General features: G+C 66.1%; 63 protein-coding genes and 1 pseudogene (2 of these 64 cut by a window edge). 12 read left to right on the plus strand and 52 right to left on the minus strand.

Annotated features, from left to right (window positions below):
* The 17 genes from ACFVUS_RS12630 to ACFVUS_RS12710 all read right to left on the minus strand — a co-directional run.
* Positions 1 to 362, minus strand: partial view of a hypothetical protein gene (locus ACFVUS_RS12630; protein ID WP_387764444.1) — the 5' portion only. 298 nt of this gene lie to the left of the window's left edge; the window shows 362 of its 660 coding nt (coding positions 1-362); the start codon lies at positions 360 to 362; its stop codon lies off the left edge, out of view.
* A gap of 45 nt (positions 363 to 407) precedes the next feature.
* Positions 408 to 557 carry a hypothetical protein gene (locus tag ACFVUS_RS12635; RefSeq protein ID WP_387764446.1) on the minus strand — a complete coding sequence of 50 codons (150 nt, stop codon included), beginning with the start codon at positions 555 to 557 and terminating at the stop codon, positions 408 to 410.
* 2 nt (positions 558 to 559) lie between these two features.
* Positions 560 to 1,327, minus strand: coding sequence for a hypothetical protein (locus tag ACFVUS_RS12640; protein WP_387764448.1), 768 nt, complete (start codon positions 1,325 to 1,327; stop codon positions 560 to 562).
* Positions 1,328 to 1,330: 3 nt separating this feature from the next.
* Positions 1,331 to 1,579 carry a hypothetical protein gene (locus ACFVUS_RS12645; RefSeq protein ID WP_387764450.1) on the minus strand — a complete coding sequence of 83 codons (249 nt, stop codon included), beginning with the start codon at positions 1,577 to 1,579 and terminating at the stop codon, positions 1,331 to 1,333.
* Entirely contained in the window at positions 1,576 to 1,755 is a 180-nt protein-coding gene (locus ACFVUS_RS12650; RefSeq protein WP_387764452.1) for a hypothetical protein, read from the minus strand. Before ACFVUS_RS12650 ends, ACFVUS_RS12645 begins: the two co-directional genes overlap by 4 nt.
* Positions 1,752 to 1,961 (minus strand): hypothetical protein, encoded by a 210-nt coding sequence (locus tag ACFVUS_RS12655; RefSeq protein WP_387764454.1) that lies wholly within the window; start codon positions 1,959 to 1,961, stop codon positions 1,752 to 1,754. The genes ACFVUS_RS12650 and ACFVUS_RS12655 overlap by 4 nt, the downstream gene beginning before the upstream one ends.
* On the minus strand, positions 1,958 to 2,113 hold the full coding sequence (locus ACFVUS_RS12660) for a hypothetical protein (protein ID WP_387764456.1): 156 nt from the start codon (positions 2,111 to 2,113) through the stop codon (positions 1,958 to 1,960). The genes ACFVUS_RS12655 and ACFVUS_RS12660 overlap by 4 nt, the downstream gene beginning before the upstream one ends.
* Positions 2,110 to 2,403, minus strand: coding sequence for a hypothetical protein (locus tag ACFVUS_RS12665; protein ID WP_387764458.1), 294 nt, complete (start codon positions 2,401 to 2,403; stop codon positions 2,110 to 2,112). The genes ACFVUS_RS12660 and ACFVUS_RS12665 overlap by 4 nt, the downstream gene beginning before the upstream one ends.
* Positions 2,404 to 2,683: 280 nt before the next feature.
* Positions 2,684 to 3,013 (minus strand): hypothetical protein, encoded by a 330-nt coding sequence (locus tag ACFVUS_RS12670; protein WP_387764460.1) that lies wholly within the window; start codon positions 3,011 to 3,013, stop codon positions 2,684 to 2,686.
* On the minus strand, positions 3,006 to 3,299 hold the full coding sequence (locus tag ACFVUS_RS12675; protein WP_387764462.1) for a hypothetical protein: 294 nt from the start codon (positions 3,297 to 3,299) through the stop codon (positions 3,006 to 3,008). The genes ACFVUS_RS12670 and ACFVUS_RS12675 overlap by 8 nt, the downstream gene beginning before the upstream one ends.
* The gene (locus ACFVUS_RS12680) at positions 3,286 to 3,477 is read right to left on the minus strand and encodes a hypothetical protein (RefSeq protein WP_387764464.1); all 192 of its coding nucleotides are present in this window, start codon (positions 3,475 to 3,477) and stop codon (positions 3,286 to 3,288) included. The genes ACFVUS_RS12675 and ACFVUS_RS12680 overlap by 14 nt, the downstream gene beginning before the upstream one ends.
* Before the next feature lie 338 nt (positions 3,478 to 3,815).
* Entirely contained in the window at positions 3,816 to 4,094 is a 279-nt protein-coding gene (locus tag ACFVUS_RS12685; RefSeq protein WP_387764466.1) for a WhiB family transcriptional regulator, read from the minus strand.
* Positions 4,091 to 4,300: a hypothetical protein gene (locus tag ACFVUS_RS12690; protein WP_387764468.1), complete on the minus strand. Its 210-nt coding sequence runs from the start codon at positions 4,298 to 4,300 to the stop codon at positions 4,091 to 4,093. The genes ACFVUS_RS12685 and ACFVUS_RS12690 overlap by 4 nt, the downstream gene beginning before the upstream one ends.
* Complete coding sequence (locus tag ACFVUS_RS12695; RefSeq protein ID WP_387764470.1) at positions 4,297 to 4,671, minus strand: hypothetical protein; 375 nt, start codon at positions 4,669 to 4,671, stop codon at positions 4,297 to 4,299. Before ACFVUS_RS12695 ends, ACFVUS_RS12690 begins: the two co-directional genes overlap by 4 nt.
* 4 nt (positions 4,672 to 4,675) lie before the next feature.
* Entirely contained in the window at positions 4,676 to 4,906 is a 231-nt protein-coding gene (locus ACFVUS_RS12700; RefSeq protein WP_387764472.1) for a hypothetical protein, read from the minus strand.
* Positions 4,903 to 6,411, minus strand: a complete 1,509-nt coding sequence (locus ACFVUS_RS12705) for a DNA cytosine methyltransferase (RefSeq protein WP_387764474.1) — start codon at positions 6,409 to 6,411, stop codon at positions 4,903 to 4,905. Before ACFVUS_RS12705 ends, ACFVUS_RS12700 begins: the two co-directional genes overlap by 4 nt.
* A complete protein-coding gene (locus ACFVUS_RS12710; protein ID WP_387764476.1) occupies positions 6,408 to 6,812 on the minus strand; it encodes a hypothetical protein in 405 nt (134 codons plus the stop codon). Before ACFVUS_RS12710 ends, ACFVUS_RS12705 begins: the two co-directional genes overlap by 4 nt.
* 578 nt (positions 6,813 to 7,390) lie before the next feature.
* On the opposite strand from ACFVUS_RS12710, the gene ACFVUS_RS12715 reads away from it, so the two are divergent.
* The gene (locus ACFVUS_RS12715; RefSeq protein ID WP_387764478.1) at positions 7,391 to 7,915 is read left to right on the plus strand and encodes a hypothetical protein; all 525 of its coding nucleotides are present in this window, start codon (positions 7,391 to 7,393) and stop codon (positions 7,913 to 7,915) included.
* A gap of 98 nt (positions 7,916 to 8,013) precedes the next feature.
* A complete protein-coding gene (locus ACFVUS_RS12720; protein ID WP_387764480.1) occupies positions 8,014 to 8,232 on the plus strand; it encodes a hypothetical protein in 219 nt (72 codons plus the stop codon).
* Here ACFVUS_RS12720 and ACFVUS_RS12725 read toward each other — a convergent pair.
* From ACFVUS_RS12725 to ACFVUS_RS12820, 20 genes and pseudogenes are all read right to left on the minus strand, one after another.
* Entirely contained in the window at positions 8,229 to 9,770 is a 1,542-nt protein-coding gene (locus ACFVUS_RS12725; protein WP_387764482.1) for a recombinase family protein, read from the minus strand. The genes ACFVUS_RS12720 and ACFVUS_RS12725 overlap by 4 nt on opposite strands.
* Before the next feature lie 94 nt (positions 9,771 to 9,864).
* Positions 9,865 to 10,803 (minus strand): annotated as a pseudogene (locus ACFVUS_RS12730) (YifB family Mg chelatase-like AAA ATPase); the annotation flags it as partial.
* Position 10,804: 1 nt separating this feature from the next.
* Complete coding sequence (locus tag ACFVUS_RS12735) at positions 10,805 to 11,164, minus strand: YraN family protein (protein ID WP_387764484.1); 360 nt, start codon at positions 11,162 to 11,164, stop codon at positions 10,805 to 10,807.
* A gap of 85 nt (positions 11,165 to 11,249) precedes the next feature.
* Entirely contained in the window at positions 11,250 to 11,555 is a 306-nt protein-coding gene (locus tag ACFVUS_RS12740; RefSeq protein WP_067514125.1) for a DUF2469 domain-containing protein, read from the minus strand.
* 43 nt (positions 11,556 to 11,598) lie between these two features.
* On the minus strand, positions 11,599 to 12,348 hold the full coding sequence (locus ACFVUS_RS12745; RefSeq protein WP_387764487.1) for a ribonuclease HII: 750 nt from the start codon (positions 12,346 to 12,348) through the stop codon (positions 11,599 to 11,601).
* 31 nt (positions 12,349 to 12,379) lie between these two features.
* A complete protein-coding gene (lepB, locus tag ACFVUS_RS12750) occupies positions 12,380 to 13,171 on the minus strand; it encodes a signal peptidase I (RefSeq protein ID WP_387764489.1) in 792 nt (263 codons plus the stop codon).
* A 74-nt stretch (positions 13,172 to 13,245) separates the two neighbouring features.
* Positions 13,246 to 13,587 carry a 50S ribosomal protein L19 gene (rplS, locus tag ACFVUS_RS12755; RefSeq protein WP_387764491.1) on the minus strand — a complete coding sequence of 114 codons (342 nt, stop codon included), beginning with the start codon at positions 13,585 to 13,587 and terminating at the stop codon, positions 13,246 to 13,248.
* Positions 13,588 to 13,808: 221 nt separating this feature from the next.
* Positions 13,809 to 15,476, minus strand: a complete 1,668-nt coding sequence (locus ACFVUS_RS12760; RefSeq protein WP_387764493.1) for an alpha-keto acid decarboxylase family protein — start codon at positions 15,474 to 15,476, stop codon at positions 13,809 to 13,811.
* A 23-nt stretch (positions 15,477 to 15,499) separates the two neighbouring features.
* Positions 15,500 to 16,369, minus strand: coding sequence for a hypothetical protein (locus ACFVUS_RS12765; protein WP_387764495.1), 870 nt, complete (start codon positions 16,367 to 16,369; stop codon positions 15,500 to 15,502).
* 291 nt (positions 16,370 to 16,660) lie between these two features.
* Positions 16,661 to 19,108: a Tex family protein gene (locus ACFVUS_RS12770; protein ID WP_387765541.1), complete on the minus strand. Its 2,448-nt coding sequence runs from the start codon at positions 19,106 to 19,108 to the stop codon at positions 16,661 to 16,663.
* Between the two features lie 86 nt (positions 19,109 to 19,194).
* Positions 19,195 to 19,884 (minus strand): tRNA (guanosine(37)-N1)-methyltransferase TrmD, encoded by a 690-nt coding sequence (gene trmD, locus ACFVUS_RS12775; RefSeq protein WP_387765544.1) that lies wholly within the window; start codon positions 19,882 to 19,884, stop codon positions 19,195 to 19,197.
* A 5-nt stretch (positions 19,885 to 19,889) separates the two neighbouring features.
* Complete coding sequence (gene rimM / locus ACFVUS_RS12780) at positions 19,890 to 20,429, minus strand: ribosome maturation factor RimM (protein WP_387764496.1); 540 nt, start codon at positions 20,427 to 20,429, stop codon at positions 19,890 to 19,892.
* Complete coding sequence (locus ACFVUS_RS12785; RefSeq protein ID WP_067574801.1) at positions 20,430 to 20,672, minus strand: RNA-binding protein; 243 nt, start codon at positions 20,670 to 20,672, stop codon at positions 20,430 to 20,432.
* Positions 20,672 to 21,118 carry a 30S ribosomal protein S16 gene (rpsP, locus tag ACFVUS_RS12790; RefSeq protein WP_364630590.1) on the minus strand — a complete coding sequence of 149 codons (447 nt, stop codon included), beginning with the start codon at positions 21,116 to 21,118 and terminating at the stop codon, positions 20,672 to 20,674. The genes ACFVUS_RS12785 and rpsP overlap by 1 nt, the downstream gene beginning before the upstream one ends.
* 202 nt (positions 21,119 to 21,320) lie before the next feature.
* The gene (locus ACFVUS_RS12795; protein WP_387764499.1) at positions 21,321 to 21,875 is read right to left on the minus strand and encodes a dihydrofolate reductase family protein; all 555 of its coding nucleotides are present in this window, start codon (positions 21,873 to 21,875) and stop codon (positions 21,321 to 21,323) included.
* A 306-nt stretch (positions 21,876 to 22,181) separates the two neighbouring features.
* Positions 22,182 to 22,760 (minus strand): Uma2 family endonuclease, encoded by a 579-nt coding sequence (locus ACFVUS_RS12800; protein ID WP_387764501.1) that lies wholly within the window; start codon positions 22,758 to 22,760, stop codon positions 22,182 to 22,184.
* A 105-nt stretch (positions 22,761 to 22,865) separates the two neighbouring features.
* Positions 22,866 to 22,994: a hypothetical protein gene (locus ACFVUS_RS12805; RefSeq protein WP_387764503.1), complete on the minus strand. Its 129-nt coding sequence runs from the start codon at positions 22,992 to 22,994 to the stop codon at positions 22,866 to 22,868.
* 71 nt (positions 22,995 to 23,065) lie between these two features.
* Complete coding sequence (locus tag ACFVUS_RS12810) at positions 23,066 to 24,166, minus strand: amidohydrolase family protein (protein ID WP_387764505.1); 1,101 nt, start codon at positions 24,164 to 24,166, stop codon at positions 23,066 to 23,068.
* Positions 24,167 to 24,240: 74 nt separating this feature from the next.
* Positions 24,241 to 25,143, minus strand: a complete 903-nt coding sequence (locus tag ACFVUS_RS12815) for an NAD-dependent epimerase/dehydratase family protein (protein WP_387764507.1) — start codon at positions 25,141 to 25,143, stop codon at positions 24,241 to 24,243.
* A complete protein-coding gene (locus ACFVUS_RS12820; protein WP_387764509.1) occupies positions 25,140 to 26,114 on the minus strand; it encodes a LysR family transcriptional regulator in 975 nt (324 codons plus the stop codon). Before ACFVUS_RS12820 ends, ACFVUS_RS12815 begins: the two co-directional genes overlap by 4 nt.
* A 74-nt stretch (positions 26,115 to 26,188) precedes the next feature.
* Here ACFVUS_RS12820 and ACFVUS_RS12825 point away from each other — a divergent pair, with 74 nt between their 5' ends.
* A complete protein-coding gene (locus ACFVUS_RS12825; RefSeq protein ID WP_387764511.1) occupies positions 26,189 to 26,350 on the plus strand; it encodes a hypothetical protein in 162 nt (53 codons plus the stop codon).
* A gap of 1,020 nt (positions 26,351 to 27,370) precedes the next feature.
* Here the strand turns inward: ACFVUS_RS12825 and ACFVUS_RS12830 are convergent.
* The 7 genes from ACFVUS_RS12830 to ftsY all read right to left on the minus strand — a co-directional run bounded on the left by ACFVUS_RS12830 (position 27,371) and on the right by ftsY (position 36,266).
* Entirely contained in the window at positions 27,371 to 27,763 is a 393-nt protein-coding gene (locus tag ACFVUS_RS12830) for a hypothetical protein (RefSeq protein WP_387764513.1), read from the minus strand.
* A 255-nt stretch (positions 27,764 to 28,018) separates the two neighbouring features.
* Positions 28,019 to 29,590, minus strand: coding sequence for a signal recognition particle protein (ffh, locus tag ACFVUS_RS12835; protein ID WP_387764515.1), 1,572 nt, complete (start codon positions 29,588 to 29,590; stop codon positions 28,019 to 28,021).
* 108 nt (positions 29,591 to 29,698) lie between these two features.
* A complete protein-coding gene (locus ACFVUS_RS12840) occupies positions 29,699 to 30,010 on the minus strand; it encodes a hypothetical protein (RefSeq protein ID WP_387764517.1) in 312 nt (103 codons plus the stop codon).
* 157 nt (positions 30,011 to 30,167) lie between these two features.
* Positions 30,168 to 32,675 carry a [protein-PII] uridylyltransferase gene (locus tag ACFVUS_RS12845; RefSeq protein ID WP_387764519.1) on the minus strand — a complete coding sequence of 836 codons (2,508 nt, stop codon included), beginning with the start codon at positions 32,673 to 32,675 and terminating at the stop codon, positions 30,168 to 30,170.
* 115 nt (positions 32,676 to 32,790) lie between these two features.
* On the minus strand, positions 32,791 to 33,129 hold the full coding sequence (locus tag ACFVUS_RS12850; RefSeq protein ID WP_364630550.1) for a P-II family nitrogen regulator: 339 nt from the start codon (positions 33,127 to 33,129) through the stop codon (positions 32,791 to 32,793).
* Between the two features lie 3 nt (positions 33,130 to 33,132).
* A complete protein-coding gene (locus ACFVUS_RS12855) occupies positions 33,133 to 34,485 on the minus strand; it encodes an ammonium transporter (protein ID WP_387764521.1) in 1,353 nt (450 codons plus the stop codon).
* A 206-nt stretch (positions 34,486 to 34,691) separates the two neighbouring features.
* Entirely contained in the window at positions 34,692 to 36,266 is a 1,575-nt protein-coding gene (gene ftsY, locus ACFVUS_RS12860) for a signal recognition particle-docking protein FtsY (protein WP_387764524.1), read from the minus strand.
* A 215-nt stretch (positions 36,267 to 36,481) separates the two neighbouring features.
* Here ftsY and ACFVUS_RS12865 point away from each other — a divergent pair, with 215 nt between their 5' ends.
* Positions 36,482 to 36,871, plus strand: coding sequence for a DUF2237 family protein (locus ACFVUS_RS12865; protein ID WP_387764526.1), 390 nt, complete (start codon positions 36,482 to 36,484; stop codon positions 36,869 to 36,871).
* A 50-nt stretch (positions 36,872 to 36,921) separates the two neighbouring features.
* Here the strand turns inward: ACFVUS_RS12865 and ACFVUS_RS12870 are convergent, their stop codons facing one another.
* Entirely contained in the window at positions 36,922 to 38,028 is a 1,107-nt protein-coding gene (locus ACFVUS_RS12870; RefSeq protein ID WP_387764528.1) for an FAD-dependent monooxygenase, read from the minus strand.
* A gap of 95 nt (positions 38,029 to 38,123) precedes the next feature.
* Here ACFVUS_RS12870 and ACFVUS_RS12875 point away from each other — a divergent pair, with 95 nt between their 5' ends.
* Positions 38,124 to 38,711: a TetR/AcrR family transcriptional regulator gene (locus tag ACFVUS_RS12875; protein ID WP_387764530.1), complete on the plus strand. Its 588-nt coding sequence runs from the start codon at positions 38,124 to 38,126 to the stop codon at positions 38,709 to 38,711.
* A gap of 73 nt (positions 38,712 to 38,784) precedes the next feature.
* Here ACFVUS_RS12875 and ACFVUS_RS12880 read toward each other — a convergent pair whose 3' ends face one another.
* The 3 genes from ACFVUS_RS12880 to ACFVUS_RS12890 form a co-directional block, all read right to left on the minus strand.
* Positions 38,785 to 39,198, minus strand: coding sequence for a hypothetical protein (locus ACFVUS_RS12880; RefSeq protein ID WP_387764532.1), 414 nt, complete (start codon positions 39,196 to 39,198; stop codon positions 38,785 to 38,787).
* Positions 39,199 to 39,319: 121 nt separating this feature from the next.
* Positions 39,320 to 40,660 (minus strand): hypothetical protein, encoded by a 1,341-nt coding sequence (locus ACFVUS_RS12885; RefSeq protein ID WP_387764533.1) that lies wholly within the window; start codon positions 40,658 to 40,660, stop codon positions 39,320 to 39,322.
* A gap of 66 nt (positions 40,661 to 40,726) precedes the next feature.
* Positions 40,727 to 41,566 (minus strand): TetR/AcrR family transcriptional regulator, encoded by an 840-nt coding sequence (locus ACFVUS_RS12890; RefSeq protein WP_387764535.1) that lies wholly within the window; start codon positions 41,564 to 41,566, stop codon positions 40,727 to 40,729.
* 105 nt (positions 41,567 to 41,671) lie between these two features.
* Between ACFVUS_RS12890 and ACFVUS_RS12895 the strand changes: the two genes are divergently transcribed.
* On the plus strand, positions 41,672 to 42,568 hold the full coding sequence (locus ACFVUS_RS12895; RefSeq protein ID WP_387764537.1) for an NmrA family NAD(P)-binding protein: 897 nt from the start codon (positions 41,672 to 41,674) through the stop codon (positions 42,566 to 42,568).
* A 3-nt stretch (positions 42,569 to 42,571) separates the two neighbouring features.
* Here ACFVUS_RS12895 and ACFVUS_RS12900 read toward each other — a convergent pair whose 3' ends face one another.
* Both ACFVUS_RS12900 and smc read right to left on the minus strand, forming a co-directional pair.
* Entirely contained in the window at positions 42,572 to 43,231 is a 660-nt protein-coding gene (locus tag ACFVUS_RS12900; RefSeq protein ID WP_387764539.1) for an HAD family acid phosphatase, read from the minus strand.
* Positions 43,232 to 43,337: 106 nt separating this feature from the next.
* Positions 43,338 to 46,946, minus strand: coding sequence for a chromosome segregation protein SMC (gene smc / locus ACFVUS_RS12905; protein WP_387764541.1), 3,609 nt, complete (start codon positions 46,944 to 46,946; stop codon positions 43,338 to 43,340).
* A 340-nt stretch (positions 46,947 to 47,286) separates the two neighbouring features.
* On the opposite strand from smc, the gene ACFVUS_RS12910 reads away from it, so the two are divergent.
* On the plus strand, positions 47,287 to 47,490 hold the full coding sequence (locus ACFVUS_RS12910; RefSeq protein WP_067574676.1) for a cold-shock protein: 204 nt from the start codon (positions 47,287 to 47,289) through the stop codon (positions 47,488 to 47,490).
* 74 nt (positions 47,491 to 47,564) lie between these two features.
* Here the strand turns inward: ACFVUS_RS12910 and ACFVUS_RS12915 are convergent, their stop codons facing one another.
* Positions 47,565 to 48,005 (minus strand): DUF1707 domain-containing protein, encoded by a 441-nt coding sequence (locus ACFVUS_RS12915; protein WP_387764543.1) that lies wholly within the window; start codon positions 48,003 to 48,005, stop codon positions 47,565 to 47,567.
* A 164-nt stretch (positions 48,006 to 48,169) separates the two neighbouring features.
* Here ACFVUS_RS12915 and ACFVUS_RS12920 point away from each other — a divergent pair, with 164 nt between their 5' ends.
* From ACFVUS_RS12920 to ACFVUS_RS12930, 3 genes are all read left to right on the plus strand, one after another.
* Complete coding sequence (locus ACFVUS_RS12920) at positions 48,170 to 49,402, plus strand: acyl-CoA dehydrogenase family protein (protein WP_387764545.1); 1,233 nt, start codon at positions 48,170 to 48,172, stop codon at positions 49,400 to 49,402.
* 2 nt (positions 49,403 to 49,404) lie between these two features.
* A complete protein-coding gene (locus tag ACFVUS_RS12925; RefSeq protein WP_387764547.1) occupies positions 49,405 to 50,529 on the plus strand; it encodes an acyl-CoA dehydrogenase family protein in 1,125 nt (374 codons plus the stop codon).
* Positions 50,530 to 50,726: 197 nt separating this feature from the next.
* Positions 50,727 to 51,164: a carboxymuconolactone decarboxylase family protein gene (locus ACFVUS_RS12930; RefSeq protein ID WP_387764549.1), complete on the plus strand. Its 438-nt coding sequence runs from the start codon at positions 50,727 to 50,729 to the stop codon at positions 51,162 to 51,164.
* A gap of 6 nt (positions 51,165 to 51,170) precedes the next feature.
* Here ACFVUS_RS12930 and ACFVUS_RS12935 read toward each other — a convergent pair whose 3' ends face one another.
* Positions 51,171 to 51,623: a nitroreductase family deazaflavin-dependent oxidoreductase gene (locus ACFVUS_RS12935; protein WP_387764551.1), complete on the minus strand. Its 453-nt coding sequence runs from the start codon at positions 51,621 to 51,623 to the stop codon at positions 51,171 to 51,173.
* Between the two features lie 139 nt (positions 51,624 to 51,762).
* Here ACFVUS_RS12935 and ACFVUS_RS12940 point away from each other — a divergent pair, with 139 nt between their 5' ends.
* Together ACFVUS_RS12940 and ACFVUS_RS12945 are read left to right on the plus strand one after the other, a co-directional pair.
* Positions 51,763 to 53,985, plus strand: a complete 2,223-nt coding sequence (locus ACFVUS_RS12940) for an acyltransferase family protein (protein ID WP_387764552.1) — start codon at positions 51,763 to 51,765, stop codon at positions 53,983 to 53,985.
* A 120-nt stretch (positions 53,986 to 54,105) separates the two neighbouring features.
* Positions 54,106 to 55,349 carry the 5' portion of a substrate-binding domain-containing protein gene (locus tag ACFVUS_RS12945; RefSeq protein WP_387764554.1) on the plus strand. The gene runs 268 nt beyond the window's last position, so only the first 1,244 of its 1,512 coding nucleotides appear in the window; the start codon lies at positions 54,106 to 54,108; the stop codon falls past the right edge of the window.

Below are 55,349 nucleotides of genomic sequence, written 5' to 3' on the forward strand. Positions count from 1 at the left end.
TAGGCCGCTGCGACAACGGCAAAGCCTCGTTCATCCAGAGCCCGGGAGAACGCATCTCGGTTGGGGCCGAACTCTTTCACGAAGGTGCGGCGGGTGCCGTCGTCTTCGTCGTCGGTGCGCTTGGCCGTGGTGTCGGTCAGAACGAGTTTGATCTGATAGGCCAGCCTGCCGGACTCGTACGTCTTGTGCTGCCCGGCCTTCGGGTGATCCTTGGGATAGATCACCTTGACCATCTCGGCAGACTTCAGCGTGCCGGTGACCTTGGTGCCGACTTCTTCGAAGGGGAAGACCGGCGGACCACCTCCGCCCCGCAGCACATCGTCAACGGAACGGACCTGCTGAACCTCGTTGTTCTCGGTCACTGTGTTTCTTCTTTCAACGTGGGCAACCCTTTTGGGCTCCCGGGTCTATTTCTTGGATGGGCTTTCGGGCGGCTCGAAGATCTCGGCCCCGCAGTTCAGGCAGACGTACGCGGTTCCATCTAGCGACTGGTCGATGATCTCCAGCCGGTGGTCATACTCGACGCCACAACCCTCGTCATAGTCGATAGCAGTCACGCTCATTCCTTCCCCGAACATTGGCGCGGCCCAAAGGGTTTCGGGTTCCACCAGTTGCACAGTCGGCAATCATCGGTAGGTGTGATCGGTATCTGCTGGAAGCGCTCAGGGTGGTGAACCACGTCCAGTTCGTCGCACTGCGCCTTGATGGCGTCCAGGTTGTTCAGCGCCAGGTTGGCGATTTCCTCGCTGTACGGCTCCAGGTACAGGAATCCGTGATGCAGGTCGGACGCCGGGCTGATGAACATGATGCCAACGTGTTCGACCGGGAGGCCCAGCCGCGCATAGCCTTTGCCGTAGATGTGCACCTGGGCGCGGTACTTCCAGCTCGGGCCGTCCTTGCGGTACTTGTCGAACATGTACTTGCCGGGGTGCTTCCAGTCCACGACGGTTCGCCGCTTCACGTGGTAGGCATCGCATGATCCGGGGTGCTTGTCGTGGCCGTACACCTTGGCTTCCGGAATCCAAAGCTGTTCGCCAGCACGGTCATTCGCGAACTTCAGAACTTCTTCGTCTTCCTTGTGAAGCGCGACGCCGACGTACGAACGCCAGATATCGCCGCCGGTGTTCGAGCCCTTGCCCATCTCCCCCGCCGTGAGCCCGAAAGCCAGCTGGCGTTTACAGAGTGAGCCGATTTCGCTGGGGCCGAGTGCTGTCTGAAGCGACCGGGGCCGGTTGTGCGAGTAGTCCCGGAACATGGCCTTGATTTCGGCTTCCAGCTCCCGGCGGGGCAGATCAGAGATATCCAGGGCATCGTCTACGTCGCTCATCGCTCAGTGCTCCAACGTCTTACTGCCCAGGTGAATCCCGCCCTGGCTCTCCTGCGCGAGCACTCGCCGGACCTGCACGAGGATCTGCTGAACCTGACCATCGGTGAGCACGAAGCTTTCCGCGTCGCTGAGCTTGTCCACCAGGGTCATCAGCTGGGCAATCTGAGTTGTCATGCGGTGAATGACTCGGCCCTGGGCGAAGTTGACGCGCTCTTGGTCCTTCAGCCGCCGGACGATGTGCTTGCGCTTCATCGGTGAAATCCGTTCTTCACCAGGATTTGCGCAATGGCCTTGGCCGCCACCTGGGACGGTAGGCCGTTGGCCTGGGCCGTACTCATAGCCGCGAAGGACGCCAGTGTGATTGCTTCGGCGTCATCCAGCTTGGCCATCAGTTCGACCATCTGAGTTGCTCGTGTCGTGTCGTTCATTTCCAGCATTCCTTGCAGCGCAGTTGATTTGGTTCCTCGGGAACGGCCCGGACTTCGCTCCAGATGAGCAGGGCGATGCCGCATTTCGTTTCCAGCCACCAGGCACGCTTGCCCTTGTAGAGCCACCGCTTCTTTGCTCGGACCTGGTGCCAGGGAAACCGCTTCGAAGGCTCCCGGGAGACGTGGACGTACAGCGGGGTGCTCACGGCTTAGCCGCCGCAGCGTTCTTCTCCAGCTCGGCCACGCGCTGTGTCAGGTCGGCTATCTGCCCCTTCTGCCTCTCCAGGATGGTGCTCACGACTTTCAGCGCCAGTGCGAACAAGCTGGTGCGGAACTCCAGTCCTTCGATGCTGCTCATTGGTCCTTCTCCAGTTCCAGTAGTCGCTTTGCCGAGACGGACGCGCGGTCCGCGTATCGGGTGGCGTGGATGGCGGCCGTCGTCTTGTCCTGCGCGATGGCCAGATTCCAGATGACCCTTGCCATGTCGGCTTCCGGGTCGAACACGATGTGCCCCTCGGGGATTGGTGGATCTAGCAGCCGCCGGGACTTCAGTACTTCCTCGGCCCACTTGACCCGCTCGGGCGGCTGCTCCCGCATGAAGATCGGCATCGAGTACGCCACTTGCCGCCGGGACTTCAGATCCACCACGGCCCAACTGCTTTCGGACCGGACCCATGCCGAGTTCGCGACCGGGCCGGCGCTCCAAACGAATCCGTGCCGCGGTGAGCCTTCGAGGTCGATGTACCTCATGAGCAGTCACCACAAGGGCTGTCCAAATGGTCGCTAACGGTCCCGCAATCTGGGCAGAAGTGGCGATCGAGGTTGCACGTCATGCAGCACCACATGCAGCCGTCGTCCGGCCCGTGACTGCATCTGCTCGGCCGGTACTCACAGCCTTTGTCGCCCCACTGGGGTAAACCGGTGTCGTTCATGACCCGTACCCCAGCCGCTTGCTCTCGGCAGCCATCTCGTCCCGGTGTTCGAGCATCGATTGCACGGCTTCGGCCAGGTACATCAGCAGCGGGTCAACCGGGCACCACCACTCAGCCTCGTAGTGCCCATCGGCGTAGATGGTGAGCGTGGCAATCCGGATATCGGCGTCCAGCTGTTCGTCTTCGTCCCCAAAATCGTCGGGGGAGGAATCCAGCTTTCGCGCGAGATCATCGAGAGCCTGCTGATTCCCGGCCAATTCGGCTTCCAGCTCGTCCCGCTGGGCTTCGAGCTGCTCACGCTCTTCGGGGGTCATCGGGCTACTCATCGCTCACCACCCGGAACGAGCGGGTCCGCTTGGTCTTCCGCGCTTTGTCGTCCAGGTCCGGGTAAATCTGGATGGCCAGCGCCTGGTCGAACACGCGGGACTCGGACCGGTACCAGGTCAGCGCCTTTCGGCCGTCCACCATCAGTTCCTCGGACTCACCTAGGAACTCTTCGATGACCGAGCGGGCTGCCTTGCGCTGCTCTTCCAGTCCTTCGATCTCGCGCCCGGCCCAGCGGTAGACCTCATAGGCGTGGCGTACGTCGTCGGGTAGTTCATCGGTGCTCATGTGCTGTCTCCTCATCTGCGATTCCCCACCGTTCGACGGCTCTCGTGGTGACCCCGTAGCCCTGGGCAATCCAGGCAATGGCCTGTTCCCGGCTGATGCCGAGCTGCTCTGTGGCGAAACGGAAGTCAGCGGTGGCGTCCTGCTTGCGCTGGTCCAGTTCGGCGTGCTTGGTGGGCACGGTGGGGGCCAGGCAGCGGTTACAGCGAGCACCCCACCCCGTAGCCAGGAACTCACTCGGCAATCGGTAGTTCCGGCAGGCAGAGCAGTACTTACGCGCGGCTCTCCAGCGCCGGTTTGCCGTGTTCTGCCGGTCGGTGCCCGCTCGGGAGTCGCCACAATCGAAGCAGCGGGCACCGCGGGCATTGCTGGGGAACTGCGAGAGCGGTAGATAGCGGCGGCATCCTTGACAGGACTTCTTCGAGCCCCTGATCCGGCGCATGTCCTCGGCGTAGCAGGCTTTGCACGTCCGGTGCTCGTACCTCATCGGGGCTGCTTGGCCACAGCGGTTGCAAGTCTTCATGCCGCCATGTCCCCGCTTGCGATGAGCCGCAGCTTCTTTCGAGTCGGGGACTTGTCCAGGCTGGGCTTCGATCCCAGGATCACCCCGGCCTGCACAACAGCTACAGCGTCAGTGTCGAGAGCGAACTGAGCACACTCCCGCATGACCGGGCAGCCAGCGCAGAGCTTTCGGGCGAGCTTGGTGCCACCGTTGCGCCGGACGGTCTCGGCGTCGAAGACCTGCACGGGTTCACCTAGGCACTTGGCGCGCGCGGTCCAGGCGTACACGAACCTCATGGCACGAGTCCCAGCATTCGGAGAAGCTCCACCCGTGCTTCCAGCGGTAAGTCCTTGGAGGCCACCAGCTTCCGAACACTCTGCCGCTGGGTCTCCCCTACATTCGGGACGGAGATTTCCCCCAGCCTGGTCAGGACTGCATGGGCCGTGCGGCTCGGTTCTTTTTCGCGGTAGTCGCCGAAGTAGTCATTGCTGTACTCGCTCATGACGGGTCCGCCATCTCAGCGAGTACGGACTGAGCGCTGGCCACGAACGAGGCGAAGGTATCCCTGGTGAACGGGACTTCGAAGGCCACCTCACCTTCACGCAGAACCGTGACGTACGCGGCGTCTCCGATCATGTTTCCCTGAACTCCCACCCGGTCCGAGCCGGTCATGAGTTCGGTTTCGCGTACGTGGAATTCGAGGATGCTCGACAACTGTTCGTAGACCGTGCTCAGCAGCCGCTTGGGGCCGTCCATATTCATCGGCATAGCGTCGTAAAGGTCCATCGTGGCCAGGAGCTTCACGAGGTAGTTGGCGATGTGATGCCGAAGTGGTTGCCCCAGAGGGAGTTCCGGCAGATCAGTGTTGGTCATGGGGTTACTCATCGGGCTCATCTCCTAGAACTTCGGCCCACTCGTCGGGGGTCATGCCGGTAATCAGGAACTCGCGGTGGTCGGCATCGAGGAACGGCAACGCTGTCTGAACGTGCTCTCGCTGATCGGGCGACGCCATCAGCCAGGACATGACCGCGCTCTGATGCTCGGACGGGAATTCCATTGAGCCGCAACGCCCGAACTGGCTGACGGCATGAACCGTGAACGTATTCATGACAGCGCCTCCGAGACAGCCGCAACCAGATCCCGCGCGTTGGGCGGGCAGACCGCGTTTCCAGCGAGACGTACTCGGTCGCGCTTGCTGCCAATCAGTTCGTACGTGCGCGGAAAAGCCATGCCCGACAGCACTTCTTCGGGGTCCAGCATTCGAAATGCACAGTCCTCCACGGCTGGCGTCTCGGGCATCGCTAGTCCGTGATGGTTGCCGGACGCCGCGAACGTGTCGAAGGGGTGCTGAACCGACTTCACGTTGTTGTGATTGCGGAGCGGGACCACGAAGGCGAAGCGGTCGGTGCCGGTGAACGTGCGGTGGGGCTGGTCTGTGGTGCCCGCTGGACTCCGGCCGTAGTAGGGAATCAGCAATCCCGTTTCACGCCTGCCGGTTTGGGTCCGCATCGGCTCCGTTGTCGGATGGGCGATCTTGCCTTCGCGCCCTTCGACGGGAATCAGCAGCCCTTCGTTCTCCCGGGTTGTCCTGGTGCGCATGACATCCGCGACCGAGTACGCCGTGTCGTTCCACGTGCCACCGGCGGGGACCAGCATCGGACCGAAGTAGCGGGACAGCCCTTCTTCGATACGGGCCATGGTCTTCGGCGATAGCGGGCGCGTGCGATCACCGATGCGGGTAGCGGGAAGGGACCAGTCGATAGCGGCGGCGGCGGGCAAGGTGGCAGGCTGCAACGTCTGATGACACTTCGCCCAGCGCGGGCAGCGCCATTCGTACTGCTTGCCGTAGGTGCCCCAGGACTTGCCCGGCTTCCAGTGCTGAACACATTGGACCGTTCGGTCACAGTTCGGGCAGTGCGCCCAGGGTCGCGTCCACTTCTCCACGTCGGGCCGCCGGTCGCCCTTGCGGGTGATGACGGCATACGCCCGATTGCGGCTCTGCGGTGCGGGTTCCCCCGTCCCCTGAGCGTGCATCGAATTGACGAACACCCACTGGACGACATAGCCCAGGTTGTCCCAGGCCATCAGCCACGCGGGAAGCAACTCCCAGCGCATCACGTCCGGGACGTTTTCGAAGATGATGGCGCGGTACTTGTGAAACTCCGTGAACCGCAACAGATCCCACATCGTGGCCCTGGACTTCGTGGCGGTCTCATCCTGGGAAAGTCGGCCCCGTCCAGCGATGCTGTGATTCGTGCATTCCGGAGAGCCCCAGAGGATATCGGTCCGGGGGTAGCGGCGCGGCTCAGCCTTGGAGATGTCCGCGCAATCGTGGTCGGTCTGCTGGTGGTTGTGCCAGTGGTTCCAGACGGCCTTGTCCCAGTGGTTGATTGCCATTACGGCACGGATGCCGGGAACCTGGATAGCCCCACTCGTGCTACCGCCTGCGCCACAGAATAGATCGGTCAGGGTCAGTTCGGTGTTCGAGTTAAATTGCGCGACAGTGCTATTCGGGTCGCCGTAGACCTCACGCAGCGCGCGATCCAGCTCGCCTTCTGCGTACTCTTCGAGAGACTTGCCGAAGAGTGTGAGCTTCGTCGGTCCGGCGGTCATTCCGAGCACCCCCGGCCATCAGCGCAGAAGCGTTCGATCATCTGCATTTGCTCGATGGTTTTCTGATCCCACTCCCACCGGCGCTCTTCGCGTAGGCGGTCGATGGCGGTCGGGCTTCCCGCTCCGGGGTTCAGGAATGAGCCGGGATGTCCGGGCCAGCGGTTGCCGCTGTAGGGGTTGAAGTGCCGGTCTCGCCAGGCGTACCAGCCGTCATAGTGGTGGCTGCACATCTGCGGCGGCCGTACGGTGAACCGCTGGTCTTCCGGGTGTGCGCCGTTGTGCTTGTCGGCGTAGCGCATGATGCGCCAGTTCGCGCCTTCCCAGCGAGTCCAGTTCTGGAGAATCTCGGCCGGTATCGGATAGGTGTTCAGATACTTATCCGGGATGGTTTGGGTGTTCATTGACCCGACTTCCTTGGCGGGAAAAGAGATAGGTCTAGCCACTGCGGAATAGCGAATTGCTTTGTCCCCGTGGACTTTCAGGCGGGCCAGCGAACGAGCTTCAGGAACTCGCCGAGACCCCGGTGATACGGGCCGTGCCTATCCAGCAGCTCTGTGCAGATCACGGGCTGGCGTTCGTTCTCCTGCGACCAGTGGTCGGGATACGACGCGCTTGGGTGCTGCGCTCCGCAGCGTGGAACCTGGTTCAGAGTCACGATTCCGCCCCTTTCGCTTGCGGTCAGCGATTGCGGGCACAGATTCTGTGTTTGCTGAGAGCCCCAGCTCATCGCGGTGGGCCAGCAGGTAGGTCAGCACGTTTCGGATGGTCTGCGCGGGAACCGGTCCCATCCGGGCAATTCTTCGGTCTAGGGCTGCCTCTAGACCAACATCTTCGGTGGTCATGCATCTGAGCGTGAGACAAACCAGACATTTGCGGAAGACCTTGAACACAGAATCTGTGTTTCCGAATCCAATCCGTTACCCGAGCCATACCAGAAACGTCCTAGGCGGTTCGTAGCCGCGCGGGGATACTGGGCTGTATGGACAGGCACCGGTTGCGGTTGGGGACGCTTGTGCGTCAGCGGCGTCGGAAGCTTGAACTGCGCCAGAAGGATCTACGGCCGCTTGGTGGACCTTCGGCCGAGACAGTACGGCTCATCGAGAACGGCACGTGGACCGTCAACAACCCGCAGGATGACACCCTGGACGGCCTGGACGTTGCACTGGGCTGGCGCATTGGAAGCTGTCGGTCCATCCTCGCTGGCGGTGAGCCCATGGAGGCCGACAGCATCGCCGCACGTGCGGCCACGGAAGCGCTCGAAGGCTGGGCATCGTCGCAGGCTCTCGAAGCTGGTTGGTGTGCCGTGCCGCGGTGGATGGTGTCAGACCTGGTGGCCGTCGCCTCCGAGCTGTCGCTTCAGACGCGTGGAATGGGCAACGAGGTGGGCGAGACCGCCACCCGCATACATACGCTGGCGTCCGATATCCTGGCGCTGGTGATGGCGTCCGAGCGCAGCCCCGCCGAATTGGCCAAGCTACTAAAGCGGCTGGAACAGGTTTCGTAAAGAAGAATCCGGCCAATTCGGGAAAATTGGCACAATAGGTCATACCGTAGGCACGATAAGTGCAAAAGCCGCGCGGAGATCATCGCTATTTTGAAGGTATGAAGCGCGAGGAAATCCCCCCTGATATGCAGGGGCGGGTGAAGTCGCTGCTCCGGACTTACCTCACAGCTGTACTCGTGGCCGGAGCGCAGTTCGCCGAGCCCGATGGGCTGTTTCCGGTTGACTCGTTCTCCGCCCGCGCCGAGCTTTTCGCCGATGTGCTGGCGGTTGATGACGGGGAGCCTCACAGTTCGGAAGCTCCCCGCGAGACGGCCTAGGCCACGCTCACCTTCCACTGAATATCGATGCGGTCAGGGTTGAATCTGCGCCCCTTGCCGCCGCCCTTTCCGCTCGCGAGGCTCGGAATCCGGTGCAGGATCACGATATCCAGCCCGGCCCGAATGAGTTCGCGACGAACCTCCAGCGGCCATGTGTCCCAAAGCTCCGATGCCTGAGCACCGGCGTACTTGGCCAGCACTGCGGCCCCTGATCGCCTGCTGGAGAACTGAGCGTCTAGTTCCGCTTGGAGACCTTCGATCTCGGCCAGTAGCGGCCCCTCGATGCTGCCAAGAGCCCGTGCGGAGATCTTCCCTGCCGTCGCCTGAGCGTAGAAGTCCTCCAACCGAGCTTCCAGGGTCTGAACCTCACTCCGCAGCCGGAGAATCTCGGATGCGTCTTCCTCGGTGGGTTCACGGAGCTTGGCAATCAGCTTCGGGTGCGTGAGCAACTTCTTCATGGCCTTGACCACGAGCGCTTCGAATGGTTCTGCCACAACGGAGATTTCGTTGCAGTCAACACATCGGTAGTACGGTCGGCCCGAGTGGTTTGGGCCGTAGCGCCCTGTGTAATAGATGTTCGTTGAGCCGCACGAACCCCCACACGTCGGAATGTATGACAGCAAATGCGCTGGCTTAGTTCCCCGTTGGGTCTTCCGATTCGGATCTCTGAGAATCTCGCACAGCCGCCGGTGTTCATCCTCTGTCATCAGGGCGGGCCAAACACCTTTGCCCACAACATCACCTTTTACGGTCCGCAATCCGGCCAGCGTCGGGTTCATGAGCATTCGACGGAACTGTGTTCTGCCCCATTCCTGTTCGGTCTTCTTCTCCACGTAATCGGCTGCTGCTGCGACGGAATGCCCGCTGACACCTGATCGGCCCTCGAGAATCGCGTCCACAGATTCCCTTACGGCCGTGGACGAAACGGGGTCCAGAATCCAAGAGACCGCCTTTCCCGTCTCAGGGTCGAACCGCTGCTTGTAGATCCGGGGCATTTTCCCGTGAGGTACGCCATCGGCAATACGCTGGGCCACTTTGGATTTGACTTTGTAGCTCGTCATATCCGAGTTGTGCGCAGCCGTCGCGCCGGTCACGCGGAAGACCAGGCGATGATCCGGATTCCCCGGGTCGTACTCAGCGCCCGCGAAGTTGAAGCACACCCCCAGACCGCGGCAAAGCTCCATCAGCTCTTCACGTTCGACTGGCCGCCGCGAAATACGGGTGTCCTCACGCGCGGCTAGAACGAACTTCGCGTGGGGGTTCTGGCGTCGAATCAGCTGGATCTTGGAGGCCATGACCCTCTGAAGCTTCTTATAGCCCGGCCGCTCTTTGATCGTGTACTCGGACGCGCTGATCGGCTTGTCTTCCTTGATGGTGGCCAGGATCACGTTCCCCGGCCGGGTAGCCATCTCGGTCAGATGCCGCAACTGGCCGGGCACGCTCTCCCCTTCAGACAACTTGACGTGTCTTTTTTCCTCCGACACCCGGGCGTAGAGGAACCAGTAAACCGCTGGCACATCGACGATTGTCTTCCGCATCGACACTCCTTCGGGCATTACCCCAGCTAGGCCAGGGTTGTATCATTCTATTGCTTGTGCTAAGCCGTTGATCAGGTTTATGCTGGTAGTTACCAACTTTCGTACCTATCTCGGCGCATTCGTCGAGGAAGAGCACGCCGCGATGGGCGCAACTGGCCGCGCCCGGACGGGCCGAACCCGAACCGCCGCCGATCATCGCCGCGACCGACGATGAGTGGTGGGGCGCGACGAAGGGCGGGGAGAAGATCAGCGGGTGGTCGTCCGACAGGATGCCCGCGACCGAGTGGATGGCCGTCACCTCCAGGGACTCGCGTTCGCGCAGCGGTGGCAGCAGGCCCGGAAGGCGTTGGGCCAGCATGGTTTTGCCGATGCCGGGTGGGCCGGTCAGGAGCAGGTGATGGCCACCGGCGGCCGCCACCTCCAGCGCCCAGCGGGCTTCGTCCTGGCCGACCACCTCGCGCAGATCGCCGACGGGCGGAAGCAGCGGTGGCGCGGTCGGCTCGGGCAGGGCGAGGTCGAAACTGCCGCGCAGCCAATCCAGGAGTTCGCCCAGGGTGGACGCGCCGAGCACCTTGATGCCGTCCACCAGACCGGCCTCGGGCAACGCGGCCGTGGGCACCACCACGGTGCCGCGACCGGCGGTGCGGGCGGCGAGTACCGCGGGCAGGATGCCGCGCACCCGGCGCACCCGGCCGTCCAGGGCGAGCTCGCCGAGCAACACCGTATCGGCCAGCCGATGGGCGGGAATGGTGCCCGCCGCGTCCAATACGGCCGCCGCCAGGGCCAGGTCGTAGACCGAACCCACCTTGGGCAGCGTGGCCGGGGACAGCGCCAGCACGACCCGCCCGTCCGGCCACTTCTCCCCCGTATTGCTCACCGCCGCGCGCACCCGGTCACGCGATTCCTGCAAGGTGGTATCGGGCCGCCCGACCAGATGCACCGAGGGCAACCCCTGGCCGATATCGGCCTCGATCTCCACCAGGGTCCCGTCCACCCCGGCCACCGCCACCGAAAACGCTCTCCCCAAAGGCATGTCAGAACACCGCCTTGAGGTGTTCGATCACCGGTTCGGTGCCGGGCCGCATGAGCACCGACACCACATCGAACCGGACCCGCCGCCACGGCCCCTGCTGTTCGTGCAGCCACAGTAGTGCCAGCCGCCGTATGCGCTGCTGTTTGAGAAAGGTGACGGCCTCGGCGGGCGGGCCGAAGGCACAGCTGCGCCGCGTCTTCACCTCGACGAAGGCGGTGATGCCCTCGCCGTCCCGCCCGATCAGATCCAGTTCCCCGTACCGGCAGCGCCAATTGCGGGCAACGATCTGCATCCCGGCGGCGCTCAGATACCGCGCCGCCAGCTCCTCCCCATGCGCTCCGAGCGCGAGATTGTCTCCCATTCAGCCAGCATGGCCGGGCCCGTGACGGACCCGGCCATGCCGACCTGCGGAAACAGACTGCCTGTGGATGCCGAAAGGCTGTGGATTACTCCGGAAGCCGCAGGTCAGGCTTCTCCAGCTCTTCGATATTGACATCTTTGAAGGTGATGACGCGAACATGCTTCACGAAGCGGGCGGGCCGGTACATATCCCAGACCCACGCATCGGACATGCGCACCTCGAAGTACACCTCGCCATCGGCGTTCTGCGGCCGCAGCTCGACCGTATTTGCCAGGTAGAAGCGGCGCTCGGTCTCCACCACATATGAGAACTGGCCGACGATGTCCTTGTACTCGCGATATAGCGAGAGTTCCATCTCGGTTTCGTACTTCTCGAGATCCTCGGCGCTCATCGGGTGGAACGTCCTCCTTGTCGCCCAACTGGGTGTACGGACATCATCCCGCATACGCGGTATCGGTAGCCACCCGGCCGGTCTCCCGCACATTGCGCCAGGACCGCCGGTGCTCACTGGTGATGCCCAACCGCCGCAGGGCCTCGGTGTGTTCGGGCGTGTTGTAGCCCTTGTGCCCGGCGAAACCATAGCCGGGGAATTGCTCGTCGAGCTGGACCATCATGCGGTCCCGGGTGACCTTGGCGAGCACGCTCGCCGCGGCGATGCAGGCCGCCGTCGCGTCACCACCGATGACCGGCAGCGACGGCACCGGCAGACCGGGCACCCGGAACCCATCGGTCAGAACGTACCCGGGGGTCGGGTCCAGTCCGGCCACCGCACGCCGCATACCTTCGATATTGGCGACGTGAATACCGATGGAGTCGATCTCCCAGGCCGGGATGACGATCACCTTCCAGGCCAGCGCGACCCGTTTGATGATCGGGAACAGCTCCTCGCGCGCGGCCTCGGTGAGCCGTTTGGAGTCGTCGAGCCCGGACAGCGAGGTGTACGCCTTGGGCGCGAGCAGACAGGCCGCCACCACCAGCGGTCCGGCGGACGGACCGCGGCCCGCCTCGTCGACACCCGCGACCGGACCCAGCCCGCTGCGGATCAGCGCCGCCTCGAGCGTGCGTAGCCCGCTCGCACGGCGCATCACCACCCGCGGCGGCCAATCGCCGCGTTCGATCGGCTGAATCTTCTTGCCGCCGCGTGACTTCTGCGATGCAGTGCCACGCGCAGACCCGTTCGCCATCTTCCCCACCGGTCGATTATCCCGCTCGAGCTCAGTTGGTCTGCGGGTCTTGCGACTTCACGAATCCGATCCGGCCCAGCGGCCAGATCTTGTAGACCGCCTTACCGCGCACATCGTCGACGGGCACGGTGCCCTGGAGTTCATCGCGCATGTGATAGCGCGAGTCCGCGGATTCGGCGCGATTGTCGCCCATCACCCACAGATTGCCGTTCGGCACCTTGATCGGGCCGAACGCGCGACCGCCCGCGTTGAACGGGACCTCGGGGTGTTCGGGATCGAACTTGTTGTTGAACTTCACGTACGGCTCGTCGAGTGGCTTGCCGTCCACCAGGATTCGGCCCTGCGCGTCACAGCACTGCACGGTCTGCCCGCCGGTCGCGATGACCCGCTTGACCAGATCGTTCTCATCCGGCGGCACCAGGCCGAAGAAGGAGAAGAAGTTCTGCACCCCGCGCATCATGGTGTTCTTCGACCGGATGGAGGTGTAGTGCTTGTTCCAGTCGTCGGTCGGGCCGACGAACACCACCACGTCACCCGGCTTCGGATCACCGAAGTAGTAGCTCAGCTTCTGCACGTAGATGCGGTCGCCGGTACAGCCCGCGCACCCGTGCAGGGTTGGCTCCATCGACTGCGAGGGAATCACGTACGGCCGCCCGATGAATGTCACCACCAGCGCGGTGATGACCGCGGCAATGCCGATGAGCATCGGCAGTTCCTGCCAGAACGGCCGCTGCTTCTTCTTCGGCTTGGGCGTCGGCGCATCCGCTGCCCGACCGCTGTCGTCCGCACCGGACACCGTCACCGACTCGCTCTCGTCTGCCACCGGAACAGAGTAGCCCGGCACCGCGAAGAACCATGCGGTGCCGGGCTACTCGGCGTTCGGAGCGAAAAGCTATATCAGCGCTTTTCCTTGATCTTCGCGGCCTTGCCACGGAGATCGCGCAGGTAGTACAGCTTGGCGCGGCGGACGTCACCACGGGTGACGACCTCGAGGTGGTCGATGTTCGGCGAGTGCACCGGGAAGGTGCGCTCCACGCCGACGCCGAACGACACCTTGCGCACGGTGAAGGTCTCGCGGATGCCACCGTTCTGGCGGCGAATCACGACGCCCTTGAAGACCTGGAGGCGCTCCTTGTTGCCTTCGATAACCTTCACGTGCACGTTGACCGTGTCACCCGGGCGGAAAGCCGGGATGTCACTGCGCAGCGACTTTTCGTCGACGAAGTCGAGGGTGTTCATTTCCGTCCTTATATGGATTCGCGCGAACAGAGGAACCTGGTGGCTACCTGCCCGGAAGGGAGATGCTCTACCGGTTCGTGCTCCGGATATTGGGCGGTGCCCCGGCAGCCGTGTTCAACACTCGAACACGTCCAAGGCAACCTGAGCATTGTGCCAGACGGAACCGCCCGCGCTGTAATCGGGGGTGTACCGCCGCACTGCCTGATCAGCGTACTAGGCGGTCAGGAGCGGCTGTTCGCGCGGGTGATGGCCGAGGCGATATCGGAGACCAGCGGCGGATAGTCGGTGCGGCCGGTGACCACCTGGAGGAAGACCAGGCAGTCCTGGGCGGCCGCGGCAACCTCCAGGCATTCGCGGAGTTCGCCGACCGTGGTCGCGCGCAGGGTGAGCACAGAGTCCTCGTCGCCGCCGAAGGCGTGCGGGAGTTCGGACCAGCGCCAGGGCGCGATGTCGTTGTACGGGGCGGCGGGTCCGTGGATGGCGCGTTCGATGGCGTAGCCGTCATTGTCGACCAGCACGATGACACCGGTCAGTCGCTCGCGAATCCAGGTGCCGAGTTCCTGGATGGAGAGCTGGGCCGCACCGTCACCGATCACCAGCACCGCGCGGCGGTCCGGACAGGCCAGGCCCGCACCGAGCGCGGCGGGCAGCGCGTAACCGATGGAACCCCACAGCGGTTGCCCCATGAAGGTGATACCGCTCGGCATGCGCAGCGTGGCCAGTCCGAAGAAGGCCGAACCCTGGTCCGCGACAACCACATTGTTGTTGTCGAGGGCTCCGGCGATGAGCGGCCAGAGTGTCGCCTGGGTGAGCGGGGTGTCGCCGGGATCGGTGACCGCGGGGATGACATCGGCGGTGGGCGTGGTCTTGTCCGGGTCCGCGAATTCGGCGCTCAGTTCGGTGAGAATCTCCAGCGCGGCCGGGAGCGAGAGCGGGGCGTACGCGTCCACTCCGCCGATCACCGTGCGCTCCGCGCCGATCTCGAGGGTCCGGCGCGCATCGATGCGATGACTGAATCCGGCGGTGATGCTGTCGGTGTACTGCACGCCGACGGTCACCAGTCGCTCGGAATCCTCGACGGCCGCGCGCACGGTCTCGGGCGAGGCGGCACCGGTGTAAACGCCCAGGAAGTTCGGGGTCGATTCGTCGACGAGGGTCTTGCCCCAGGCCAGCGTGGCGTACGGCAGATCGCCGGCGGCGAGCAATCCGCGCAGTTGATCGGTCGCGCCGATGCGATTGACGAAGACATCGGCGAGCACTGTCACCCGGCGGTCGGCCAGGAATTCGCGGGCGGCCGCGGTGAAAGCGGTGCGCGCCCCGGCACTGCTGAAGTCCGCGGGCGGAGCCAGGGGCGTGCTCGGCGGTGTCACCTCGATGCGCGCGGTGTCGGTGGCGAGCATCAGATACCCCGGACGCCGGTGCACCAGTACCGAATTCAGCACCCGATCGATTTCCTGGCAGGCATCAGCCGCACCGAGATCGGCCTGCGCACAGGTCACTTCGGCGGCGATCCGCCGGAAATGATGGAAATCCCCATCGCCGAGCGTGTGATGGATGATGCGGTGATTGGCCTGAATGTCCTTGGCGGGCACGCCGACGATATGCACGACGGGCACGTACTCGGCGTAGCTGCCCGCGATGGCGTTGACCGCGCTGAGCTCACCGACACCGTAGGTGGTGACCACCGCGCCGATTCCCCGCAGGCGCGCGTACCCGTCCGCGGCGTATCCGGCATTGAGTTCATTGGCGCTGCCGACCCACCGGATACCGGGATGCTCGACCACGTGATCCAGGAATTGCAGGTTGAAATCGCCTGGGACACCGAATATCTCGGTGACGCCGAGTTCGTGGAGCCGATCGAGCAGGTAATCGCCGACAACGTAGCCCATGCCCAACCCTGACACGCCGACCGTCAGTCAGCAATCTTTCTGCTACCCAGGTGTGGCGTGGGTAACGGGGCGGACGGGGCCGGAACCACGGTACGCACCAACTCTTCCTCGGCTGCCCTGCGCACATGCGCGACATCCGGGCTACCCGCGACCAGATCCTGGAGGAAGATCTTCGCCCGGATCACCGGCCGCCGATATTTGCGCTCCCGCACGATCGCGCGCCGCATCCGCCCGCGGCGACTGCCGTACCGCCAGCGCGCCCACGGCGCACCCGGACGACTCAATCGCAGCGCGCCGACCACCAGCAATGGCGGGAAGAACATGCCGAACAGACCGGTCCAAATCTTGCCCTTGGCAATCACAATCGCGGCCAGCAACAGATTCACCACCGCGAACGCGGCGATGAGAGTGCGCTCTGCGGTACCGGGATCACGCCGGAAATCATTGATATCGAGCAACCACAGCGGATGGAAACCGAGCAGCAGCAGACCGGTGACCGCGACCGCGACGAACACGGCGTCGACCGAAGTACGGCCCTGCTCTTCCCAATACACGTCACGCAGGTAGTAGATGAGCGCGAACTCGTCCAGCACCAGGGCCGCGCCGACCCCGAAAACCGCCGCCACCGCGCCGACCACTCCGCTGCTGCTGTCGTACAGCGTCACCAGCGTGACGCCCGAACCCAGCACCAGGATGACGCCGAACACCATGTGATGGATGTGCACATCGCCCGCGCGGACATTGCCGGGCCACCAGCGCACCTGTTTGCGAATGAGCCGCACGCTGATCCGAATCAGGATGAAACCGACAATGAAGCCGAGCAGCAGACATGCCAGCGGCAGCCGCCCGTTCTCCACGACGTCGTGCTCCCACCAGCGGTGCAAACCCTTCATCCCGGTCTCGTCTCCCCGTTCCGTCGCTCCGACAAGGTCACGATCGAGCGTAGCGACGACTCGGAAGTGCCCACGTCACCGCCATTCTGCACCCCGCCGTCAGCCGCTCCGTGAACCCGAACCAACAACGAACAAGACAGCAGACACCAGGACGAGAACCCCCATTCGAGGCCGAACCCGGCCGGGGGAGGCTCCCGGCAGCGGGAGCGGAAACCGGTGCGGCAGACCGACACCGAGGTAATGGCGCAGGCCCCGCTCGGGGTTACCTGCGCCATTACCCGGACGTGAGAACTACTTGCCGAAGCCCGCCCGGCGCAGGGCATCGGCCATCGAGCCGCTCGGGGCGGCCTGCGGGCGATTGCCGCCCTGACCACCACGCGCGCCGCCACCCTGACCACCGCGGGGGTTACCGCCTTGGCCACCCTGGCCGCCGCGCGCACCGCCGCCACCTTGGCCGCGCGGGTTACCGCCACCCTGACCGCCCTGACGTGCGCCGCCGCCCTGACCACCGCGCGGACGGCCTTCGCCGCGTTCGGGTTTCGGTGCGCCGGGCTCATCGTCCAGGCGCAGCGAGAGGCCGATGCGCTGGCGCTGCACATCCACCTCCATGACCTTGACCTTCACCACATCACCGGACTTCACGACCTCGCGCGGATCCTTCACGAAGTTGTGCGACATGGCCGAGACGTGCACGAGGCCGTCCTGGTGCACGCCGATATCGATGAACGCGCCGAAGGCGGCGACATTGGTGACGACGCCTTCCAGGACCATGCCCGGCTTCAGGTCGGCGACCTTCTCGATGCCCGCGGCGAATTCGGCGGTCTTGAATTCCGGGCGCGGGTCGCGACCGGGCTTCTCGAGCTCGGCGATGATGTCGGTGACCGTGGGGACACCGAAACGCTCATCGGTGAAATCGGCCGGGCGCAGCGCGCGCAGGGCCGTGGTGTTGCCGATGAGTTCGTGCATACCGCGACCGCTGGCCTCGAGCATGCGCCGGACCACCGGGTAGGCCTCCGGGTGCACCGAGGAGGTGTCCAGCGGGTCGTCGCCGCCGCGAATGCGCAGGAAGCCCGCGCACTGTTCGAAAGCCTTGGGGCCCAGCCGCGGCACGCTCAGCAGCGCGGTGCGGCTGCGGAACGGGCCGTTGGCGTCACGATGCGCCACAATGCTTTCCGCGACCGAGCCGGTGATACCGGAGACGCGGGACAGCAGCGGCACCGAGGCGGTGTTGACGTCGACGCCGACCGCGTTCACCGCGTCCTCGACGACCGCGCCGAGCGAGCGGGCCAGCAGGGTTTCGGAGATGTCGTGCTGGTACTGGCCGACGCCGATGGACTTGGGATCGATCTTCACCAGCTCGGCCAACGGGTCCTGCAGGCGACGGGCGATGGAGACCGCACCGCGCAGCGAGACATCCATATCCGGGAGTTCCACCGAGGCGTACGCCGACGCGGAATACACCGACGCGCCCGCCTCCGACACCACGATCTTGGTGGGCTTGTTCTCCGGAATACGCGAAATGAGTTCGGCGGCAAGGGCATCGGTCTCGCGCGAGGCGGTGCCGTTGCCGATGGCGATGAGCTCCACCTTGAACCGCGCCACCAGTGCGCCCAGTACGGCGAGCGACTTCTCGGTCTGCCCGGTGTGCGGGTAGATGACCTCGGTGGCGACGGCCTTACCGGTGGAGTCGACCACCGCGACCTTCACGCCCGTGCGGAAGCCCGGGTCCAGGCCCATGGTGGTGCGGGTGCCGGCGGGCGCGGCGAGCAGCAGATCGCGCAGGTTCATGGCGAAGACGTCGACGGCGTCGCGTTCGGCGCTCTGGCGCAGGCGCATCCGGATATCGATGCCCATGCTCACCTGGAGCTTGGTCCGCCATGCCCAGCGCACGGTGTCCAGCAGCCAGGTGTCGGCCGGGCGGCCCTGTGCGGCGATGCCGAACTTGTGCGCGATGCGGCCCTCGTAGACGGTGCGCTCGCCCGGCTCCGGCTCTTCGGTATCGGCTTCGAGGTGCAGGGTGAGCACCTCTTCCTTCTCACCGCGCAGCAGCGCCAGAATGCGGTGCGAGGGCAGCTTCGAGAACGGTTCGCTGAATTCGAAGTAGTCGGCGAACTTCGCGCCCGCCTCTTCCTTGCCCGCGCGCACCGTCGAGCTGACCTGTCCGCGATTCCACATGAGTTCGCGCAGTTCACCGACCAGGTCGGCGTCCTCGGCGAAGCGTTCCACCAGGATCGACCGCGCGCCGTCGAGCTGTTCGGCGTTGTACTGCGCGGGATCGGTGGTCGGATCGCCGATCAGGGCGTCGGCGACGGGCTCGTGCCCGGCCTCGCGCGCGATCTGCGCCTTGGTGCGCCGCTTGGGCTTGTACGGCAGGTAGATGTCCTCGAGCCGGGCCTTGGTATCGGCGAGCATGAGCTGCGCGTGCAGCGCATCGTCGAGTTTGCCCTGGCCGCGGATGGATTCGATGATCGAGCCGCGGCGGTCGTCGAGTTCGCGCAGGTAGTTCAGGCGCTCATCGAGTTGGCGCAGCTGCGCGTCGTCCAGGCCGCCGGTGACCTCCTTGCGGTACCGGGCCACGAACGGAACGGTGGAGCCCGCGTCGAGGAGTTCGACGGCGGCACGCACCTGCTCTTCCCGCACCCCCAGCTCGTCGGCGATACGGCGGCCGACGCTGGCTAGGCGGACGGTTCCGGTTCCGGTGGAGCTGACGGTGTCTGCGTTGACAGGTTCGGAGGCTATCGTCACGCCCGCAGACACTACCGTCGCAAGGCGACAAGCCCGCACAGTGCCGCACCGAAAGGGCAACAAAGCGAACTGCGCGAAGATTATTCGCCTTCGGGCGGCAGCAGATCGGGGCGGCGGGCGCGGGTGCGTTCCAGGGACTGTTCGTGACGCCAAGCATCGATCTTGGCGTGATTGCCGGACAGCAGGATGTCGGGGACATCGAGTTCGCGCCAGGACACCGGGCGGGTGTAACTGGGGCCCTCGAGAAGTCCGTCCGAGAACGAATCCTGTTCGTGCGACTGCTTATTGCCGAGCACGCCGGGCATCAGGCGCACCACGGCCTCGGTCATGACGAGCACCGCGGCCTCGCCGCCGATCAGCACGTAATCGCCGATGCTGACCTCTTCGACGCGCACGCGCCGGGCCGCGTCATCGAAAACGCGTTGATCGATGCCTTCGTACCGACCGCACGCGAACACCAAATGCTTTTCGGTCGACCATCTTTCGGCCGTGCGCTGGGTGAACGGCACACCGGCGGGAGTGGGCACCACCAGCAGCGCGTCATCGGGGCAGACGTCATCCAGCGCCGGACCCCACACGGTCGGTTTCATGACCATGCCGGGGCCGCCGCCGTACGGGGTGTCGTCGACGGCCTTGTGCACGTCATGCGTCCAGTCACGCAGATCGTGCACGCCGACTTCGAGCAGCCCTTTGTCGATTGCCTTGCCCAGCAAGGCCGTTCGCAACGGCTCCAGATATTCGGGGAAGATCGTGACGACGTCGATTCGCATCGCGCTCACTCCGGATCCAGCAGACCTTCGGGCGGATCGATGACGATCAGGGCGTCGGCGATCGATACGGTGGGGACCATCGCATTCACGAAGGGCACCAGGATCTCTCGCCCCGCGGGACCGGGGAAGCCCTCGGCCGCGGTGATCGAAAGCAGTTCTCCCGCAGCGGAATGCAGCACTTCGCGGACCTTGCCCACGACGGTGCCATCGCCCAATTGCACGGTGAGACCTTCGAGTTCGTGATCGTAGTACTCGTCCGAATCCTCCGAGGGCGGCAGATCGGCGGTATCGATCACGAAGAGCATGCCGCGCAACGCATCCGCGGCTTCACGCGTGACGAGCCCGTCCAGACGCACGAGAAGCCGGCCCGAGTGCTCCCGGGCCGACTCCACTACGTACTTCTGGGTCTGCTTCGCGCGCGGCAGCCGCCCGGAAAGGGAGCTACCGGGCGCGAAACGCAGATCCGGCTCGTCGGTGCGGACCTCTACGACGAGTTCGCCACGCACACCGTGCGATTTGGCGACCCGCCCGACGACGAGTTCCATCTATTGATCCGTGTCGACCACGTCGACGCGAATGCCCTTACCGCCGATACCGGCGACGAGGGTGCGCAGTGCGGTCGCGGTACGTCCACCGCGCCCGATCACCTTGCCCAGATCATCGGGATGCACATGCACCTCGACGGTCCGGCCACGACGGCTGGTGATCAGCTCGACGTGGACATCGTCCGGATTGGCGACGATGCCGCGAACCAGATGTTCGACGGCATCGGCGACGACGGCCGTCATTACTCGGCAGCCGGGGTCTCGGCAGCCTCGGTGGAAGCCTCGGCGGCCTCCTCCTTCTTGGCGGCCTTCTTCTTCGGGGTGACGGCCTCGGTGGTGGGCTCGCTGTCGGCAGCGGCCAGCGCGGCGTTGAACAGGTCCAGCTTGGACGGCTTGGCGGCCTTGGTCTTCAGGGTGCCCTCGGCGCCCGGCAGGCCCTTGAACTTCTGCCAGTCGCCGGTGATCTCCAGCAGACGCTGCACGGGCTCGGTCGGCTGCGCACCGACACCCAGCCAGTACTGCGCGCGCTCGGAATCGATCTGGATGAGCGAGGGCTCTTCCTTCGGCTGGTAGATGCCGATGGACTCGATCGCGCGGCCGTCACGACGGGTACGGGCATCGGCGACGACGATGCGGTACTGCGGGTTGCGGATCTTGCCCAGACGGGTCAGCTTGATACGAACAGCCATGAGACTGTGCCTTTCGATGGCGGCCTTCCACGCGGGAAAGCCTGAGTGGTCACGGCGCAATTCAGCAGCCCACACGGGGTGGGCCCGGTTTTGCGTTGAGTGTGTGACCGCCGCGCGGAACGTATCCGGAGACGGGCTGCACTGTCCTCGACGAGGACGAGCGACCATTCTGCCAGACGGGGTGCGCGCCCCCGAAATCGGGCTAGTCGGTGCGATAGCGCAGCAGCACGATGCCGGAGCGGAACTGTTTGCTCTCGACCAGCCGCAGGGCGGGCACCTTCGCGCCCTCGGGGAACAGTCGCGCGCCCTGGCCCAGGACCACCGGATAGACGAACAGCCGGTACTCGTCGACCAGTCCGGCGGCGGTCAGATCGTGCACCAGGGTGATGCTGCCGGTGCTGACGATATCCTTCCCGGCCTGCTCTTTGATCGCGCGGACCTCGTCCAGCGAGCGCAGCACGATCGAATTGTTCCAGCCCGGATCGCCCATGGTCCGGGAGACCGCGTACTTGCGCATCTCGTTCAACTCGGCGGTGATGCCGGTGTCGTCGTCGTGCTGTTTCGGCCAGTACTCGCGCATGCCCTCGAAGGTGACCCGCCCGTACAGCACGGCATCGCACGCGGCGGTGTGCTTCATGATTTCGGCGAGCACATCGCCGAGTTCCCCCTGCTCCCCCGCGCCGACCGTGAACCAGCCTTCGGTCGCGTCGATGACTCCGTCGAGCGTGATGTTCTGCGTGACAACCAGATCCCGCATGATCAACCTCCCTATCGGTGCAAATGCCTATCCAGTAGGGACGCCCCGGCGGCCGGGAACTCATCGGTGACACGAATCAGCCCACCGGAGCCCGCGCGACTCCGATGGGCTGATCGTGTGGTCTCAGTGGCCGATACTGCCGGTCAGCAGCTTGACGACCAGTCCGGCCAGCACGGCCGTGGCAAAGCTTTCAACGGAACCCAAGGTCTTCTCCTAACAAGGTGGAACGACAAAACATGTGAAGCATGACTGATTCACTTGTCCCGTGTAGCCGAATCCACCAACCTGTGAGTCGATTTCGCGCGGTCAGCTCAGGAGCGAGGTATCCACCGTCACCAAGACCGGTCCGGGTGCGACGACGGTCTCGCCCGCAGCCGCATAGACCTCCTGCCGATACCCGGTCTCGCCCATCCGGTAACAGCAGAACTTGGCAGGTCTACCCGAATGCAGCTCGACAGTCCACAGATACCGAACGCGAGCGGACGCGTAGCCCGCCATCTTCGTATCGCGCTCTTCGCGGGTGTTGCCGGGCGACCACACCTCAACGGCCAGCACGAGTTCATCCGGCTCATAGCTGGTCCGATCGATACCGGCGGTAACCACGGCAACATCGGGAATGACGCCGGTCCGGAACGCGGTACTGATCTTCACGGCGACCGCGGGGAGAACACGTAGATCCGAACGACCCGCCTCGGAGACAGCGGCGTCGAGCAGTTTCGCAAGCTGGAACGAGGCATGCTGATGCCAGCCACCGGGCGCAGGTGTCATATAGCGGTACCCCAGAATGAGTTCGAGACGGGATCCATCGGACGGCTGCTCCTCGGCTAGCCAGTCCTCCACGGTCGTCGGCCCCAGTGGGTGAATAGTCGAAACCTCCGCTGTCATGGTCATTTCCGTCCGATCATGTCGCCACATGAATTGTCGGGATCACTCTCGATCCCTGCCAGTCTGACACGCCCCACCGACACAAATCCGCTGATACAGAGGCATTCACGAGGCGGTCGCGGACACAAGCGCGGCGATGAGGAACACGGCGACGAAACCGCCCAGAATCCAGATCTGGGCGGGCGCGTCCACGCCGTATGAACCGCGCCGCCGGTATGCGGGAACGGTGCTCATGGCAATTCCCCTCCGAATGCCTGGGTGATTGGATTCTAGGAGGCTGGGCGGCGGGCGAATAGCCCATGGAATTACCGGTATGCGGTGACCGGGTCGCGGCGGTCGTAGACGTGGCCGCGCAGGACTACCCAGGCGGGGGTGCTCAGGATGGTGAGGTCGAGGCGCGGATCCTGCTGGTAGACAATGAAATCGGCGCGGGCGCCGGGTTCTATGCCGGAGCGGTGGAGCCAGGAGCGGGCGTTCCAGGAGGAGGCGCCGAGGGCGTCGTGGTTGGAGAAACCGGCGCCGGACAGGGCTGAGATCTCGTCGGCTATGCGGCCGTGCGGGATGGAGCCGCCCGCGTCGGTGCCGGTGTAGATGGGGACGCCCGCTTCGTGTGCCTTGGCGACGGTGTCGCGGGAGCGGCGATGCAGATCGCGCATATGCGCCGCGTAGACGGGGAATTTGCCTGCGCTGTCGGCGATTTCGGGGAAGGTGTCGATATTGATCAGGGTCGGGACCAGGGCGGTGCCATTGCGCGCCATCATCTCGATGGTGTCGTCGGTGAGCCCGGTGCCGTGCTCGATGCAGTCGATTCCCGCTTCCAGCAGGCCGTAGAGGGCGTCCTCGCCGAATACGTGCGAGGTCACGCGCGCGCCCTCGCGATGGGCGGCGTCGATCGCCTCTTTCAGAATGGCGTCCGACCACAGCGGCGCCAGATCACCCACCGACCGGTCGATCCAGTCACCCACGATCTTGACCCAGCCGTCCCCGCGCCGCGCCTGCTCGGCCACGATCTCCGGCAGATCCCGCTCGTCATCGAGTTCGATCCCGAGTTCGCGAATGTACCTGCGCGGCCGGGCGATATGCCGCCCCGCACGAATGATCTCGGGCAGATCCTCCCGCTCATCGATGAACCGGGTATCGATCGGCGATCCGGCATCGCGCAGCAGCAGGGCCCCCGCATCCCGCTCGACCTCCGCCTGCGCGACGGCCCCGGCCGAATCCTCGTCCCCGCCACCGTATTTGATGCCGACATGGCAGTGCGCGTCCACCAGCCCAGGCACGATCCACCCCGAAGCGTGCACGGTATCGGCGTCGGCGACCGGCTCGAACGAGATAACCCCGTCCCGCACCCAGATATCGCGCAACTCCCCCTCGGGCAGCACCATACCGCGGAAATGCAGACGCATCACCGGCCTCCTCGCCACATCGTGTCCGGACACCTTCGGCTCCACTACAAACTACCGCCGCGCGGTGCGCAAGATCAGTGCGCGAAGGTGCGCCAAGCCTCGCGGGCGCTGGGAAATCCGGGAGACCAGTCGGTGGTCGACCGGAAAAGGACGCTGCTGACCCGCAGGGAGCGGGTTGTCGAGGTCATGCGATGTCCCGCGAGCAGGGTGGCCCGGCCCGGTCCGCGCAGCCACGGTCGCGCGCCCGCCGCCCCGGCGAGCGCGGCGGCATAGTCCCGGTGGGTGAGCGGCTCGTCGTCCACGACGTTGTAGGTTCCGGCGGGCGCGGTGAGAGCGGCGAGTACCGCCGCCGCACCGTCCGTGAGATGGATCGAGGAGATGTAGGCGTTCGGCGGTCCGGTCATGATCACCACGTGCCGGCGGGCGAGGGCGAACATCTCCGCGCTGTGCGCCGCGCCGGGGCCGCAGAAGACGCCGAAGCGCAGTACGACCCCGGAGCCGCCCGCCGCGGTGTACCGAGCGGTATTCGCTTCCGCGGCAATGTTTCCCGCCGCCCGAGGGTAGTGATCGACCGGCGACTCCTCGGTGATCCATTGCGCGCCGTGGTCGGGGTAGATCATCGAGACCGATTCCTGCACCAGGTGCGCGACCCCGGCCTTCGTGGCGGCGGCCGCGACCGCGGCCGAGCCCTCCACGCGAATTCGAGTGCAGCGCCGCCACGCTCGTTGCGATAGCCACTGCCAGGTGGCGGGCAGGGCGGTGGCGAGATTCACCACGGCGTCGTGACCGTCGAAAGCCGTTGTGAGAGCGTCGATGTCGAACAGCGATCGAATGACCGGAGTGGCACCGCGGGCGCGAATCCAGTCGGCCTTCTCCGGTGTGCGCGCCAGAGCCGTCACCTCGTGCCCCGCCCGCACCAGCGCCGGGAGCGCGTGGCTGCCGATCGCTCCGGTTCCGCCGGTCAGGAATACCTTCATGCGATAGCCCCGCTTCCGCCGCTATTTACTACATTATGTAGTAAATCAGGCTGGAGCGCGGTGATATCGGTGCGCCGCGCGCACGCCTGCCGGATGGCGGTGAGCCCGGCCGCGACGACAGGGTGCTCCGCGCTGCCCCGACGTATCACCGTGAGATGCCGCCGACTCGGTGCGGTACTGCCGTGCAGGGGAATTCGGACGACCTGCAATTCGGCGGGCAGCAATGTCATCCGGGCCACCAGGCTGACACCGAAGCCGTATGCGACCATCGCGGCAACACCGGTGAAATCGACTGCGCGACCGGCGATCCGGGGTGTGAATCCGGCCGCCGCGCACGCGGCGGTCACCACCAGATGGTGCGTGATCCGTTCCAGCCCACTGATCCACGGCTCCGCGGCGACTTCGAAAAGCGCGACACTGTCGCGGTGCGCGAGCGAATGCCCCACCGGCACCAGCAGATCCATCGGTTCATCGAGCAGGGGCCGCTGCTCGAAACGTGGATCATCGAGCGCGGGACTGCCGGGCGCGGGCAGCACCACCGCGATATCGCTGTCCCCGGCCAGCAGCAGTTCGAAACAGTGCTTGCTCTCGTCCTCGAACAGTTCGACGGTCAGGTCCGGATGCGCGTCCCGCAGCCCCGCGGCCGCCCCGACCACCACCGCCGCGAGCGCGGTCGGCATGGCACTGATGCGCAGCACCCCGGCGACCCCCGCCCGATGTCCGGCCAGCTCCGCCCGGGCCAGTTCCGCTTGCGCCGCAAGCAGATCCGCGTGCCGCAGCAGAGCCCGCGCGGCGGCAGTCAACCGCACCCGCCGACCCACCTGCTCCAGCAGTTCGACATCGAGTTCCTTGGCGAGCCCGCGCAATTGCTGCGACACCGTCGACGGCGTCAGATGCAATGCCATCGCGGTCGCGGTCACGGTGCCGCGATCCCGCAGCACCCGCAGTGTGTGCAGACGTGGATCGATCATGTGGTGATTCCGAACGTTTCGATGCGGAACTATTCGATGGACCCGACACTACCTCGCGGCGAACCATGAAAACCATGCCCGCAACCACCCTCTGCGACCATCCGATCGACCCCACCCGCATCCTGTCCCGCCACCGCACCTCCGAGGGTGTAATCACCTACACCCGATGCCACTGCGGCACGATCCGAATGTGGCTCTCGCCCAACACCTTCGGCACCCCCGTCACCCTGCGCTGATCCCGCCCCGTCGCCCGTGACCACAGCAGGCGCGCCTGCCGAGCCCGCCCGCAACGCCACTCAGCCCTCGCACCCGCTATACGTCCGGCGGCTGCGGTCGACGAAGCTCAACGCGCGGCGGCACACGCAGGGCCGCAAGCAACATCCTTGCGTCCGCGCGCTTATAAGGATCGCGGGACAGAACGGCCGTCATACCGGCCGCAAATCGGACTGGCCCGTCGCAGTACAGCCACACACTGAAAGCGGGAAGAGCGACGAATGTTCCCAAGATTGACTGCACGCCGGAAAGCATATTTCCTCAGGCATGAACAGAGAAGGCCCCGAATTGGATCCCGGAACAGGCTAACGCATTAGAAGGGTCACCGCCACGCCGTCCACCGGTCAATGTGACCGGCACATTGCATGTCAAAGTGACACGTAAATCCGACAAACAACTTCGCGACCTGCAGAAATGTCAATTGTTCAAAAAATATGAAAGATACAATCCAACCGAATGGTTCGTGTGTCAAATCATATTTCTCCATCCGATTTCAACGCCCGATTTGTTGCCATCTAGGTGAATAGACCGAAAATCTGCGCATCGCCGCACGCCTCGGAGGTACGTCGCGAACTGGTGTGCCGATCCGAGCACGGCCAGCAGCTGGCCGTCCGTAGGCGATTCCAGTTCGGCAATGCGGTCGGCCACCTTCGCCGCCGGCTCCCAGGAAGGATCGTTCCGGGTGCCTCGCAGGAATCGCCATCTCGTGGGTAGCTGGTCGAACACGCAAAGGAAAGCCCAGTTGGCGGACATTCGCGATGTTAATTGCGATCCTCGGAATAGCGAAACTCCCTCTCCTGCAACAGGAGAGGGAGTTCTACGCGTTTCAGGAGACTGGCTTCCACACCCCAACCCGACTGCTCTCGAACTACCCTGCACTGCACTCACTCTTATCGTGCGGAGGTCCGGGTAGTCTTCGGACTTCGCCCTTGATGTGATGTGTTGGGACAGTCCGGTTTTGGAAAACGCACTGCAATCAGCAATCAACCACGAGGGAGAGCCGCACAGGCAGCGTTGCTGGAGACTAACGCAAGCGCGTTAGGCTCTTGTTTCGCCGCCTCCCCTTTGGCGTCATTGGCGTTGCTCGCGACGGCGGCACCCAACGCGAGATCCTTCGCAACCATCCGTTGTGTCGAACCCGGCTTCGAGGCGTACTGCTTGCAGAACTTCGTGATGAATTCTTCAGGCGTCCAGAAACCCGATTGGGGTGACGATACGGTGTCGGCGAGGGCTTGAACCTGGCTGCGGAAACCGATTGCGGTGGCTGCGCTGGTGGTGGTAGTCGACGGCGATGCTTTGTCGTCCGAGGTAGAGCAGCCAGCAAGCACACCTGCGGCCAGCGCAACGCAGACCGCACCCCCTATAGCAATCTTCACTTGTACTCTTTCTTGTTCAGGTGCAAGGGATCTGAGCTTAGAACCCGACCCATTCCAGGTAACAGCCCGGCCCCCTCACACGGTGAACGTAACGCGTTCGTGGATCGTCCCCTTGGCGTGCGTTCAAAATACCTGCCGCACAGTCAGTCTCCGGCGAGGATGCCCGGCGCAGCTTCAACATCTGCGCGGTCCCGTCCCGCCCGCGACGCCTCTCGGCCCCGCCGCGATGCGACGAAGCCGAGTCGGGAGTGTGCGCTACTTCTTGGGGAAGTTGAGTTTCGACAGGTCGAAGCCCTCGAGGCCCGGGGGAAGTTCGTTCAGACCGGCGGGCATGTTGGACAGGTCGGGCATGCCGCCCGGCATACCGCCGGGGAGGGCGGGCATGCCGGGGAAGCCGCCGCGCATCTTGGGCGGGGTGGGGCCGCGGCCGCCCTTCTTGCCCTTCTTGCCTTTGCCCTTCTTGTTGTTGCCGCCGCGCGAGCCGGGCAGGCCGAACTGGCGGCTCATCATGCCCATCATCTTCTTGGCTTCGAAGAAGCGGTCGACGAGCTGGTTGACCTCGGAGACCGAGACGCCGGAGCCGTTGGCGATGCGCAGGCGGCGCGAGGCGTTGATGATCTTCGGGTTATCCCGCTCGGCGGGGGTCATACCGCGAATGATGGCCTGTACGCGGTCGAGCTGCTTGTCATCGACCTGTGCGAGAACGTCTTTCATCTGCCCCGCGCCCGGCAGCATGCCGAGCAGGTTGCCGATGGGACCCATCTTGCGGATGGCGAGCATCTGCTCGAGGAAGTCCTCGAGGGTGAGTTCGCCGGAGCCGATCTTGCGCGCGGCCTCCTCGGCCTGCTGCGCGTCGTAGACCTGTTCGGCCTGCTCGATCAGGGTGAGCAGATCGCCCATGCCGAGGATCCGGCTGGCCATGCGGTCGGGGTGGAAGACGTCGAAGTCCTCCAGCTTCTCGCCGGTGGAGGCGAAAAGGATGGGCTGGCCGGTGATTTCACGCACGGACAGCGCCGCACCACCGCGCGCGTCACCGTCGAGCTTGGTGAGCACGACACCGGTGAAGCCGACGCCGTCGCGGAACGCCTCGGCGGTGGTGACCGCGTCCTGGCCGATCATGGAGTCGAGCACGAACAGCGTCTCGTCCGGGTTGACGGCGTCGCGGATGCCCGCGGCCTGCGCCATCAGTTCGGCGTCGATGCCGAGGCGACCGGCGGTGTCGACGATGACGATGTCGTACTGCTTGGCCTTGGCCTCGTCGATACCGCGCCGTGCCACATCGACCGGATCGGCCGCGGAGACACCGAGCGGGTTCTCGCCGCCGCCGATGGAGGTGCCCGGGTTGGGCGCGAACACCGGCACCCCGGCGCGCTCGCCGACGACCTGGAGCTGGGTGACCGCGCCGGGGCGCTGGAGGTCACAGGCCACGAGCAGCGGCTGATGCCCCTGCCCCTTCAGCCATTTCGCGAGCTTGCCCGCGAGGGTGGTCTTACCCGCACCTTGCAAACCGGCCAGCATGATGACCGTGGGCGGGTTCTTGGCGTACTGCAGTCGCCGGGTCTCGCCGCCGAGAATGGCGATGAGTTCCTCGTTGACGATCTTGACGACCTGCTGTGCCGGATTCAGCGCCGCGGAGACCTCGGCGCCCTTGGCGCGCTCCTTGATCTTGGCGATGAAGGTGCGGACCACGGGCAGTGCGACGTCGGCCTCGAGCAGCGCGAGCCGGATCTCCCGGGCGGTGGCATCGATGTCGGCAGGTGACAGGCGCCCCTTTCCGCGCAGATCCTTGAGGGCACCGGCCAACCGGTCGGAAAGGGATTCGAACACCGATGCTCCTGATCTCGAGGGACGTCACTCGAGATACCAGGGTAGTGGGATCCGCGGCGGGCCGTTATTCCAGGGACCGCACGCTGCGCTTTTTCCGGTGCGCGCGGGCTATTCCAGTGATCGCGGCCGGGTGGTGGCGGGGCGGCGCAGGTCGTGCTGTTCGCTGGCCACCATGCCGATTGCCTCGCGGGCGGTGAGCCCGAGACCGAGGGCGAGTCCGTCGAGCAGGGCCCATTCGGATTCGGTCGGCGCGTGGTTCGCGATGGTGGAGGCGATGGTCATGGCGTTCACCGCCTGCTGACCGGAGAGGGTGCGACCGGGTAACCAGGAAACCACCCAGCGATCGCCGCCTACGCAGCGCGCGATGTGCGTGGTCATATCGCTTGTCATCATCGACGCTGAAACAACTTCGATGGCCACCGACCAGCTCCCCTCATACGCGCGCGACAGCATTGGTTGAGGCGATATTAGGGGGCGGTGAGTACCGCGTGATCAGTATTTCAGCAAATTACGTGCAACGATCGGATTAACTGGCAAACGTACGGTTTGCCAGTTAATACAGCATCCTGGCGACCGGTCAGAAAACCGAGGTTGATCCGTTTTCAGTGTCCGATTCGGGCAATTTCTTCGGTTGTTGCGGAGGCACCACCGCGAGTACCGCCGCTTCGATTTCCGCGCGGCGTTCCGGCGTGTCGGAGGCGCCCAGATCCAGGCAGAACGTATCGACGACGGCCGCGCCGAGCGTGTGCACCTTCGCCCAGGACACATTCGCACCGGATTCCGCGAGCGCGGCGGCCAAACGGCTCAGCAATCCGATTCGATCCTCGGCGCGCAATTCCAGCAGTACCCGTCCGGTTTCCGCGGTTTCATTCCAGAGCACGCGCGGCGCGGCTTGCGCGTAAGGGCTGGGCTGGGTGCCGCCCGCTTCGCGTTCCTTACGCGCGAGCACCGAAACCAGGTCCAAATCCCCGTTTATGGCCCTGATCAATTCCTGCCGCAGCAGACCCGGATCCGGCGGATTTCCGAAACGCGGCGCGACCACGAAGGTATCGATGGCCGAATCGCCGACGCTCGCGAGTTCGGCCGAGAGCACCCGCAGCGAATGCATGGCCAGCACGCCCGCGGCGTCCGAGAGCAGGCCCGGGGTGTCCGGTGCGACGACGGTGACGATATGGGTGTACCGGCCGTCCCCCTGCTTCAATTCCACGTGCACGCCGCCCTTTTCGGCACGTTCGCGCAGATCGTCCGGAATCGTCTCGGGTTTGGGCAGCTCCTCCCCCGCCATCGACAACCGGCAGCGGCGCACCAGATCACCGATCAGCGAGGCCTTCCAGTCGTTCCACACCCCCGGCCCGGTGGCCAGCGAATCGGCTTCGGCCAGCGCGGCCAGCAGTTCGAGCAATTGCGGATCACCGTCGAGCGCCTCGACCACCATTTTCACGGTGTCCGGATCGGCGAGATCGCGGCGCGTGGCGGTATCGGGCAGCAGCAGATGCTGGCGCACCATGGCCGAGAGCGTACGCACATCCGAGGGCCACAGCCCGAGCCTGCGCCCGATGGAGGTGGCCAATTCCGCCCCGACCACGCTGTGATCCTCGGTGCGGCCCTTGCCGATATCGTGCAGCAGCGCCCCGATCAGCAGCAGGTCCGGCCGCGCCACCCGGGTGGAGAGCGCACCGGCCTGCGCGACCGCCTCCATCAGGTGGCGGTCCACGGTCCAGGTGTGCATGGCATCGCGCGGCGGCAGATCCCGCACCACACCCCACTCCGGAAAGAGCCTGCCCCACAGGCCCGTTCGATCCAAAGCCTCGATGGCGTCGATGGTGCCGCGGCCCGCGCCCAGCAATACCAGCAGGTCGTTGAGGGCTTCCTTGGGCCACGGCTCGCGTAGTTCGGGCGCGTCCTCGGAGAGTCTGTTCAAAGTCGTCGCCGACATCGGCAATCCGGTCTGCGCCGAGGCCGCGGCCACGCGCAGTATCAATCCCGGATCGCGCTGCGGCCGCGCGTCTCTGGCGAGCACCACTTCACCGGAATGCTCGACCACCCCCTCATCGAGTGGTCGGCGTACCGGCATGCGGCGCAGGCGGGCGAGACCGCGGCGCGGCAGCGCGTTGGCGGCGGTGCGCAGCCCGACATCGGTGGAATAGCTGACGGTTCGCGCCGCATCGCTGAGGGTGCGGGCGAGATCGAAGCGATCCCCGATGCGCAGGGCCGCGCCGATCTCATCGGCATCCTGGGCGCGCAATTGGTCGCGGGCGCGACCGGCAACCCGATGCAGTTCGGTGCGAACATCCAGCAATTTGCGCTGTGCCTGCTTCAACCCGCCGCCGGGCACATCCGGACCGAGCCCCGGCATGGCGTCGGTCAGTTGTGCGATGGCGAGGGCGTCGAGCAGTTGGATATCGCGCAGTCCGCCGCGCCCGTTCTTGAGATCGGGTTCGGCGCGGTGCGCGATCTCTCCGCTACGCCGCCAACGGGTTTCGGCCTGTGCGATGAGACCGTCGAACCGGGACCGGACCCCGGCGCGCCAATCCCGTCGCACCCCGCTGATGAGCAGATTGCTGAGCCCTTCGTCGCCGACGATGTGACGGGCCTCCAGCATGCCCAGCGCGGCGGTGAGATCGTCGGCGGCCACGCGCAGCGCCTGCGGCACCGTGCGCACGCTGTGATCGAGCTTGATGTGCGCGTCCCACAGCGGGTACCAGAGCTGATCGGCGACCTCGGCGACCTTGGCGGGGTCGACGTCGTCGTAGAGCAGCACCAGATCCAGATCCGAGTAGGGCAGCATTTCGCGACGGCCCAGGCCGCCCACCGCGACGATGGCCAGACCGCTGCCGTCGACGATGCCGACCTCGTGACCCTTTGTGGTCAGCCATAATTCGTAGAGATCGACCAGCGCCAGGCGCAGCGTCTCCGGTTCCAGCCGGGTGGCGCGCCCGTGTGCGCTGTGTTCGGCGAGTAGTTGGTTGCGGGCCCGGACCAGATCCGACGCTCCGTTCGAGACCTTCTCCGAGGCGTCTTTGGAATCCTTGGCGTCCTTGTCATCGCGTCCCTGCTGGAAACCCACACCGACCACCCATCTCATTCAGTTCGTGATCCCCGGCTGCCACCGGGACTTTCCACCCTGCCCGAGCACGAGGGCGGCCCCGTCCCTACCGGTCCTCATCCGGTGGGAACGGGGCCGCCGCTCACTTCGTGAATTACAGAGCGTCCGAGCCACGTTCGCCGGTGCGGACCCGGATGATGGCGTCGACCGGGGTCACCCACACCTTGCCGTCACCGATCTTGCCGGTGCGCGCGGCCTCGACGATGACCTCCACGACCTTGTCGACGGAGGCGTCGTCCACGACCACCTCGACCCGGACCTTCGGGACGAAGTCGACCGAGTACTCCGCACCGCGGTAGACCTCGGTGTGGCCCTTCTGACGGCCGTAGCCCTGCACTTCGCTGACGGTCATGCCGAGTACGCCGGCCTGCTCCAGCCCGGTCTTGACGTCCTCGAGCGTGAACGGTTTGACGATTGCGGTGATCAGTTTCATGCGTCATGCCTCCTTGACGGCGGTGGTACGTGCCGTGCCACCCACAGCAGCGAAATCGTATGCCGATTCAGCGTGCTCCGACTCGTCCAAGCCCTGGAACTCGGCTTCCTCATCCGCGCGGAGACCGATGGTGTACTTGATCGCGAGCGCGATGATGAGCGTCGCGATGGCCGAGTAGGCGAGCACCGCACCGGCGCCGACCGCCTGCTTGACCAGCTGATCGAAACCGCCGCCGTAGAACAGGCCCTTGACCGCGGCCGGGGCCTCGGGGGCCGCGACCAGGCCGACCATCAGGGTGCCGGCGATACCGCCGACCAGGTGCACGCCGACCACGTCGAGCGAGTCGTCGAAGCCGAAGCGGAACTTCAGGCCCACGGCCAGGGCGCAGAGCACACCGGCGACCACACCGATGGCGAGCGCGCCGATCACGTTGACCGAGGAGCAGGACGGGGTGATGGCGACCAGACCGGCCACGATGCCCGATGCCGCGCCGAGCGAGGTGGCGTGACCGTCACGCACCTTCTCCACCAGCAGCCAGGCGAGCATGGCCGCACCGGTGGCGACGGTGGTGGTCACGAAGGTGGCGCCGGCGATGCCGTTGGAGCCGACCGCGGAACCCGCGTTGAAGCCGTACCAGCCGAACCACAGCAGACCCGCGCCGAGCATGACGAACGGCAGGTTGTGCGGACGCATCGGGGTGCCCGGCCAGCCCTTGCGCTTACCGAGGACGATGGCCAGGACCAGGCCCGCGACACCGGCGTTGATATGGACCGCGGTACCACCCGCGAAGTCGATCGCCTTGAGCTTGTTGGCAATCCAGCCACCGTGCTCACCGGTCACGCCGTCGAAGGCGAAGACCCAGTGCGCGATCGGGAAGTAGACGACCGTGGCCCACACGGTCGCGAAGAGCAGCCAGGAGCCGAACTTCAGGCGGTCGGCGACGGCACCCGAGATGAGGGCGACGGTGATGATCGCGAACATGAGCTGGAAGGCCACGAAAACGGTCGCGGGGATGGTTCCGGCAAGTGGGATAGCCACCTTGACGGAAGCATCGGTCGCGCTGGTCAGATACTGACCGCCGAACAAAGTCTTCAGGCCGAAGTACTGCGCCGGATCACCGAACAGATTGCCCTTGTCCTCGCCGAACGCCATGGAGAAGCCGTACAGCACCCACAGGACGGTGATAACGCCCATGGCACTGATGCTCATCATGATCATGTTCAGGACATTCTTCGAACGGACCATGCCGCCGTAGAAGAATGCGAGGCCGGGGGTCATCAACAGCACGAGCGCGGCACTTGCCAGCATCCATGCGGTATCACCGGCGTCAGGTGCGCCTAAAACGGGGAACGCCACCTTAATTTCCTCCTCATCTCGGGCCCAGCCGATAACGGCGAATGAGCCTGACATGAAGGTTCGGGCAGCGGTGTTTCCTCCGTGATCCTGCGGCGTTTCGCATAGGTGAACGGATGAGATTGCAGTGTTTCGGTCAGGTTTCCTCGTTCGCACCGCTGTTACCAGCGGTGCGTGAGGTTATTGGTGTTTCCCGTGGTACGCGGGGCTCAGCCCAGTAGAGCGTCCACGAAAGCGCCCGGTTCGAAGGGTGCGAGGTCGTCCTGACCCTCGCCCAAACCAACCAGTTTCACGGGTACGCCGAGCTCGTGCTGGACCTGGAAGACGATGCCGCCCTTGGCAGTTCCGTCCAGCTTCGTCAGGGCAACACCGGTGATATCGACGACCTCGGCGAACACGCGGGCCTGCGTCAGGCCGTTCTGCCCGACCGTGGCGTCGAGCACCAGCAGCACCTCGTCGACTTCGGCCTTCTTCTCCACCACGCGCTTGACCTTGCCCAGCTCGTCCATCAGGCCGGTCTTGGTGTGCAGGCGGCCCGCGGTATCGATGAGCACCACATCCACGCCACGATCGATTCCGGCGCTGACCGCGTCGAAGGCGACGGCGGCCGGATCGGCGGCCTCCTTACCGCGCACGGTCTCCGCGCCCACGCGCTCACCCCAGGTCTGGAGTTGATCGGCGGCGGCGGCACGGAAGGTGTCGGCCGCGCCGAGCAGCACGCGTCGGCCGTCGGCCACCAGAACGCGCGCGAGTTTGCCGGTGGTGGTGGTCTTTCCGGTGCCGTTCACACCGACGACCAGCAGGACCGCGGGGTGATCCTGGTGCGGTAGCGCACGAATCGAGCGATTCAGTTCCGGGCGCAGCGCCTCGATGAGCACCTCGCGCAGTACGGCGCGCGCGTCGGCGGCGGTGCGCACGGTGCGGGCGGCCATCTCCTCGCGCAGGCGGGCCACGATGGCGGCGGTCACGGCGGTGCCGAGATCGGCCATCACCAGGGTGTCCTCGATCTCCTCCCAGGAGTCCTCATCGAGGTCGCCGCCGCCGAGCAGACCCAGCAGGGATTTGCCGACCGCGTTCTGAGAGCGGGACAGGCGGCCGCGCAGGCGGTTCAGGCGACCGGCGGTGGGTTCGATATCGGCCGTGAAATCGATCTCGGGCTCGGCCGGGGCGGAAACCTCGGCGGGCGCGAGGGTTTCGGGAGCGAGGGTTTCGGGCGCGATCGTTTCGGGGGTGACCGACGGTGCGGCCTCGGCGGGGGCTACCGCGGCAGCGGCGGCCTGATCACGCGCGGACGTGTCGGCGGGCGTCTCGGTCGCGGCTTCGGCGACGCCCGCGGCTTCGGCGGGAACCGTGCTGATCGGGGGCGCGGTATCGGCCTCGGCCGGTGCGACCTCGGTGTCGGCCTCGGCGGCCTCGGGGGCGAGTTCGGGACCCTGGACCGGATCGGGCAGCCGGACATCGTGAATGCCGCGTTTGGCGGCATCGCGCGGTACGGCGGCGTCATCGCCGATATGCGGCTGGCCCTCGGTATCGGTGCGCTCGACCGGAACCGGTTCGGGTTCGGGGGCGGGTTTGGGCAGGGTTGCCGTTCCGCCGCCTTGACTGAAGCTGAATCCGCTCGATGCCGTGTATCCCCCCGACCGGTCGGTCAGTTCCGGCTTCGCCTCCTCGGCGGCCGGGGTGAGGGAGATACGGCGGCGCTTGTACAGGACGAATCCCGACACGAACACCACCAGCAGGACCGCGGCGATGGCGGCGATGAGGATCCAGGCTTGTGCAGTCACCAGGCCATCCTCTCAGAGGGGTCACTATTGCCGGTTTCACATACCTACCCACGAGTTGCGGGGCAGTGTCATCTAGCACACATCGGTGCGCGGCGGCTATGGACACGCCGATTCGACGGTCCTGAAATGCGCGAACAACCGACCGGTCTGCTCGACAACGCACCACAGTGCGGAAGGAGCGGCGAATGCGACACCGAGACAATAGGATCGGCGACGTGACCGATCGAAATGTGCTTGGGGGACCGCTGGAGGAGTGTGGCACCGATCCTCTCACCGGCTTCTACCGGGACGGGTGCTGCAGCACCGGTCCCGAAGATCTTGGCAGCCATACCGTCTGCACCGTGGTGACCGCGGAGTTCCTGGATCATCAGAAGTCGATCGGCAACGACCTGCTCACCGCACGTCCGGAGAACAACTTTCCGGGCCTGCAGCCGGGCGATCGCTGGTGTGTGGTTGCGGTGCGCTGGTTGCACGCGCACGAGGACGGGGTAGCCGCACCGGTGGTGCTGGCCGCCACCCATGAGAACGCGCTCGAGGTGGTGCCGATGGATACGCTGCGCAAATACGCCGTGGATGTGCCCGACGACGTCAGCGATCTGCTCTAGACCCGGGCGGACCCGCGCGATGACCATGGTGGGATGGCATCGCTTTCGGGTCACACTCGGCGCATGAGACGGGCGGCGGTGTCGCGCACCAGGATTCCGAGGCGGCTGCCGGGGACGATGAACGCCCCGGCGACGCGTGCGCCGTTCTGCTTCGGATCGGACAGGACGCGCTGTCGCCGTTCGTAATCGCGCAGCGCGATGTCCGGTTCGCCTGGAGTGCGGGCCAATTCCTCGGCGAGGGTGTGCGCGGCGGCGATGGCCAGACTGGAACCGTCACCGAAGAGGGAGACGCTGGAACCGGCGTCGCCCAGCAGGGTGATGCGCCCCTTCGACCAGGTGTCGAGCCGAACCTTGCTGACCGAGTCGAAGTAGAGGTCGTCGGCGGTGCGGATGTGGTCGAGCACGTCACCGAAGATACCGACCGGTCCGTCGAACGCGTCCAACAGCAGGCGTTTGTGCTGTGCCACATCGCGATAGTCGTATCCCTCGATCGCCGGGCCGCGGAACATCAAGGCGGCCAGAGGCTTTCCACCGGCGGGATGGACGGAGATGGAACGCCCGGGCGTGTTGTACATGACAACCTCACGCGCGTCGCCGTAACTCCGGTCCACGGGCAGGGTGGCGACGTAGATTCCCATATGCCGCACGAAGTCCCGCTCCGGACCGAAGGCCAGGCGGCGGACGGTGGAGTGCAGGCCGTCCGCGCCGACCACGTAGTCGAAGGTCTGCGGCGCGGCCTGTTCGAAGGTCACCGACACGCCCGAATCATCCTGTTCGAGGCCGGTAATGGTGTCGCCCCAGCGGATTTCGGCTCGATCGCGCGCGGCTCCCAGCAGGATCTTCGCGAGTTCGGCGCGCGGTAGCTCGAGCTCGCCCGCACCATCGGGCGCCTTGGTGGCCACCGAAGCGCGCCGCCGTCCGGCCGCATCGAGGAAGCTGAGCCGGTCGACATCGATTGCCGCTTTGCGCAACTCGGGCATCACGCCCATTTTCTCCACCACGGCGGCGGCGTATCCGCGCACGTCGACCGGGTTTCCGCTGGAGCGTTGCCCGGCGGCGCGCTCCACCACCGTGACATCGACGCCGCGGTCGCTCAGCCAGTAGGCCAGGGTCGAGCCGCCGACGCCCGCGCCCGAAATCAGCACCTTCGTGCTCATGACAATCACCTCTATCGAATCAAACGGACGAATTTCGTCCGCTTAGTTCGATGCTAGGCTAAACGGAAGCATTTCGTCCACTTAAACTTCTGGAGGTGAGTCCGACGGCCGACCGCCTACGGGCCGATGCGCGCAGCAATCGGGATCAGATCGTCAATGCAGCGCTGGCGGTCTTCCGGGAGCGGGGCACCGAGGTCCCGATGAAGGAGATCGCCGATCGCGCCGGGGTCGGCGTCGGCACCCTCTATCGCCGCTTCCCCGATCGCGACGCGCTCCTGATCGGCACCGCGCAGGCGCATCTGGAACGCCTGTCGGAGCTGGCCGCCACGGCCTGGCGCGAGGAACGCACCGCCTGGCGCGGCATGCGCCGCTTCCTGCGCGAATGCGTCGAAATGCAGCTCGGCGCACAGTCTTCCGCCATCGGCCCCGCCGTACACCGGGCCATGCACGCCGACCCCCGCCTGATCGATGTGCGCGCGGCGGTCGTGGATCTGGTGACCCGCATGACCGTCCGGGCGCAGGCCGATGGCGATCTGCGCCCCGATATCGGCCCCGACGACATCTCCCTGCTCATGACCGTGCAGGTATACACCCGCGAAGGCGAGTCCTACCCCGACGCGGTCGAACGCGTCATGCGAATCATGCTGGATGGATTACGCCCGCAACCTGATTCGGCGAGCTGAACACAACAGGCCCCCAATCCGGCGAACGCGATAACCGCCCGGCCGCTGGGCCGGGCGGTGGTGTGCGTGCGGGCTAGCGGGAAGCGCGCAGGGTGTAGGTCTGCACCGCGGCCATCACGGCGGTGAAGGCGGCGATGAACAGGATGCCCGCGGTACCGAGGGTGGTGGGGTGGATCCAGCCGGCTTCGACGGTGATGACGCTGTCGACGGCCCATACGGCATTCAGTCCGGCGATGAAAGCGGCCGGGCGGCGCGGGATCTCGCGGCGGGTGGCGACCACGAGGACGGCCGCAGCGTAGAGGATGAAGAACGCGCCGACGCCCAGGAGCAGTTCGGTGGAGAGTCCGAGGGCGGTGTCGAGCACGCCGGACAGGGCCGCGATGAGAATGCCGGAGGCCATGGTGACGATGCCGTCGGCTTCGTAAGCCAGTCGCAGCGGGGACATTCCGGCGATCAGGCGGGGGGCGGTGGCGGTGCTGGCGGTCATGGGAATCGGTTCCTTCCGAAGCGGTGCTTGCGATGTCTCAACATTCGCCGTGACCGCACTGCCGACACCAGGACAAGAGCTGCAAAGTACTGCCAACCGCAGGTGAGAGCGTTTTATCGGTTCAGGAAACCGTGCTGTCCAGCCCCGCGCGCAGTTGTGCGGCAATGATTCTCGCTGCCGCGTTCTGCCAATTGTGCAGTGTCCGTTCGGGTACCTGATCCGTGAACCAGGTGAGTGCGCGCCGCGAGACCGGGTCGAGGTCGGTGCGTTTGGTGCGCACGCTGTAGGGCCGGATACCCGCGACGTAGTAGAAGTGCACCGAGTTGTAGTGCCGCCATTCCTCACTGGTGCCGAAGTCCTCGCCGGTGCGGGGTTTGAGGTGGTCGATGCTCTCGGTCAGCAGCGCCTTCAGTTCGGTGGCGCGGTCGAGCGGTCCGGCCGGGGTGTCGCGGCCGTGCAGCCGGGCATCGATGGCGGGCAGGTCGATCAGCGGGCTGGCGACGAGCTTGCCGAGGTCGGCGTAGTGGCTGAGCGCGCGCCGGGTGATGCGGGCGAATTCCTCCTCGCCGAGCGCGGACAGTCCGGTCTCGATGCGTTTGCGCGGCAATTCCTCGGCGGCGGTGCGCAGTTCGTCGCGCGCCGCGCGCAGCGGTGGCGCGAACGCGAAGCGGTCGATGCCCGCCTGGATCGGGCCGTTGAGCACCTGCATGGCGATGGCGGCGGCGATCGCGCCGAACAGCAGCGCCACCAGTGCGGGCCGCTCCCCCGCCAGCACGATGGCGACCGCGGCCTGTCCGCCGAATACGGTGGCGGCGGTGGCCGAGATGAACAGGGAGCGCAGCATATCCGCGCGCAGCGCCTGTCCTTCCTCGAACGCGTCCAGTACCGCGATACCGACACCGAGCAGTACCAGATCCACCGCGATCGCCGAGAGCATGGAGGTGCGCGGTAAGACATTGAGCCCCAGCAGAATCAGCGATGAACTGAGCCCGAACATGAGCGCGCCGATGGTCAGCAACCCGGTCACCGGCCGCCGCGCGTCCTCGGCCCAATCCCCCTGCTGCCCGAGTACGGCGAGCATGCACCCCAGCAGCGCGAGCAAAGCAAGCGCGCCGAGAACGTAACCGGCGGGCAGGAATCCGGCCGCCGCGGGCATCGCGAGCACCACGCTGACCGGCACCAGCCCCAACCGCCACAGTCGATCCGCGTGCACCGCCCACCGCTCGGTGAGCAGCAGCGCGAACACCCCGCTCCACGCCACCGCCGGAATGCACACCAGCACGATCCGCATCCCGTCGAACCACGCGTCGCCCGTGGCCAATTGGTCCGCGACCACCGCGATCGCATACGCGATCAGCCCCGCCGCCGCCCTGCGCAACACCGCCTTACGCGCATCCCGCGCCACCAGATACCACCCCAGCCACCAGGCGACCCCGAACGCCACCGCAGACACCCACACCACCCCGCGAGCCTACTTCGGCCCACCGTTGTTGTGCGCGTACATCTTTGCGAGACCGCGCCGATCCGGTCAGGGCACGGGTGTGTGGCGGCGGCGGTGGGCCTTCTGGCGGCAGGCGGGCGAGCAGTAGCGGGCGGGGCGGCCGGTGCCGGTGGGCTGGACGGGGGTCGCGCAGACGGGGCAGGCAGTGGCGGTGGTTTCGTTACGCGGCCGGGTTTCGTCACGCGCCGCATCGGACTTCACGGGTTTCGTCACGTCAGGACGCGCGGGCATCGCACGCATGGCGTCGAGGATCAGCGCAGCCGGGCGGGCAAGTCCGGGACCCGGCGAGACGCGTTGGATGGCAACACATCCGGTGTAGAGGGACAGCACGTCCGAGAGGGCGATGTCGGCGCGCACCGAGCCTTGACGCTGGGCCGCCGTCAGCAATGGAGTCAGCGCGCGGTGGAAGCGCTGTCCCGCGTCCCGGAGCAGGTCGCGCGGCCAGCCGTCGTTGTCCAATACCTCGCACAGCGCGATGTTGCCGCTGGTCGAGGTGATGACCTCGGTGCAGAAGGCGAAGAAGGCCAGGCCCGCGTCGGGCGCGTCGCGGTATCCGACGGCCAGTGCGGTGAGGCGGTCGACGCGCTGTTGCAGCACCGCTTCCAGCAGTTCGATTTTGGTGGGGAAATGCCGGTGTACGGTGCCCGCGCCGACCCCCGCCCGGCGCGCGATCTCGATCAGCGATACGGAGGTCCCGTCCTCGGCGAAGGCGCGCTGCGCGGCCGCGAGCACCAGCGCGCGATTGCGGCGGGCGTCGGCGCGAGTCGCCGCCGCGGGCCCCGGATCACCGTCCGCCGCGGATCGGCCGCCGGGCGCGGCGGCGCGGCGGATGTCAGGAGCGGGACGGGGCCGGGCCGGGGCGTTCATTTCGTTACGGCTTTCCTCTTCGGCGCTGGCGACCTCATGATGCCCGGTCGTAGCGTCGGTATTCGGGTTGATCGACCCGAATACTACCGAAGGAACCGAGAACACATGTCTGTGGAAAATGACCTCGTCCTGGTGACCGGCGCGACCGGGAAGCAGGGCGGTGCGACGGCGCGGCGGCTGCTGGCGGCGGGACGGCCGGTGCGGGCGCTGGTGCGGGATCCGGAAGCCGTTGCGGCGCAGGCACTCGCGGCGGCCGGAGCGGAATTGGCGCGGGGCGATTTCGACGCACCCGAGACGATCGCGGCCGCATTGTCCGGGGCGGGTGCGGTGTTCATCATTCCGCCCGCGGCGTTCGGGCCGGATGGCTGGGATGTGGAGTTGGAGGCGCGGCGCGGGGAGGATCTCGTGGCGGCGGCGACAGCGGCCGGGGTGCGACAGCTCGTGTTCTCCGGTATCGCGTCATTCGACGCGGAAGCGCAGTGGGGTGCGCACGGTAAGCGTCGGATCGAGGACGCGGTGCGGGGCAGCGGGCTGGAGTGGACCATTCTGCGCCCGGTGCGGTTCATGGAAAACTATCTGGCGCAGGGACTTCCGGTGGACGACATCACGGCGGGCGTACATCGGCACCTGTTCCCGGCCGATATGCCGATCCAGATGATCGCGGTCGATGATGTGGCGGCGTTCGCCGAACTCGCCCTCACCGATCCCGCGCCCTTCCACGGCCTGATTCTGGAACTGGCGGGTGATGCGCACACCATGGTGGCGGCGGCCGCGATGATCAGTGCGATCACCGGGCACGCCGTCACTTACGAGGAATTGCCCGAGGACTTCGCCGCCGAGCTGGGCGGTGAGGTTCTCAACGTCTACCGGATGACTCACTCGGGCAAGGGCTGGCACGCCGATATCCCGGCGCTGCGCGAAATCCTGCCCACGCTGCGCACTTTCGAACAGTGGCTCACCGAAACCGGTGCGGCACAGCTGAAACCGATCCTCGAGCGGTAGCGATCAGTTCAGCGCGCCGTCGTAATCGGGCAGCTTGAACGTCTGCTGGGCGTGCCCGCCCGCGAGATCGGAGGCGCTGTTGCCGATATTCGCGACGATGGTGTAGCCCTTGCTCTCGATATCGATGCGGGCGCCGGTCTTGTACGACTCCAGCGCGCCCGCACCGGCGGATCCGGTGGTGAGCCCGCCGCCGTACAGCCCGTCCACCGAGTACCCCACCGCGGCCAGGTTGGCCTGGGTGTAGATGCCCATGACCGAGGGCCGTCCGGTCACGAAGATGATGGCCGCGCCTTGGGATTTGGCCCATTTGGTGAGCGCCAGCACCGGCGGGATGGCCGGAACGATCGGGCTGGGGTTGTAGCTGGTCTCCAGGCTCGTATTGTCGATATCGAGCACGATGGCGGGCTTGGTCGCGCCGGGCAGTGCGGCGGTCAGGTAGCTCTGCGCCTGCGTGGTGACGGCGGTGACATCGGCGATCCACTGGCTGTAGCTGGGCTTGCTGCCGCCGCCGGACAGCGACGAGGAGCCGGAGCCCCCGCCCGACAGTGACGATGATCCGGTTCCGCCGGACAGCGAGGAGGATCCGCTGTCGGCGAATGCGACGGCCGGGACGGCGAGGGTTGCGGCGACACCGAGGGCAATACCTGCGAAAGAAGCTCTCATAGCCCCCGGAGGCTATTCGCCGCACCACTCCGACGTGATCATGTTTCAAATAGTCGGCTTGTCGGGAATTTCACTCCCACTCAATGGGATTCCCGCATCGCACCGACTATGCCGACGCGCCCACCAAATTCTCGCCGCGCAATCGCTGCGAAATCACCTGGGTGATTCCGTCACCGCGCATGCTGACACCGTAGAGCGCATCGGCGATCTCCATGGTCGGCTTCTGGTGCGTGATGACGATCAGCTGGCTCTTCTCGCGCAATTGCTCGAAGAGGCCGATGAGGCGGCGCAGGTTGGTGTCGTCCAGTGCGGCCTCGACCTCGTCCATGACATAGAACGGGGACGGCCGGGCGCGGAAGATGGCGACCAGCAGCGCGACCGCGGTCAGCGACTTCTCGCCACCGGACAGCAGCGAGAGCCGCTTGACCTTCTTGCCCGGCGGACGCGCTTCGACCTCGACGCCGGTGGTGAGCATGTCATTGGGGTCGGTGAGCAGCAGCCGACCCTCACCGCCGGGGAACAGCTTGCCGAAGACGCCGACGAATTCGCGCTCCACATCCTCCCAGGCTTCGGTGAAGACCTGCAGGATGCGGGCATCGACCTCCGCGACCACGTCGAGCAGATCCTGTCGCGCCTTCTTGACGTCCTCCAACTGGGTGGCGAGGAAGTTGTACCGCTCTTCGAGGGCCGCGAACTCTTCCAGCGCAAGCGGATTCACCTTGCCGAGCGTGGTGAGATCCTTCTCGGCGCGTTTGGCGCGGCGTTCCTGGGTGGCGCGATCGAACGGCATGGGCTGGGGTTCGGTGACCTGTTCACCGCGTTCCTTGGCCGCCTCGTACTCCATCAGTTCGAGGGCGGTCGGCGGCATCGGGGTGTCCGGGCCGTATTCGTTGATGAGGTCGTCCAGGGCCAGCCCGAACTGTTCGGAGATATTGGTTTCGAGCTGTTCGATGCGCAGCGCGGCCTGGGCGCGCGCCACCTCGTCGCGGTGCACGACATCGGTGAGCTGGGACAGCTGGGTGGTGAGGGCGCGAGCGCGTTCCTTGGTCTGATCCACCTGCGCCGCGAATTCGGTACGGCGGCGCACCAATTCATCGCGCCGCAGCGCGGCCTGCGCGACAACCTTCTCCAATTCGGCGGCGACCTTCTCCGCGGATTCGGCGACCACGGCCGCGACGGCGGCGGCCTGGCGGCGCGCGGCGTGCTGACGTTCGGCGCGGGCCCGGTTCTCGCGTTCGGCGCGGGCGGCGCGGCGCAGCGAATCCGCTTTGCCGCGTACCGATTCCGCGCGTTCTTCGGCAGTGCGCACGGTCAGGCGCGCTTCCACCTCCATGGTGCGGGCCTCGGCGAGCGCGGCAGCGGCTTCCTCGCGGGCGTATCCGGCGGTCTCGGTGCCCGCGGAATCCGAATCCAGTTCGGAGCCTTCACCTTCCACATGCCGCAGCCGGTCCTCCAGCTCGGCGAGCTTGGTGAGGGTCTCCTCGCGCCCGGCCTCGGTTTCGGCGCGCTGGGCGAGCAGGCGTTCGCATTCGCGCTGGGCATTGCGCGCGCCCTGGCCGAGCCGTCCGAGCCGGTCGTAGATGGAGACCAGCGCCTGATCGGATTCGTGCAGTGCGAGCAGCGCGTGATCGACGGCTTCCTTGCGGTCGGTCTGTTCGGCGAGCGCACCGGAGAGCGCGGCCTCGAATTCCTCGGCATGGCGCACCCAGGAGTCGAGTTCGGCCTTGGCGGAATCGATTTCAGCCTGCACCTCGAGCTGACTGGGTGCGCGGTCGGAACCGCCCAATACCCAGCCCGCACCGGTGAGATCGCCCTCACGGGTGACCACGCGCAGTTCCGGGCGCGCGGCGACGATCCGGGTGGCGGTCGCCAGATCGGCCGCCACGGTGATTCCGGTGGTGAGCGCGGCGATCGCGCCGCGCATGTGATCGGGGCACTCCACCACGTCGGCGAGCCAGCGCGCACCGTCCGGCAGCGCACCTCCGGCCCGTGAATCCGGTTGTGCCGCACCGGCGTACACCAGCGCCACGCGCCCGCCGTCGGCATCCTTGAGCGCGCGCACGGCGGCGTGCGCGGACGGTCCGGTATCGGCGGCGACCGCGTCGGCGAGCGGTCCGAGCGCGGCGGCGACGGCGGCCTCGAATCCGCCCTGCACCCGGATCAGCCCGGACAGCGGTCCGAGCAGTCCGTCGGCGCGATGTTCGAGCAGCCAGGCCGCGCCGTCGCGGCGGGCCAGGCCCATGGTGAGCGCTTCGATGCGCGCGGTCAGCGAGGCGACGCGCTTACCGGCCTCGCGGTCTTGTTCGCGCAGTTCGTTGACGCGCTGGTCGGCGAGTTGCAATGCCTCGGCGGCGTGTTCGTAGGAGGCGTCCAGTCCGGCCTCGCCGGAATCGAGTTCGCTCAATTCCTCCTGCACGGACTCGAATTCGGCGTCCGCGGCCGAACCGCGCTGGCGCGCCTCGGCAATGGAGGCGGAGATGCGGTTGATCTCCCCGTCCACCGATTGCGCGCGCGAGCGCAGCGTGTCGACCTGTCCGGACAGCCGGGCCAGGCCCTCGCGCCGATCGGCGATGGCGCGCACGGCGGCCAGATGCGCCTGTTCGGCGGCCTTGGCGGCCTGTTCGCGCTCGTGCAGCAGATCGCGGGCGGCTTCCAGGGTTTCGGTGGCGATCTCGACGGCCTCGACGAGTTCGGCCTCCTCGGCCTCGACCCGGTCGGCATCGCGTTCGAGCTGATCGGGATCGCGGCCCTCGCCGACGGGTTGGTCGATGGTCAGATTGCGCGCGCGGTCCCGGGCGATTCGAATAGTGGCATTGACGCGTTCGGTCAACGCGGACAGCTGGAACCAGGTCTGGGCCGCCGCCTCCGCGCTCGGGGTGAGCCGGGACAGTTCGAATTCCTGCTGTGCGAGCGCGGCATTGGCGGCATCCAATTCCGCGTGCACGGTGACCTGCTGCTCGCGCGCGTACGATTCCTTGCTCTGCTGGCTCTCCAGCTCGTGCCGCCTGCTGACCAGGTCATCCGCGGCCAAGCGCAGCCGCGCGTCGCGCAATTCGGACTGTACGGTGGCCGCGCGCCGGGCCACCTCGGCCTGGCGGCCGAGCGGTTTGAGCTGGCGGCGCAGTTCGGTGGTGAGGTCGGTCAGGCGGGCCAGATTCGCCTGCATGGCATCCAGCTTGCGGACCGCCTTCTCCTTGCGGCGGCGGTGTTTGAGCACGCCCGCGGCCTCTTCGATGAAGGCGCGGCGATCCTCCGGCCGGGATTCCAGGATGGCCGAGAGCCGTCCCTGACCCACGATGACGTGCATTTCGCGGCCGATGCCGGAGTCGCTGAGCAATTCCTGCACGTCCATCAGGCGGCAGGAGTTGCCGTTGATCTCGTATTCACCGGCGCCGTCGCGGAACATGCGGCGGGTGATGGAGACCTCGGAGTACTCGATGGGCAGCATGCCGTCGGAGTTGTCGATGGTCAGGGTCACCTCGGCGCGGCCCAGCGGCGCGCGGCCGGCGGTGCCGGCGAAGATGACGTCCTCCATCTTTCCGCCACGCAGCGCTTTCGCGCCCTGCTCCCCCATCACCCAGGTCAAGGCGTCGACGACGTTCGACTTCCCCGACCCATTGGGGCCCACCACGCAGGTGATGCCGGGTTCCAACCGCAGCGTCGTCGCGGACGCGAAGGACTTGAAGCCCTTCAGCGTCAGACTCTTGAGGTGCACAGCCGCCCAGGCTACCCGGTAATCGGCGATTGCCCCGAGTATGCCGACTACGCGTCCTGTCGATCGCCGACCGGCGGGCGGGCCGATCGGAGTGGTCCGGGTCGTCATTCGTCGCGCTAATGACTTGCGACACGTCCACACCGTGGGAATTCGTCGGATGTCCCGGAGATCAGGTACTGTCTTGCGTGTTGCAACTTTTGGTTCTCACAGACTTCAGTACGCGCCTGCTGACCATCACGCAGGCGCGCATTTGTGTTTCCAGTGATTCCTGACGGGGTCATTACAGCGACATCAGATCCGCAAAGTGCGGGTCGCACCAAAACAAAGAGGAGAGTCAATCGTGGCTACCGGTACCGTGAAGTGGTTCAACACCGAAAAGGGCTTCGGCTTCATCGAGCAGGACGGTGGCGGCCCTGACGTGTTCGCCCACTACTCGAACATTGCCGCTCAGGGCTTCCGCGAGCTGACCGAGGGCCAGAAGGTCTCGTTCGACATCGCGCAGGGCCAGAAGGGCCCCCAGGCGGAGAACATCACCCCTGCCTAATCAGCAGGAGTTCGACCGGAGGCCCGGTGTACCTAGGTACACCGGGCCTCCGGTTTTTTGATGGCCGATGCGCGTTATCGCGTGCGCATCGACGCACTGCACGCGCCGGAGGCGGTCGCCTCCCAGCCCATGACGGCGCGGAAGGCCAGCACCGCGCCCCACGGGCCGATGACCCAAATGGGCCAGGGGTAGGTGAATTCACCGGACGCCACCGAGACCATGGCCCAGATGGCGAGGCAGAGCAGTCCGACGGCGAGCCAGGCACTGCCCTCGATGCGCTGCCAGATGGGGAACCGCCCCTGTGAGCGCGATTGCGCCACAGGCGCTTTCGAGAGTTTCGGCAGATCCCCCAGCACCAGGGCGAGGTCCTCGCGGGTGGCGGTGCCGTAGACCCGGTTCAGGCGTTCGTTGTATTCGGCGACGTTCAGGCGGCCATCGGCCATATGGCGGCCCAGCGCTTCGGCCACGTGGGCGCGCTCGGCATCGGAGGCACGGGTGCCGGGGCTGATGTCCATGATCGATCCTTCCTCGATATTCCTTTGTGGAACGTCCTAACTTCCAGGATATTCCTCCACAATGGAATGTCAATCCCGGTAAGTGAGGGCAGGTGCCAGCACATTTGCCAGCGGGGGTGAGGCAGTGAGATGGTTGGGGTCGGTTCTTCGCACAAGGAGTTTTCGTGGACCTCGACTGGTCGCCCGCTGAGCTGGCGTTTCGCGATGAAGTGCGCCGCTTCCTCGATGAGAATCTGACCCCCGGACTGCGGCGCGCGGGACGGTTGGCCACCAGCGTCTATCCGGACCACGAGGCCAGCATGGAATGGCAGCACATCCTGCACGCCAAGGGCTGGGCCGCACCCGCCTGGCCGGTGAAATACGGCGGCTGCGACTGGAGCCTGACCCAGCACTACATCTTCGGCCGCGAATGCACCCTCGCCGGTGCGCCCAACCTGTCCCCCATGGGGATTCGGATGGTCTCGCACGCCATCATGGCGTTCGGCACCGCCGAGCAGAAGGAGTTCTTCCTGCCGCGCATCCTCACCGGCGAGGTGTTCTTCTGCCAGGGCTACTCCGAGCCCGAGGCCGGATCGGATCTGGCATCGCTGTCCATGGCCGCGGTGCAGGACGGCGAGGACCTGGTGGTCACCGGGTCCAAGATCTGGACCACGCACGCCACCGAGGCCAATTGGATCTTCGCGCTGGTGCGCACCTCCAAGCAGGCCAAGAAGCAGCAGGGCATCACCTTCGTGCTGATGGAGATGGACGCGCCCGGCATCCAGATCCGCCCGCTGGTGATGACCTCCGGTGAGCAGGTGCAGAACCAGGTCTTCTTCGATCAGGTCCGGGTGCCCAAGGCGAATGTATTGGGGCGCATCGACGATGGCTGGACCGTCGCCAAATTCCTGCTCAACTTCGAGCGCGGCGGCGGCGCGGCGGCCCCGGCGCTCCAGGTGATGGCAGAGGAGCTGGCGCAGGCCGCACGCACCCAGCCCGGCCCCGATGGCGGTGTGCTGCTGGATGATCCGGCGTTCGCGGCCAAGCTGGCCGATGCCCGGATGCGCGCGGACGTACTGGAGATTCTCGAATACCGCACGCTCGCACTGGTTTCCAGCGGTAAGGATCCAGGTCCGGCCGCCTCCACCATCAAGATTCTGGGCACCGAACTGAGTCAGGCGCTGACCGAGCTGGCCCTGGAGGCCGCCGGGCCGCGCGGGCGGGTATACCAGCCGCACGCCACCATGCCGGGCGGGCCGATCGCCGACTTCACCCCGCCCGCTGACGGTTTCGTCGCCGGCGAGGAATGGCAGGCGGTCGCACCGCTGCGCTATTTCAACGATCGGGCCGGTTCGATCTATGCCGGCAGCAATGAGATTCAGCGCAACATCATCGCCAAAGCGACCCTGGGACTGTAGCCATGGACTTCTCCTTCACCGCTGAACAAGAACTGCTCCGCGATACCGTCACCGAATATCTCGCGGCGCGCTACGACATCGAAAGCAGCCGGGCCGCCGCGCGAATCGGCGCGGGCTGGCAGCCGCAGGTGTGGCGCGGGCTGGCCGAAGAGGTCGGCATCCTGGGCGCGGCACTGCCCGAATCGGTCGGCGGCATCGGCGGCGGGCCCGTCGAGACCATGATCATCGCCGAGGCGCTGGGCGGGGCGCTGGTGGTCGAATCGTATGTGGACACCGTGGTGGTGGGAGGCGGGCTGCTGCGGCGGGCCGCCGGTAAGCGCGCCGAGGATCTGCTGTCCGGTATCGCCGAGGGCTCGATCGTCATCGGCTTCGCGGGTCTGGAACCGCAATCGGGTTACGACTACGGCAGTGTCGCCGCCACCGCCGTGCGCGAGGGCGACGATTGGCTGCTGACCGGTGTGAAGACCGTCGTCACCTCGGCCCCGATCGCCACCCAACTGCTGGTTACCGCGGCGATCGACGGCGAAATCGCGCTCTTCGCAGTCGATTTCGATGTCGCGAACCCGCCCGCCGGCCTCACCGTCGAGTCGTACCGCACCATCGACGAGCGACCGGCCGCGGATCTCACCTTCCGGAATCTGCGCCTCCCGGCGGATGCGCTGCTGCTGGCCGATGCGGGCGGCGCGGTGGCCGCCACCATCGACGAGGCCATCGCCGCCATCTCCGCCGAGGCCGTCGGGGCCATGCGCAAGGTGGTCGCCGACACCGTCGAGTACACCAAGCAGCGGCAGCAGTTCGGGGTGCCCATCGCCAGCTTCCAGGCGCTACAGCACCGCATGGTCAATATGCACCTGGAGCTCGAACAGGCCGTCGCCGCAAGCTATCTGGTGACCCTGAAGCTGACCGCCGCGCCCGCCGAGCGCGCTAGGGCGGCCTCCGCCGCCAAGGCCACCATCGGCCGCGCGGCCCGCCTCATCGGTCAGGAGGCGGTGCAGTTGCACGGCGCGATGGGCATGACCGAGGAACTGGCCATCGGCCACTTCTTCAAACGCCTCACCGCCGTGCAGTACGAGTACGGCACCACCGCGCACCACACCGCCCGCTATGCGGCACTGACCCGGCCGTAACCGCCCGAACCACGGTTACGGCCAGCGGCCCCAGGGGGTGGGGCCACGGTGACCGCCGGATCCGCGCATCCGAACCAGTGCGCGGATCCGGCGGATCACTGTGATCGGCCACACAGTCGCGTCGCGTCACGTCCGCGCGCCCTTGCTCGTCCAAGGTATGTACCGAACCGATCGGCACGTCAGGAAAGGACGAGCACATGTCACGAATGAATCTGGCAGCGGTCGCGCCCGAGGTCTACAAGGCGTGGATGGCGGCCGAGGTCGCGATTCGGCGCGGTCCGCTGGACGCGACGGTCCGCGAACTGGTGAAGATCCGCGTCTCCCAGATCAACCGCTGCCTGTTCTGCATCGAGATGCACACCACCGAGGCCCGCAAAGAGGGCGAAACCGAGAAGCGCATCTACCACCTGACCGCCTGGCGCGAATCGGACCAGTTCACCCCCGCCGAACGCGCCGCCCTCGAATACGCCGAAGCCGCCACCGAACTCGGCGAACACGGCGTCTCCGATGAGATCTGGGCCGATGTCGAGAAGAATTTCGACGAGGGCGCTCGCGGCGGCCTGGTGGCCATCACCGCCCAGATCAACCTCTGGAACCGCCTCGGCGTCCCGATGCGCCTCTACGAAGCGGACTGATCGAGATCAGGTCAGCGTGAGTTCGACCAGTGGTACCTCGTCGATGGTGGCTCCGATGGCCTGTTCGATAACGCCGCTGAGTTCGCGGTAGGCCGCCGGGTGGGCGCGCTTGTATTCGGCGAGAACGGTTTCCGACTCGCCGGAGGTGAGGGTGCGGGCCACCGCGGGCGCGCGGTGGCGCGCGCCGATGCTCACCCGGCAGCTCGGATCAGCCGCGAGATTGCGGTACCACTGTGCGCGGGAGCCGAAGCCGGACGCGATGATCACCCGGCTCGGAGCCTGGCGGGCGACGGTCTCCAGGACCACATAGCGGGGCCGGCCCGAGCTGCGGCCGGTGTGTTCGAGCAGTAGCAGCCGCCCGCCGAACAGGAAGCCGAGCCGGGCGCGGAACACTCCGATCGGGGCGCGGACGAACCATCTCGTACGCAATAGTTTCGCGCCCCATTCGGTTCTGTTCACCCATACCAGGCTAGGCCGGACACGGTCATTCGCCCAGGAGTCGTTCCCTCCTCCCGACCGGGACGATGGCCACATTCCGGTGAAGATTCGTGCGGCGATTGGCAAATTTGCGGCTACGGATACCAGAATGGTCGCCGCCATGTCCTTTGCCAGCACCGATCAGCCCGCGCCGTCAGCGCCGGACAGCGAGCCCCAGGCCGCGCCGGTGCCGACTCCGGATTCCGGGGCGCATGTTCCGGGGGCCTACCGGCACGATCTGGATGGGTTGCGGGGTATCGCCATCGCATTGGTGGTGGCTTTCCACATCTGGTTCGGGCGGGTGTCCGGCGGTGTGGATGTGTTCCTGGTGCTGTCCGGGTTCTTCTTCACCGGGATGCTGGTGCGGCGCTCGGATTCGGGTGTCGTCGGGGTGCCCGCGACGATTCGGCGGACGCTGCGACGGCTGTTGCCCGCCATGGTGGTGGTGCTGGCCGCGGTGGTGATCGCGGCGGTACTGCTGCTGCCGCACACCCGGTGGTCCGATATCGCGGCGCAGACGATGGCCTCGCTGTTCTACTACCAGAATTGGTATCTGGCGCTGTCCTGGTCGGATTATCTGGCCGCGGACCCGTCGGTGAGTCCGCTACAGCATCTGTGGTCCATGTCGGTGCAGGGGCAGTGCTATCTCGGGATGCTGCTGATCATCGCGACGGTGGCGTGGCTGTGCCGCCGGGGTCCGGCGCTGCGCCGGTTCCGGCCCGTGCGCGGGGCGCTCGCCGCGGAGCCGATGCGGGCGCTGCTGCGGTCCGCGCCCGGCCGCCGGATCGTGCGCACTCCGCGGCAGAACGTGCTGCGCATCGGGTTGGGCGTGATCTTCGCCGCCATCGCGGTGACCTCGTTCTGCTATGCCGCCGAAGGGGTTTCGACCCAGCAGGGCTGGAACTACTACGACACTTTCGCGCGCGCCTGGGAACCGCTCACGGGCGCGCTGCTGGCATTGGCCGCACCGATGGTCAAGCTGCCCAGGCTGGTGCGCGAGATCCTCGGCTGGGCCGGTATCGCGGCGATCGTCGCGTGCGGCTGGCTGGTGAACGGGTCCTCGGTATTCCCCGGCCCGTACGCGCTGATCCCGGTGCTCGCCACGGTGGCGCTGATTCTGGCCGGTGCCGGACTCGCCACCGCCGGACAGCCGCTGGTGAATCGCGCGATGGCGAGCGCGCCCATGGTCGGCCTGGGCGGTTTCGCCTACGCACTGTACCTGTGGCACTGGCCGATCCTGATCTTCTATCTGGGCGAACGGCATTCGCGCGAGGCCGGTGCGGTCGGCGGGCTGATCATCATCCTGGTCTCGTTCGTACTCGCCTATGTCACACACCGTTTCGTGGAGGAACCGCTGCGCTTGCGGTCCACGCCCACGGTGCCCGCCACCCCCGCCCGCGCCCGGGTGCTGATCGGCGTCGCGGTGTCGACGGTGGGCGTATTGCTGCTCGGATCGACGGTGGCCTGGCAGTGGAGCATGGGCGCGAAGGCGCATGCGGTGGGTGAGCTCGATCCGGCGAAATACCCTGGCGCGGTAGCGCTCACCGATGGCGCGCTGGTGCCGCGCGCACCCATGCGGCCGACCATCGAGGAGGCCCCGGCCGATATCGCCTACCCCACCCGGGACAGCTGCATCGCCGATTTCGACACCCGCTCGGTGGTCACCTGCACCTACGGTGACGCGAACGCGCATCGCACCATCGCCGTGGTCGGCAATTCCCATGCCGAGCACTGGATTCCGGCTTTGCAGATCGTGGCCGAGAAGTACCGCTTCAAGATCAGCGTGTACTTGAAGATGGGGTGCCCGCTCACGGTGGCGGAGGATCCGATGTACAAGGGTCAGCAGAATCCGGACTGCAAGGACTGGTCGCACGATGTGATCGAGCGGCTCGGCGCGGAACGCCCCGACTACGTCTTCACCACCGGCACCCGGCCCGCCGACAATGGCGGCGACGAGATTCCGCAGGACTACCTCGACGTCTGGCGCGAACTCGCCGATCGCGGTTTGCAGGTGCTCGCCATCCGCGATACCCCGTGGTTGCGCCGCAATGGAATTCGCTATCGCGCCATCGACTGCCTGGCCTCGGGCGGCAATCGGGTGGAATGCGGGATGAAGCGCCCCGACGCGCTCTCGGCGGTGAATCCGGCGCTGGCGGCCTCGGACGATTTCCCCAATGTGCATGTGCTGGACCTGAACAACGCGGTCTGCGAGCCGACGGTCTGCGCCGTGGTGGAGGGCAATATCCTCATCTACCACGATGAGCATCACCTCACCGCGAGCTATTCCCGTTCTCTCGCACCGGAACTCGAACGCCAGCTACGCCCGATTCTCGGTTGGTGGTGACGGGTTTCGTTCGCGTTCCCGTAACCCATTACCGGTAGGGTGCGGCCACCAGCTCGATAGTGCGGGCGGACAACGGAATTCGGGGGTCAGGTGAACGGCGGGGGTTTTCCGATCGAGATCGTGTTGGCGCTCATCGGCATCGTGGTGCCGGTCGGTGCGTTCATCTGGGAATTCGTGCTGGTGGGCCGCAAACGGCTGGGCTACCGGGTGCAGATGGATACCCCGGTCACCGGTGAGATCGAATCCGTATTCCCCGGCGTACTACCGCAATTGCGGCCGGACGGATCCGGTACCCCGCCGGATCTGAAGGATCTGTCCGTCGTCCTGGTGCGCATCGAGAATGACGGCGCGACCGATATCGACGACGGCGATTACGCGGTGCCCGAGGCCGAACGCGTCGGCGTGCACATTCATTTCCCGAACCGCCGCGTCATCGGCATGGCCGTCACCGAACTCAGCGATGACACCCTCGGCGACTGCCTGCGGCCCGGTACCGGAATCGGCGCGCGCGAGGACGCGGTACACCACGTCGGCATCATCGATCTGCCCAAGGTGCCGATGAATCGCCGCGATCACTACAAGATCCTGGCGATCCTGGAACGCAGCGCGGGCCGCGGCGAATACCCCAGCCCCACGGTGCGCGCCAAGATCAAGGGCGGCAGTGTCGCCGAAACCCGAAGCAACTCCGGGCGTTCCCCGCGCCTGCTGGCGCTGATCGGCTTCCTGGTGGCGGTCGTCGCGGTCCAGTACTTCGTCGGCCTGCGCACACAGGACGGCCCGGTGAACGCGCAGTGCACCAGCGGCAAGCTCACCCTGGCCGGATCCACGGCGTTCGAACCGGTCATGCGCGATGCCGCCGCCGCGTACCACCGGCTGTGCGACGGAGCCGATTTCGGCTTCGCGTTCGACGGCAGCGACCGCGGCCTGAGCCGCGTCGACGATGAGGGCAAGGACAATCCGGATCTGCTGGCGATCAGTGACGGCCCGAAGGGTCCGGGCTATCCGGATCTGCGCCCGCGCACCCTGGCGCTGTCGCTGTTCACCATGGTGGTGAATCCCGGGGTGGGCGTCGCCGATCTCAGTGTGGCCCAGATCCGCGATATCTATGCGGGCCGGGTGAGTAACTGGCAACAGCTCGGCGGCCCGGATCTGCCTGTGCGCGTGGTGAATCGGGCGCTCGGCTCGGGCACCCGGGAGACCTTCCGCACCCGTCTGCTCGGCGACGAGCAGCCCCCTGCGCCGCCCGCCACCAGCTGCCGCGCCATCAGCGCCGGTAATCCGGGCGGCGCGTCGTTCTGCGAGGTCCAGGTCACCAAGGACATGCTCAAGACCGTGGCGGAGCTGCGCGGCGCGATCGGCTACGC

The organism is Nocardia sp. NPDC058058 (genome assembly GCF_042885355.1).
GTDB lineage: Bacteria > Actinomycetota > Actinomycetes > Mycobacteriales > Mycobacteriaceae > Nocardia.

Coding starts and splice junctions, on each gene's coding strand:
- ACFVUS_RS12640 (WP_387764448.1), bottom strand. CDS start 1,327: ATGAGCGACGTAGACGATGCCCTGGATATCTCTGATCTGCCCCGCCGG.
- ACFVUS_RS12645 (WP_387764450.1), bottom strand. CDS start 1,579: ATGAAGCGCAAGCACATCGTCCGGCGGCTGAAGGACCAAGAGCGCGTC.
- ACFVUS_RS12650 (WP_387764452.1), bottom strand. CDS start 1,755: ATGAACGACACGACACGAGCAACTCAGATGGTCGAACTGATGGCCAAG.
- ACFVUS_RS12660 (WP_387764456.1), bottom strand. CDS start 2,113: ATGAGCAGCATCGAAGGACTGGAGTTCCGCACCAGCTTGTTCGCACTG.
- ACFVUS_RS12670 (WP_387764460.1), bottom strand. CDS start 3,013: ATGAGTAGCCCGATGACCCCCGAAGAGCGTGAGCAGCTCGAAGCCCAG.
- ACFVUS_RS12675 (WP_387764462.1), bottom strand. CDS start 3,299: ATGAGCACCGATGAACTACCCGACGACGTACGCCACGCCTATGAGGTC.
- ACFVUS_RS12685 (WP_387764466.1), bottom strand. CDS start 4,094: ATGAGGTTCGTGTACGCCTGGACCGCGCGCGCCAAGTGCCTAGGTGAA.
- ACFVUS_RS12690 (WP_387764468.1), bottom strand. CDS start 4,300: ATGAGCGAGTACAGCAATGACTACTTCGGCGACTACCGCGAAAAAGAA.
- ACFVUS_RS12695 (WP_387764470.1), bottom strand. CDS start 4,671: ATGACCAACACTGATCTGCCGGAACTCCCTCTGGGGCAACCACTTCGG.
- ACFVUS_RS12700 (WP_387764472.1), bottom strand. CDS start 4,906: ATGAATACGTTCACGGTTCATGCCGTCAGCCAGTTCGGGCGTTGCGGC.
- ACFVUS_RS12705 (WP_387764474.1), bottom strand. CDS start 6,411: ATGACCGCCGGACCGACGAAGCTCACACTCTTCGGCAAGTCTCTCGAA.
- ACFVUS_RS12710 (WP_387764476.1), bottom strand. CDS start 6,812: ATGAACACCCAAACCATCCCGGATAAGTATCTGAACACCTATCCGATA.
- ACFVUS_RS12715 (WP_387764478.1), top strand. CDS start 7,391: ATGGACAGGCACCGGTTGCGGTTGGGGACGCTTGTGCGTCAGCGGCGT.
- ACFVUS_RS12720 (WP_387764480.1), top strand. CDS start 8,014: ATGAAGCGCGAGGAAATCCCCCCTGATATGCAGGGGCGGGTGAAGTCG.
- ACFVUS_RS12725 (WP_387764482.1), bottom strand. CDS start 9,770: ATGCGGAAGACAATCGTCGATGTGCCAGCGGTTTACTGGTTCCTCTAC.
- ACFVUS_RS12735 (WP_387764484.1), bottom strand. CDS start 11,164: ATGGGAGACAATCTCGCGCTCGGAGCGCATGGGGAGGAGCTGGCGGCG.
- ACFVUS_RS12740 (WP_067514125.1), bottom strand. CDS start 11,555: ATGAGCGCCGAGGATCTCGAGAAGTACGAAACCGAGATGGAACTCTCG.
- ACFVUS_RS12745 (WP_387764487.1), bottom strand. CDS start 12,348: ATGGCGAACGGGTCTGCGCGTGGCACTGCATCGCAGAAGTCACGCGGC.
- rplS (WP_387764491.1), bottom strand. CDS start 13,587: ATGAACACCCTCGACTTCGTCGACGAAAAGTCGCTGCGCAGTGACATC.
- ACFVUS_RS12760 (WP_387764493.1), bottom strand. CDS start 15,476: ATGGGCTACGTTGTCGGCGATTACCTGCTCGATCGGCTCCACGAACTC.
- ACFVUS_RS12765 (WP_387764495.1), bottom strand. CDS start 16,369: ATGAAGGGTTTGCACCGCTGGTGGGAGCACGACGTCGTGGAGAACGGG.
- trmD (WP_387765544.1), bottom strand. CDS start 19,884: ATGCGAATCGACGTCGTCACGATCTTCCCCGAATATCTGGAGCCGTTG.
- rimM (WP_387764496.1), bottom strand. CDS start 20,429: ATGGAACTCGTCGTCGGGCGGGTCGCCAAATCGCACGGTGTGCGTGGC.
- ACFVUS_RS12785 (WP_067574801.1), bottom strand. CDS start 20,672: ATGACGGCCGTCGTCGCCGATGCCGTCGAACATCTGGTTCGCGGCATC.
- rpsP (WP_364630590.1), bottom strand. CDS start 21,118: ATGGCTGTTCGTATCAAGCTGACCCGTCTGGGCAAGATCCGCAACCCG.
- ACFVUS_RS12795 (WP_387764499.1), bottom strand. CDS start 21,875: ATGCGGGATCTGGTTGTCACGCAGAACATCACGCTCGACGGAGTCATC.
- ACFVUS_RS12800 (WP_387764501.1), bottom strand. CDS start 22,760: ATGACAGCGGAGGTTTCGACTATTCACCCACTGGGGCCGACGACCGTG.
- ACFVUS_RS12805 (WP_387764503.1), bottom strand. CDS start 22,994: ATGAGCACCGTTCCCGCATACCGGCGGCGCGGTTCATACGGCGTGGAC.
- ACFVUS_RS12810 (WP_387764505.1), bottom strand. CDS start 24,166: ATGCGTCTGCATTTCCGCGGTATGGTGCTGCCCGAGGGGGAGTTGCGC.
- ACFVUS_RS12815 (WP_387764507.1), bottom strand. CDS start 25,143: ATGAAGGTATTCCTGACCGGCGGAACCGGAGCGATCGGCAGCCACGCG.
- ACFVUS_RS12820 (WP_387764509.1), bottom strand. CDS start 26,114: ATGATCGATCCACGTCTGCACACACTGCGGGTGCTGCGGGATCGCGGC.
- ACFVUS_RS12825 (WP_387764511.1), top strand. CDS start 26,189: ATGCCCGCAACCACCCTCTGCGACCATCCGATCGACCCCACCCGCATC.
- ACFVUS_RS12845 (WP_387764519.1), bottom strand. CDS start 32,675: ATGAGATGGGTGGTCGGTGTGGGTTTCCAGCAGGGACGCGATGACAAG.
- ACFVUS_RS12850 (WP_364630550.1), bottom strand. CDS start 33,129: ATGAAACTGATCACCGCAATCGTCAAACCGTTCACGCTCGAGGACGTC.
- ACFVUS_RS12870 (WP_387764528.1), bottom strand. CDS start 38,028: ATGAGCACGAAGGTGCTGATTTCGGGCGCGGGCGTCGGCGGCTCGACC.
- ACFVUS_RS12880 (WP_387764532.1), bottom strand. CDS start 39,198: ATGACCGCCAGCACCGCCACCGCCCCCCGCCTGATCGCCGGAATGTCC.
- ACFVUS_RS12890 (WP_387764535.1), bottom strand. CDS start 41,566: ATGAACGCCCCGGCCCGGCCCCGTCCCGCTCCTGACATCCGCCGCGCC.
- ACFVUS_RS12895 (WP_387764537.1), top strand. CDS start 41,672: ATGTCTGTGGAAAATGACCTCGTCCTGGTGACCGGCGCGACCGGGAAG.
- ACFVUS_RS12900 (WP_387764539.1), bottom strand. CDS start 43,231: ATGAGAGCTTCTTTCGCAGGTATTGCCCTCGGTGTCGCCGCAACCCTC.
- ACFVUS_RS12915 (WP_387764543.1), bottom strand. CDS start 48,005: ATGGACATCAGCCCCGGCACCCGTGCCTCCGATGCCGAGCGCGCCCAC.
- ACFVUS_RS12925 (WP_387764547.1), top strand. CDS start 49,405: ATGGACTTCTCCTTCACCGCTGAACAAGAACTGCTCCGCGATACCGTC.
- ACFVUS_RS12930 (WP_387764549.1), top strand. CDS start 50,727: ATGTCACGAATGAATCTGGCAGCGGTCGCGCCCGAGGTCTACAAGGCG.
- ACFVUS_RS12940 (WP_387764552.1), top strand. CDS start 51,763: ATGTCCTTTGCCAGCACCGATCAGCCCGCGCCGTCAGCGCCGGACAGC.